48 protein-coding genes are annotated in these 52194 nt (G+C 71.2%); 29 read left to right on the top strand and 19 right to left on the bottom strand.

Features of this window, described 5'->3' with window-relative positions; genetic code table 11:
• Window positions 1–148: 148 nt before the first annotated feature.
• Window positions 149–424, bottom strand: a complete 276-nt coding sequence (locus I2501_RS32040) for a hypothetical protein (protein WP_196197824.1) — start codon at window positions 422–424, stop codon at window positions 149–151.
• Between the two features lie 238 nt (window positions 425–662).
• Between I2501_RS32040 and I2501_RS32035 the strand changes: the two genes are divergently transcribed.
• Window positions 663–1244: a hypothetical protein gene (locus I2501_RS32035; protein ID WP_196197823.1), complete on the top strand. Its 582-nt coding sequence runs from the start codon at window positions 663–665 to the stop codon at window positions 1242–1244.
• 103 nt (window positions 1245–1347) lie between these two features.
• Here the strand turns inward: I2501_RS32035 and I2501_RS32030 are convergent, their stop codons facing one another.
• Genes I2501_RS32030 through I2501_RS32015 form a run of 4 tightly spaced genes read right to left on the bottom strand, consistent with a single transcriptional unit; the run spans window position 1348 to window position 5441 of the window.
• Entirely contained in the window at window positions 1348–2373 is a 1026-nt protein-coding gene (locus I2501_RS32030; protein WP_196197822.1) for an RCC1 domain-containing protein, read from the bottom strand.
• Window positions 2374–2425: 52 nt separating this feature from the next.
• The gene (locus I2501_RS32025; protein WP_196197821.1) at window positions 2426–3787 is read right to left on the bottom strand and encodes a hypothetical protein; all 1362 of its coding nucleotides are present in this window, start codon (window positions 3785–3787) and stop codon (window positions 2426–2428) included.
• Between the two features lie 50 nt (window positions 3788–3837).
• Entirely contained in the window at window positions 3838–4947 is a 1110-nt protein-coding gene (locus tag I2501_RS32020) for a hypothetical protein (RefSeq protein WP_196197820.1), read from the bottom strand.
• 11 nt (window positions 4948–4958) lie between these two features.
• The gene (locus I2501_RS32015) at window positions 4959–5441 is read right to left on the bottom strand and encodes a hypothetical protein (RefSeq protein ID WP_196197819.1); all 483 of its coding nucleotides are present in this window, start codon (window positions 5439–5441) and stop codon (window positions 4959–4961) included.
• A 322-nt stretch (window positions 5442–5763) separates the two neighbouring features.
• On the opposite strand from I2501_RS32015, the gene I2501_RS32010 reads away from it, so the two are divergent.
• Together I2501_RS32010 and I2501_RS32005 are read left to right on the top strand one after the other, a co-directional pair.
• Window positions 5764–7653, top strand: coding sequence for a glycosyltransferase (locus tag I2501_RS32010; RefSeq protein WP_196197818.1), 1890 nt, complete (start codon window positions 5764–5766; stop codon window positions 7651–7653).
• Window positions 7654–7765: 112 nt separating this feature from the next.
• A complete protein-coding gene (locus tag I2501_RS32005; RefSeq protein WP_196197817.1) occupies window positions 7766–8281 on the top strand; it encodes a DUF6879 family protein in 516 nt (171 codons plus the stop codon).
• A 106-nt stretch (window positions 8282–8387) separates the two neighbouring features.
• On the opposite strand, the gene I2501_RS32000 is transcribed toward I2501_RS32005, so the two are convergent.
• Window positions 8388–9371, bottom strand: coding sequence for an EamA family transporter (locus I2501_RS32000; RefSeq protein WP_236047642.1), 984 nt, complete (start codon window positions 9369–9371; stop codon window positions 8388–8390).
• A gap of 105 nt (window positions 9372–9476) precedes the next feature.
• On the opposite strand from I2501_RS32000, the gene I2501_RS31995 reads away from it, so the two are divergent.
• On the top strand, window positions 9477–10376 hold the full coding sequence (locus I2501_RS31995; RefSeq protein WP_196197816.1) for a LysR family transcriptional regulator: 900 nt from the start codon (window positions 9477–9479) through the stop codon (window positions 10374–10376).
• 28 nt (window positions 10377–10404) lie between these two features.
• Here the strand turns inward: I2501_RS31995 and I2501_RS31990 are convergent, their stop codons facing one another.
• Window positions 10405–10980 (bottom strand): hypothetical protein, encoded by a 576-nt coding sequence (locus I2501_RS31990; protein WP_196197815.1) that lies wholly within the window; start codon window positions 10978–10980, stop codon window positions 10405–10407.
• Between the two features lie 106 nt (window positions 10981–11086).
• A complete protein-coding gene (locus I2501_RS31985) occupies window positions 11087–12079 on the bottom strand; it encodes a GlxA family transcriptional regulator (RefSeq protein ID WP_328806788.1) in 993 nt (330 codons plus the stop codon).
• A 98-nt stretch (window positions 12080–12177) separates the two neighbouring features.
• Between I2501_RS31985 and I2501_RS31980 the strand changes: the two genes are divergently transcribed.
• Window positions 12178–13029 carry a dienelactone hydrolase family protein gene (locus I2501_RS31980; RefSeq protein WP_196197813.1) on the top strand — a complete coding sequence of 284 codons (852 nt, stop codon included), beginning with the start codon at window positions 12178–12180 and terminating at the stop codon, window positions 13027–13029.
• On the opposite strand, the gene I2501_RS31975 is transcribed toward I2501_RS31980, so the two are convergent.
• Window positions 13010–13441 carry a LysR substrate-binding domain-containing protein gene (locus I2501_RS31975; protein WP_236047640.1) on the bottom strand — a complete coding sequence of 144 codons (432 nt, stop codon included), beginning with the start codon at window positions 13439–13441 and terminating at the stop codon, window positions 13010–13012. The genes I2501_RS31980 and I2501_RS31975 overlap by 20 nt on opposite strands.
• Before the next feature lie 171 nt (window positions 13442–13612).
• Here I2501_RS31975 and I2501_RS31970 point away from each other — a divergent pair, with 171 nt between their 5' ends.
• Window positions 13613–15142, top strand: a complete 1530-nt coding sequence (locus tag I2501_RS31970) for an FMN-binding glutamate synthase family protein (RefSeq protein WP_196197812.1) — start codon at window positions 13613–13615, stop codon at window positions 15140–15142.
• A 170-nt stretch (window positions 15143–15312) separates the two neighbouring features.
• Window positions 15313–16107 carry an alpha/beta hydrolase family protein gene (locus I2501_RS31965; RefSeq protein WP_196197811.1) on the top strand — a complete coding sequence of 265 codons (795 nt, stop codon included), beginning with the start codon at window positions 15313–15315 and terminating at the stop codon, window positions 16105–16107.
• Window positions 16108–16171: 64 nt separating this feature from the next.
• Here the strand turns inward: I2501_RS31965 and I2501_RS31960 are convergent, their stop codons facing one another.
• On the bottom strand, window positions 16172–17836 hold the full coding sequence (locus tag I2501_RS31960) for a serine/threonine-protein kinase (RefSeq protein WP_196197810.1): 1665 nt from the start codon (window positions 17834–17836) through the stop codon (window positions 16172–16174).
• Window positions 17837–17967: 131 nt separating this feature from the next.
• A complete protein-coding gene (locus tag I2501_RS31955; protein WP_196197809.1) occupies window positions 17968–18738 on the bottom strand; it encodes a serine/threonine protein kinase in 771 nt (256 codons plus the stop codon).
• A gap of 177 nt (window positions 18739–18915) precedes the next feature.
• Here I2501_RS31955 and I2501_RS31950 point away from each other — a divergent pair, with 177 nt between their 5' ends.
• The 7 genes from I2501_RS31950 (at window position 18916) to I2501_RS40385 (ending at window position 26003) form a co-directional block, all read left to right on the top strand.
• Window positions 18916–19314: a hypothetical protein gene (locus I2501_RS31950; RefSeq protein ID WP_196197808.1), complete on the top strand. Its 399-nt coding sequence runs from the start codon at window positions 18916–18918 to the stop codon at window positions 19312–19314.
• On the top strand, window positions 19311–19655 hold the full coding sequence (locus I2501_RS40815; protein WP_328806786.1) for a hypothetical protein: 345 nt from the start codon (window positions 19311–19313) through the stop codon (window positions 19653–19655). The genes I2501_RS31950 and I2501_RS40815 overlap by 4 nt, the downstream gene beginning before the upstream one ends.
• Window positions 19652–21136 carry a PrsW family glutamic-type intramembrane protease gene (locus I2501_RS31940; protein ID WP_196197807.1) on the top strand — a complete coding sequence of 495 codons (1485 nt, stop codon included), beginning with the start codon at window positions 19652–19654 and terminating at the stop codon, window positions 21134–21136. The genes I2501_RS40815 and I2501_RS31940 overlap by 4 nt, the downstream gene beginning before the upstream one ends.
• Window positions 21133–21486 carry a hypothetical protein gene (locus I2501_RS31935; RefSeq protein WP_196197806.1) on the top strand — a complete coding sequence of 118 codons (354 nt, stop codon included), beginning with the start codon at window positions 21133–21135 and terminating at the stop codon, window positions 21484–21486. Before I2501_RS31940 ends, I2501_RS31935 begins: the two co-directional genes overlap by 4 nt.
• The gene (locus I2501_RS31930) at window positions 21483–23753 is read left to right on the top strand and encodes a hypothetical protein (RefSeq protein WP_196197805.1); all 2271 of its coding nucleotides are present in this window, start codon (window positions 21483–21485) and stop codon (window positions 23751–23753) included. Before I2501_RS31935 ends, I2501_RS31930 begins: the two co-directional genes overlap by 4 nt.
• 97 nt (window positions 23754–23850) lie before the next feature.
• Entirely contained in the window at window positions 23851–25104 is a 1254-nt protein-coding gene (locus I2501_RS31925; protein ID WP_236047638.1) for a cytochrome P450 family protein, read from the top strand.
• Window positions 25105–25388: 284 nt separating this feature from the next.
• The gene (locus I2501_RS40385) at window positions 25389–26003 is read left to right on the top strand and encodes a TetR/AcrR family transcriptional regulator (protein WP_196197804.1); all 615 of its coding nucleotides are present in this window, start codon (window positions 25389–25391) and stop codon (window positions 26001–26003) included.
• A gap of 28 nt (window positions 26004–26031) precedes the next feature.
• Here the strand turns inward: I2501_RS40385 and I2501_RS31915 are convergent, their stop codons facing one another.
• Together I2501_RS31915 and I2501_RS31910 are read right to left on the bottom strand one after the other, a co-directional pair.
• Window positions 26032–26889, bottom strand: coding sequence for an NAD(P)H-binding protein (locus I2501_RS31915; protein ID WP_196197803.1), 858 nt, complete (start codon window positions 26887–26889; stop codon window positions 26032–26034).
• Window positions 26886–27509, bottom strand: coding sequence for a ScbR family autoregulator-binding transcription factor (locus I2501_RS31910; RefSeq protein WP_196197802.1), 624 nt, complete (start codon window positions 27507–27509; stop codon window positions 26886–26888). Before I2501_RS31910 ends, I2501_RS31915 begins: the two co-directional genes overlap by 4 nt.
• Before the next feature lie 260 nt (window positions 27510–27769).
• On the opposite strand from I2501_RS31910, the gene I2501_RS31905 reads away from it, so the two are divergent.
• Entirely contained in the window at window positions 27770–28783 is a 1014-nt protein-coding gene (locus I2501_RS31905; RefSeq protein ID WP_196197801.1) for a ScbA/BarX family gamma-butyrolactone biosynthesis protein, read from the top strand.
• A gap of 110 nt (window positions 28784–28893) precedes the next feature.
• Window positions 28894–29127: a hypothetical protein gene (locus I2501_RS31900; RefSeq protein WP_196197800.1), complete on the top strand. Its 234-nt coding sequence runs from the start codon at window positions 28894–28896 to the stop codon at window positions 29125–29127.
• 48 nt (window positions 29128–29175) lie between these two features.
• On the opposite strand, the gene I2501_RS31895 is transcribed toward I2501_RS31900, so the two are convergent.
• Window positions 29176–30309 (bottom strand): Fic family protein, encoded by a 1134-nt coding sequence (locus I2501_RS31895; protein ID WP_196197799.1) that lies wholly within the window; start codon window positions 30307–30309, stop codon window positions 29176–29178.
• A gap of 146 nt (window positions 30310–30455) precedes the next feature.
• Here I2501_RS31895 and I2501_RS31890 point away from each other — a divergent pair, with 146 nt between their 5' ends.
• From I2501_RS31890 to I2501_RS31880, 3 genes are all read left to right on the top strand, one after another.
• A complete protein-coding gene (locus I2501_RS31890; protein WP_196197798.1) occupies window positions 30456–31295 on the top strand; it encodes an SAM-dependent methyltransferase in 840 nt (279 codons plus the stop codon).
• Between the two features lie 163 nt (window positions 31296–31458).
• Window positions 31459–35148 carry a GH92 family glycosyl hydrolase gene (locus I2501_RS31885; protein ID WP_196197797.1) on the top strand — a complete coding sequence of 1230 codons (3690 nt, stop codon included), beginning with the start codon at window positions 31459–31461 and terminating at the stop codon, window positions 35146–35148.
• A gap of 202 nt (window positions 35149–35350) precedes the next feature.
• Window positions 35351–35896 carry an NUDIX hydrolase gene (locus I2501_RS31880; RefSeq protein ID WP_196197796.1) on the top strand — a complete coding sequence of 182 codons (546 nt, stop codon included), beginning with the start codon at window positions 35351–35353 and terminating at the stop codon, window positions 35894–35896.
• Between the two features lie 183 nt (window positions 35897–36079).
• Here the strand turns inward: I2501_RS31880 and I2501_RS31875 are convergent, their stop codons facing one another.
• From I2501_RS31875 to I2501_RS31865, 3 genes are all read right to left on the bottom strand, one after another.
• Window positions 36080–36601, bottom strand: a complete 522-nt coding sequence (locus I2501_RS31875; RefSeq protein ID WP_196197795.1) for a DUF6879 family protein — start codon at window positions 36599–36601, stop codon at window positions 36080–36082.
• On the bottom strand, window positions 36579–36902 hold the full coding sequence (locus I2501_RS31870) for a hypothetical protein (protein ID WP_328806784.1): 324 nt from the start codon (window positions 36900–36902) through the stop codon (window positions 36579–36581). The genes I2501_RS31875 and I2501_RS31870 overlap by 23 nt, the downstream gene beginning before the upstream one ends.
• Window positions 36903–36984: 82 nt before the next feature.
• Window positions 36985–37272, bottom strand: a complete 288-nt coding sequence (locus I2501_RS31865; protein WP_196197794.1) for a hypothetical protein — start codon at window positions 37270–37272, stop codon at window positions 36985–36987.
• A gap of 257 nt (window positions 37273–37529) precedes the next feature.
• On the opposite strand from I2501_RS31865, the gene I2501_RS31860 reads away from it, so the two are divergent.
• The 5 genes from I2501_RS31860 to I2501_RS40810 all read left to right on the top strand — a co-directional run bounded on the left by I2501_RS31860 (window position 37530) and on the right by I2501_RS40810 (window position 41880).
• Complete coding sequence (locus I2501_RS31860) at window positions 37530–37748, top strand: hypothetical protein (RefSeq protein ID WP_196197793.1); 219 nt, start codon at window positions 37530–37532, stop codon at window positions 37746–37748.
• Window positions 37749–38000: 252 nt separating this feature from the next.
• Window positions 38001–39218, top strand: a complete 1218-nt coding sequence (locus I2501_RS31855; RefSeq protein WP_196197792.1) for a metallophosphoesterase — start codon at window positions 38001–38003, stop codon at window positions 39216–39218.
• Window positions 39219–39234: 16 nt separating this feature from the next.
• Complete coding sequence (locus I2501_RS31850) at window positions 39235–39540, top strand: hypothetical protein (RefSeq protein ID WP_196197791.1); 306 nt, start codon at window positions 39235–39237, stop codon at window positions 39538–39540.
• Between the two features lie 220 nt (window positions 39541–39760).
• On the top strand, window positions 39761–40552 hold the full coding sequence (locus I2501_RS31845) for a class II aldolase/adducin family protein (RefSeq protein WP_408022809.1): 792 nt from the start codon (window positions 39761–39763) through the stop codon (window positions 40550–40552).
• 80 nt (window positions 40553–40632) lie between these two features.
• Window positions 40633–41880 carry a PucR family transcriptional regulator gene (locus tag I2501_RS40810; protein WP_196197789.1) on the top strand — a complete coding sequence of 416 codons (1248 nt, stop codon included), beginning with the start codon at window positions 40633–40635 and terminating at the stop codon, window positions 41878–41880.
• Window positions 41881–41916: 36 nt separating this feature from the next.
• On the opposite strand, the gene I2501_RS31835 is transcribed toward I2501_RS40810, so the two are convergent.
• Window positions 41917–42705 (bottom strand): G1 family glutamic endopeptidase, encoded by a 789-nt coding sequence (locus I2501_RS31835; RefSeq protein ID WP_196197788.1) that lies wholly within the window; start codon window positions 42703–42705, stop codon window positions 41917–41919.
• Between the two features lie 100 nt (window positions 42706–42805).
• A complete protein-coding gene (locus tag I2501_RS31830) occupies window positions 42806–43522 on the bottom strand; it encodes a G1 family glutamic endopeptidase (protein ID WP_196197787.1) in 717 nt (238 codons plus the stop codon).
• Window positions 43523–44265: 743 nt separating this feature from the next.
• Between I2501_RS31830 and I2501_RS31825 the strand changes: the two genes are divergently transcribed.
• From I2501_RS31825 to I2501_RS31805, 5 genes are all read left to right on the top strand, one after another.
• Window positions 44266–44745, top strand: a complete 480-nt coding sequence (locus tag I2501_RS31825; RefSeq protein WP_196197786.1) for a DUF6542 domain-containing protein — start codon at window positions 44266–44268, stop codon at window positions 44743–44745.
• 73 nt (window positions 44746–44818) lie between these two features.
• Window positions 44819–46426, top strand: coding sequence for an LCP family protein (locus tag I2501_RS31820; RefSeq protein WP_196197785.1), 1608 nt, complete (start codon window positions 44819–44821; stop codon window positions 46424–46426).
• 75 nt (window positions 46427–46501) lie between these two features.
• The gene (locus I2501_RS31815) at window positions 46502–47002 is read left to right on the top strand and encodes a DUF1003 domain-containing protein (RefSeq protein WP_196197784.1); all 501 of its coding nucleotides are present in this window, start codon (window positions 46502–46504) and stop codon (window positions 47000–47002) included.
• 127 nt (window positions 47003–47129) lie between these two features.
• Complete coding sequence (locus I2501_RS31810; protein ID WP_196197783.1) at window positions 47130–50159, top strand: AAA family ATPase; 3030 nt, start codon at window positions 47130–47132, stop codon at window positions 50157–50159.
• Between the two features lie 270 nt (window positions 50160–50429).
• Window positions 50430–52076 (top strand): S53 family peptidase, encoded by a 1647-nt coding sequence (locus tag I2501_RS31805; RefSeq protein WP_196197782.1) that lies wholly within the window; start codon window positions 50430–50432, stop codon window positions 52074–52076.
• The last annotated feature ends 118 nt before the right edge of the window (window positions 52077–52194 follow it).

Genomic DNA, 52194 nt, shown 5'->3' with positions numbered 1-52194 from the left:
GCGCGGCCGGGGGACGCGCGAGGACACCGGTGGTGGGGCCGGGTGACGAACGGGCGTTCGTCACCCGGCCGTTCTCGTGCGTGCGGTGGTGCCTGCGGTGGCCTGTGCCCGTGGGGCCTGTGGCGCCCGCCTGCGGCAGGAAGCGGCCCTACGGCAGGGAGCTGACGGCGCCCGTCGTAGTGCTGCATCCCTTCTGGGCGAGCGGCGCCCGCGCCAACGACCCGACGGCGGGCAGGGCGGCGACCTCCTGGGTGACCGCGGACGCGGTGGAGGTGCACCAGTTGCCGAGGGCGTGGACCCCGTTCGCGTCGGGGCCGATGTCGGCGACGGGCCCGAGGGGGCTGGGGGTGTCGGCCTGCGCGGCGGGGGCGGCGATGCCGAGGGTGGCGGTGGCGAGGAGCCCGAGGGTGAGCATCTTCTTCATGTCAGGTTCAACGACACGACCCGGGACGCGTCACGTCCAGGCGGCGTCCGGCTGGTTGTCTGAACCTGCTCTGAGGATCCGGGAATTTGTTGTCATGGCCATGGAGCGCCGTTACGTTCGCATAGTCACCATCTCACGGGGAGACACCCGATCGGGGCTGGTTTCCTGCTGTTTGTCCTTCCGTCAGGCGGTGTTCCACGGGGGCTGTCCACGCACACGGCACACTCAAGGAGCATTCGTGACAACAACAACCGCACCCTCGCGACGGAGTTCGCGCACCGGCGCGTCCGCCGCCGACCGGAGCACCAGGCGCCTGCATCGGGCCGCGGTCGTGCGTATCGGCTTCGGCCTGGTCTGGGCCGTCGACGCCTCGTTCAAGTGGCTGCCGGGGTTCATCCACGGCCAGACGATCAGCGACGAACTCGGCCAGGGAACGGCCATCCACACCCCGGTCATCCACCAGTGGCTCCAGCTGTGGCACACCATCGGCGGAGCCTCGCCTGGCGCGTTCGCGGTGGTGACCGCTGTGACCGAGACCGCCATCGCCTTAGGGCTGATCCTCGGGGTGTTCAGCAACGCCGTCTTCGTCGGCAGCGCCCTGTACGCGCTGGGCGTCTGGTCCACCGCCGAAGCCTTCGGGCTGCCGTGGAACACGCCCGGCATCACCGACGTGGGCCCCTCCGTCGCCTACATCTTCGCCTCGCTGGCCCTGCTGCACGCGCACGCAGGTGCGACCTGGAGCCTGGACGCCAGACTGCGGCCCCGGCTCGGCCGCCTGGCCTGGCTGTCCGGCCCGGCGGCCGGGTCGATCCCGGCCTGACGCTGTACGTCCCGCGTGCGGCCCGCTCCAGCGTCGCTCATGCCGTTCGAGCGGTAACGCCGTGCAGGCCCCGATGGTGGTCGGGGCCTGCACGGGGGTTCGCTCACTGCGTGGGCGGCGGGTCTCCGCGCAGCGCGAGTGCGTGGTACGCGCCCGCGGAGACGGCCTGGACCTTCGTCCCGGCCAGGGCCGGGACGGCCGTCACCCCGGTGGTGTTGACCTTCCAGTCGATGGCGCGCCCGCCGTCGAGCAAGGCGACGATGTGGTCGTATCCGGCGGCCACCGCGGTGACCTTGGACTGCGCGAGGGCGGGGACGTTCTGGTTGGCGAGCTTGCTGCCCCAGGCGTAGACCCGGCCGTTGACGACGGCGACGGAGAAGTCCTTGCCCGCCGCGATCGCCGTCGCCACACCGTTCTTGACCACCGCCGGGATGTCGGTCTGCTTGCTGCGGTTGTCACCCCAGGCGATGACCTTGCCCGCGTCGGTGAGCGCCAGCGCGTGGTACTGACCTGCGGCGATGGCCTTGACGTCGGTGCGGGCCTCCTCGGGGACGCTGGTCTGCTCGTAGCGGTTGTCCCCCCACGCGACCACTGCGCCGTTCTTCAGCGCGAGGGAGAAGAACTGCCCTGCGGCCACGGCGCTGACGCCCGACTTCGCGTCCGCCGGAACGTCCGTAGAGCCCATCCGGTTGCTGCCCCAGGCCACGACCGCGCCGTCCTTGACCGCGAGCGAGTGCAGGTAGCCGGCGGAGACGGCGGTGACGCCGGAGGAGAGCGAGGCGGGCACGTCCGTCTGGTGGTAGAGGTCGCTGCCCCAGGCGATGACGCCCCCGTCCTTGAGGGCGAGTGAGTGGAAGTCGCCGGCGGAGACCGCGCTCACGTCCTGCTTGGCGTCGTCCGGAAGGGTCGCCTGGCCGTAGGCGTCGTCGCCCCAGGCCAGCGTCTCCCAGCCCGGTGTGGCGCGCTGCTGGAGAGGTTGGAGGGGCTGGAGCGTCTGGTGTGCGGGAAGCGCGGCGGCGCTCGCTGGCAGGCTGAGTGCCAGCGGGCCGCAGCATGCGACCAGGGCGCCGCACAGCAGCGCCGACGATGCCCAGCGGCGCGCCCGCCAGAAGTGACGATGCGTCAGCATGCGTCCCTCACTCCTTCGTTGTGCGGTGGTGGTACGGGAGGAAAGGGTGGTCTCAGCCACGGTTGACTCCGCCCGCCGGTGCGCCCTGGTCGTTGGGCGTCAGCGCGGAGGGGCGGTCGGCGCGGCAGCGGGCCAGCTCGGCCGAGGTGAGCGGACCGGTGCGCTGGTAGAGGCGATCCGCGATCTGCGGGGACGGGTAGTCCAGCACCGTGTAGATCCGCCAGTCCTGGTTGGGGTCGGCCGGAGTCGGGTTGGAGGTGAACCAGCCCTCGGTGCGCTGACGGCCGCTCTGCGCCTCGAACCAGGACGCCTCACCGGGGTTGACCACCTCCTTGACGCTGCGGTCGGTCGAGGGGCTCCACGAGGGGCTGCTGCCGGTCCCGGTGGTGAACTGCTGGTTCATGCTCGACGGCGCGGTCTTGGCATCCGCGGGCGGCAACCCGGCGGCGGCCGGAAGGTCGCTGATGGTGCGGGAGTTGAACGTCAGCGGGCGGGTCCGGTCGAGCGTGGCGCGGGTGCAGTTGATGTAGGTCTCGTCCACCTGCTGCGCGGGCGCGTAGTAGGAGAAGGAGTAGTCCGCGAGCGGCGTGAACGTGCACTGCTTCGCGTTCCTCGCACACTCCGTGACGGCCTCGCTGACGGGACGCGCGTCGTTGCCCTTGAAGGCCTCCGACGGGGGGAGGTCGGTGGAGCGGATCGTCTTGTCCACCGGCGGCTCGACCTGGACGGCCTTGAGGCCGGCGATCATCGGGCCGCAGTAGCCGCCGTTGGTTCCCGTCCCGTTGGCCGCGGCGTACGGTTTGGCCGGGACGGTCGAGGTGAAGGTGAGCAGCGGTTCGTACGAGTCGGCGGTGAAGGTGTAGCTGCGCCCGGTGCGCCACACCCCGTTTCCCTCGACGTTCCATGTCTTGTCGGGGTCCGGTTCGGTCAGCTCGTTCTGACTGCTGCCGCCCTCGCCCTGCACGGTGTACGTCTGGCCCTGCTCGACGGTGCGCGTGGTGCAGTAGATGCTGACGCCGGGACTGTCGTCGAAGGTGACGGTGACCCTGGCCCCCGGGCGCACGCCGCGGAGCCGCTGCTTGAAGGCGTAGTCCGCGCCGGACTGACGCAGCATCACCGCAGTGAGCTTGTCCGGGTGTCCGTCCTTGTCACCCGGGTAGCGCCAGACGCCCTGGCTGGTACCGGCGCCGTTGTTGGCCGAGGTCGAACCGACCGACCAGCCCGCGACGTTGGCGGTGCTGGGCGAGCCAGTGAAGGCAGGCAGGCTGAAGTCGCCGTTGATCAGGGCGACATCGGCCTGCCGCCGCTGCTGCTCTTGCGGCGCGTGCTGGGCGAACGCCGGGCAGGCGGGCACGGCGGCCAGGCCGAGGCAGAGGGTGGCCACGGCGGAACGGCGCAGGGCGGTGCGGTTCACGGTCGGCGTCTCCTGGGAGCGATCGGAGCGGGGTCGGGGGCTGCGGGCGCTCATCGGCGTCCGCCGGGCAGGGCGACCTGCTGCGTCAGCCGGGAGCCGGCGGGCAGTCCGCCGGGCAGCTCGATCAGGCCGGAGGGCAGGGTCGGCATGCTGCGCGTCGCCGTGCTGCGCGGCGGGACACTGCGGGTCGGGATGCCGCGCATCGCCGTGCCGCCGGGCGGCAGGGCCTTGGTCGGCGGGGGCGTGGTCTCGTTGTTCCCGGTCTTGCCGTCGGGCCGCAGCCGCGTGCAGGTGTTGTTCGGGACGGTGTAGGTCTCGGCCACGAAGGTGCTGTTGTTCACGCTGGAGGGGCCGTCGACGTAGACGTTCTTGATCCCCATGCCGTTGCCGACGAAGATGCCCCCGGCGATCCGCCGCATCGCGGCGCTGGCGCCGAACATCAGCGCGTCGCCGGAGAGCACGGTGACCTGGTAGGTGGTCGACTCCTTCTGGTCCGTCGACCAGGTCTTGTTGTAGGCCAGCTTGAACGCGCCCTGGAACGCCGTGCTCAGGGACGCCGAACCGGTCAGCGCGCCGCTGCCGTTGGCGCCGCCCTTGGCGTTGACCTCCGCACTGGGGCCCTTGGACTGGTCCGGCGTCTTGAAGTTGCCGCCGGCCTCGCCGCTGACCCCGGCCGTGACCGCCGCAGAGCCGCTCAGCTGTCCCTGCACGGTGATCTGACCGGTGATCTCGCCGCCGAGGTTGTCGGAGTTGCTGACGTCCATCGAGACGTCCCTGGTGAGCGTGATCGGGCTGCTGGTGCAGTTGATCACCGCATTGCCCAGGGACTTGACGGCGGTGAGGTACTCGCTGGACGCGGCCCGGTCGATGACGAAGCGGCAGGCGTTCGCGTGCGCGCCGCAGAAGTCGGTCACCCGCTGCGTCGAGGGCAGCAGCGTGTTGCCGTCGTAGGCCTGGGCGACCGGCACGGCCGGGCCGTCGACGGTGGGCAGCGCGTCGGAGGCTGCGGAGTCGGCGGTCGCCGTCGCCGTCGGACCGCACAGCGCGACCGCTGCGGCGGTGGCGACCGCGGTGAGGACGAGGACGCGGCGGCGCAGGGTCGTCGAGGTCGTCGGGGGCGTCAGGGTCGTCGGCGGCGTCGGGGTTGTCAGGGTCGTCACGGGAGTCGTCATCAGTGCATCAGCTCGCAGATTCGGGTCGGCTCGTCGGGAGCGTCGGACGGGGCCAGGCCGGGCGGCAGCTGGGCGCCGAAGTCCTTGCACGCGTCGCCGACGGCTCCTGACGCGTTGTCGGTCGGGGCGGGCTTCTCGCTGTCGAGCTGCTGCTCGGCCTTGGCCATCCCGTCCTTCTCGGCCTTGCCGTCACCGGTGAGGTCGGTCATGCACTGTTTCGACGTGGGCGGGCACTTGCCCGACTGGGCCTTGGCGTCGGCGATGTCCTGCTTGTTCTGCTGCTCCTCCTTGGCCACCTCCGCCTTGCCGTTGTCGACGTCGTCACGGTCCTTCGACGAGGCGGGACAGGGCGTGGTCTCCTCGCCGCCCGGGCACGGTGACTGGGTCGGCGACGCCGTGGCGGCTGCGGCGGGTACTGCGGCGCGTGCGTGGTCCGCGCTCAGCGCGGCGGCGGGGGAGAAGGCGAGAACGGCGCCAAGCACTGCGGTGGCACCGCAGGCCGCAGCGAGGACAGCCACTCCAGGAGCGACACGGATACGGGGCATACGAAAGGGAATCCTCTCTGTACGAACCAAGCGATGGTGTCACTTATTCGGCATATGCCGCATTCCTATGCAGATCATCACAACATTCATGCGCATGGCGGGGGCGCGTCGGCGCGGCGCCGGGCGAGTGCGAGGCGGGATGACTGCGTACACTCAGGTGCGCCAGGATGAGAACAGTCAGTCAAGTGTTCGGGTCCGCACGCGCCTTGTGCCCCGAGCTCGGCGTGTCGGGTGTGCCCGAGCCGGGTGGGGGATCGTGATGGGACCGCTGGACGTGGTCACGGCAGGTCTGCTCAGCGCGACGACGGCGAGCGTCTGCGGCGGCGCGCTGGTGCGGGGTCGCACGCCGGTGGCGACGACGACGTGGCGTCAGAAGTGGCTCGGCACAGGGGTGTGCGGGCTGCTGGCGATCGTGGTCCCGTGGTGGGTGGCGGGGCGCTTGGCACTCGGCCTGGTCGGCGCGGCGCTGGTGGCGGGCGTGGCGCTGGCTTCGCGGCGGCTGACGCCGCTCGGCCGCTGGGTGTTCGCCGGTTCCGCCGTGACGCAGCTGCTCGTTGCGGCGTTCTGGCTCGTCTGTGCGTGGTCGGGCGACGCGGGTCCGGTCGCGGATCCGGTTACGTGGGGGATCGCCGTCGTCTCGGCCGTCGCCTGCTTGCTCGCGCTGCCGAACACCGTGATCGAGGACTACCTCGCCCGGGAGGTCCAGCTGCGGGCGACCTGGTCCCGGCCGAGGCGGCTCACCCCCGCCGACCGCCGCTTCGACGGCCCGCTGATCAGCGTCCAGGTCCCCACCTACGCCGAACCCCCGGAGCTGGTCCGCGCGACGCTCGACGCCCTCGCCGCGCAGGAGTACCGCGCGTTCGAGGTCGTCGTCATCGACAACAACACCGCCGACGAGTTGCTGTGGCGCCCGGTCCAGGAGCACTGCCGCAGCCTCGGGCCGCGCTTCCGCTTTCTGCACGTCGACGGCGTCACCGGCGCGAAGGCGGGCGCGCTGAACCTCGTGCTGCGCCACACCGCGCCGGAGGCGGAGCTGATCGCCGTCGTCGACGCGGACTACCAGGCCCAGCCCGACTTCCTCTCCTCGCTCGCCGGGCAGTTCGACGATCCGCGCACCGGCTACGTGCAGACCCGCCACGACTACCGCGACTACCGCGATCGGTGGGACGGTGCGTACCTGCGCGGCTGCTACTGGGAGTACCGGCAGCCCTACGCCGCCTACCTGGTCAGCCGCAACGAGTACAACACCGCGCTGACCACCGGCACGATGTGCGTGGTGCGGCGCAGCACCCTTGAGGCGGTCGGCGGTTGGGCCGAATGGTGCGCCACCGAGGACTCCGAGCTCGCCGTGCGGATGCTGGCGGCGGGCTACGGCGGACGCTACGTCAACCAGACCCTCGGACGCGGGCTGATACCCGCGACCTTTGCCGGTCACCGCAGTCAGCGGCACCGTTGGATCCGTGGCCCGGTCCAGGAGCTCCGGCACCACTGGCGCCGCTACCTGCCGCGCCGATGGGCGACGCCGTCGTCCCTGACGACTGGTCAGAAGCTGCTGCTCGCCCACCACGGGCTGCGGCCCGCTGTCCAGAGCGTGGCGAACAGCGCGGTGTGGTTGCTCGCCCTTGCCCTCGTGGTCGCGCCGTGGTTCCCTTCGCACTCGGCAGTCCCGGCCACGGCCGCCGTTGCGCTGCTGACCGCCAAGGCGGCATCCGGTTGGACCCTGCTGCGCGCCCAACGCTTCGCCTCCGACTGCACCGCCCGCGACCTCGCCGCCGCGACGCTGGCGAGGCTGTCGCTGCAGCGCGTGACCTGGGCCGCCGGCCTGAGCGGGCTGCTCGGCCGTGGCCACGCGTGGGGCCGCACGGCCAAGTTCGCCGTGCGTCCGACGGGTTGGCGCAGCGCGCTGGAGGCCAGAGCGGAGCTGTACGAGGGGGTCGTGCTTGCGCTGGTGTGCGTGGTCGGGTTGTGCGCTTGGCGCGGCAACGCGGTGATCGGCCTGGCCCTGGTCACCGTCCTCCAGCGCGCCACCACCTGGCTCGCCGCCCCGCTCCAGGCCCTCCTCGCGGACCGCGCCCTGCGGGTGCAGAGGGAGGGGGACGGGACGTCGACGCTCGTGCCCGACAACGAGCCCGTCGCGACGGCGCGCTAGGCAGGGTTGGAAGGTCACCGACGCCGCCCGTGCAGGCAGATCAGCATCCCCGACCACGAGGGTGTGGTCGAATTCCCCCGCCGAATGATGCAGCTCTTCCCGGAGGTGAACGGTGGCAGCGTCCCCCGCGTTTGATCAACTCCTCAACGCCGCCCGGCACTCGGCGGTCCATCTGGAGATGCGCGACGGCTACATGCGCACCGATCCCGCGTTCCAGGACTGGTCCGCCGGACGCCTGTTCGACCCTGCCGAGCGCTGGCCGGGATGGATCGACCTCGTTCGGCCTGCCGTCGCCCGCGGCGTCCAGGTGCGCCGGGCCAGGATCGTGTCGGAGCCGATCAGTGACTATGTGCGTTACGAGCACGACGTCACCGACGGCCTGAACATCTCGGCCGGCGAGCAGGTGCGCTGGCTGCCCAGGGCCAGGGCCACGGACATCGCGCTACCTGGCAACGACTTCTGGCTGTTCGACGGCACGGTCCTGCAGATCAACCACTTCGACGGCAACGGCGAATCCACCGGTAAGGAGATGGTCGACGACCCCGCCACGGTCAAGCTCTGCCTGACGGCCTTCGAGGCCGTCTGGGAGCGCGCTACGCCGCATGCTGAGTACCGGCACCGGCGTTGAGGACTGCGCGTGCTGCTGCGGCGTGGGCGTCCGGAAGATCAACGGCCGCGTGTACGGATGCGACTGCAAGGGGCACGACGCCCGGCGCGCGTGCCTGGGGAGCGGCTCAGGCGGCCCTGACTGAGCCTGCGAGGGCGAGCTGGTCCTCGGGGGTGGTTGCCTCTACGGGCTCGGGCACGTCGTTCGCCTCTGTCGTCGGCTCCGGGCGGGCGCCGCTGCGCGTCGCGCCTACGCCGGCGGTGACCACCAGGGCGACGCCGAGGGCCGGGCCTGCGCCCGGGATCTGGTGCAGGACGACCGCGCCGATCAGCAAAGCGATCGCGGGTTCCAGGCTCATCAGGGTGCCGAAGGACGACGCGGTGAGGCGTCGCAGCGCCAGGAACTCCAGCGCGAACGGCACCAGGGGGCTGAGCACGGCGAGGCCGAGCATGATCAGCACCGGTCCCCAGGACGGCTGGTGGGCGCCGAGCGTCGGTGCCGCCACCAGCATCGCGACGACCGCCGCGACCGGCATCGAGACCGCAAGGCCGCTCATCCCCGTGACCCGGTCGCCGACATGCTGCGTGAGCAGGATGTACGCAGCCCAACACCCGGCGGCGGCCAGTGCATAGAGGAGGCCGAGGGCGTCGATGCCGCCGTGCCAGGGCTCGGTGAGCAGGACGACGCCCACTCCGGCCGCGACGGTCCAGACGCGGCGTCCGTGTCCGGGCCCGAAGAGCGAGACCGCGAGCGGGCCGAGGAACTCCAGCGCGCTGGCCGTGCCGAGCGGGAGCCGGGCGATCGCGAGCGCGAAGAAGATCATCATCCCGGAGGTGACCACCCCCAGGCCGACGCACGCGGCGAGGTCGCGGCCCGCGAAGTCGCGTCGGCGGGGCCGGACCAGCACCAGCAGCACGATCCCGGCCCAGGCCAGCCGCAGGCCGGCCGTGCCGAGTACGCCGAGCCGGGCGAACATCGGCACGGTGAGCGCCGAGCCGAGCTGGACGGTGCTCATCGAGGCCACGCCCATCAGCGTCCCGATCCGCGCGGCGTTGCCGCGGGACGTGGAGGTGCTGGTGACAGGCTCGGGGGAGTGGGTGGTGGCGCTCATGCGATCAGTACATCGCGCGACAACCGTTCGCGTCCACGTGCGGATCACGCACTGACCGTTCAGGAAAGTCGAACGATTCGACGCGACGTCCGGGAGAATGGCCGCATGGAAACGCGGCGTCTGCAGGTGTTGGTGGAGTTGGCTCGGCTCGGTTCGATGCGGGCCGTGGCCGACACGCTCCACACCACCACGTCCACGGTGTCGCAGCAGATCGCGACGCTGGCCAGGGAGACGGGAGCGGCGCTGATCGAGCCGCAGGGCCGACGGGTCCGGCTGACGCCCGCCGGGCGGCGGCTGGTCGAGCACGCGACGGTCATCCTGGCGGCGGTCGAGGCAGCGCAGCGCGACCTCGCGCCCGGCGCGGAGCCCAGCGGCACGGTGCGGGTGGCGGGCTTCGCGACCGCGCTGCGCGCGCGTGTCCTGCCGATCATCGAGCAGTTGGCGGACGAGTACCCGCGCCTGCGCGTCCTCGTGCGCGAGCACGAGCCCGCCGAGTCGCTGGCGCTGCTGACGGCGGACGAGGTGGACCTGGCGCTCACCTACGACTACAACCTCGCGCCCGCGACCGTCGACACGGCTCTGATCTCCGTCCCGCTGTGGACCTCCGCCTGGGGCCTCGGCGTTCCGACCGCCGAGGCGGACGGGACACCGGCTGCCACCTCCGTGGAGGTCTTCGCGCGGTTCCGCTCGGCGGACTGGATCGGCAACTCCCGCAACACGGCCGACGAGACGGTGATCCGCACGCTCGCCTCGATGGCGGGCTTCACCGCGCACTTGACGCACCGCTCCGACAGCCTGGACCTGGTCGAGGACATGATCACGGCCGGGCTGGGCGTCGGCCTGCTGCCGATGGACCGGCCAACCGTCCCCGGCGTCCGCCTGTTGCCCTTGACCGGGCCGGACGTCCTGCTACGGGCGTTCGCCGTCACCCGACGCGGCCACGCGGACTGGCCACCTCTGGCCCTGCTCGCCGACCTGATCGGCCGCCGCGCGCACCAGGGGTGACCCGGTCCAGCTGCTCCGGATCATCGGTTCAGGCGTGCACGGTTACCCTGGCACCCGTCGGGGTGACGGGCTCGTTCAGGAAGCCGTTCGCGACCGTCTGGCCGGACTTCGTCCACATCTGGTACTCGTACGGCGCGTTGGGAGCCACGTACCACGACCCCAGGGGAGCCCTGGACGTGAACGTGATCCGCACGAAGACGTGGCCCCAGTACCCCGATGAGTAGAGCAGGTGCGACGCGCTCGGCAGCTGCAAGTAGTGGCTGTCGGCGGTGCCCCAGTTGCCGGTGCTCGCCTCCCACCGGTTCGTGGCCGGGTCGAGCCAGCTGACCTGCACGCCGGTCGACGAGCCGTTGGCCACGCGCAGCCCGTCCGCCAAGACCTGCATGTTGTCCGGCGAGCGCTGCATGAACCAGATCGGGAAGACGATCGACTGACCGCGCTTCACGCTCGTAGGAACGTGCGCCACGCTCTCGTACAGGTTCCCCGCCGCGCTCGGCGCGGCGACGGCCGTGGCCCGCGTGAGCGCCTGCGCCGCAGGAGCGGTGGCTCCGAGCCCGGCGACAAGCAGCCCGGCGGCGGCCAGCAGGCCGGCGCTGCGGGTCATGGCATGACGAATCGACAAGATCCCCCCTCATTTCTCTTCCAACACAGGACGCCGCAGCTTAGAGCACCGCAGTGCTTGCGGACTTCGCCATTTCGGTCCGCCCGCCTCAGCGTGATGGCCCCCGTGGCCCCGGTGGGCGGAAGCGGGCGCGGTAGTCGCGGGGGCGTTGGCCGGTGAGGCGGGCGAAGAGGGCGCTGAAGGTGCTCGCGTCGCTGTAGCCGACGTCGACGGCGATCCGGGAGAGCGGCGCGTCGGTGACCTCCAGCAGGTGGCGGGCGCGGCGGACGCGGGCCGACTGCAGGTAGGCGAGCGGGGTCTGGCCCGCCTCGTGGCGGAAGCGACGGAGGAGGGTCCGGGGGCTGGTGTGGAACGCCTCGGCGAGCGCGGAGAGGTCGTACGGCGCGGTGAGGTCGCGGTCGAGCCTCCGCTTCACACCGGCCGCGAAGCCGTGGCCCGACGTGGGCAGCAACTCCGGGTCGACGTAGGGGGCCTGGGTGGAGCGGGCGTCGTCGACGAGGGCGATCCGGGCGGTGGCGCGGGCGGTTCGGGGGCCGTCGTGCGTGCGGATCAGGTGCAGGGCGAAGTCGTACATGGCGCTGAAGCCCGCCGTTGTCGTCACTCCGCGGTCGGTGACTACCAACTGATCCGGGCGCAGCCCTACCGCTGGGTGACGCTCCGTCAGCCGGTCGGCGAAGAGCCAGGATGTGGTCGCCTCGCGTCCGTCGAGCAGCCCGGCCTCGGCCAGCAGGAACGCGCCGACGCAGATCGACACGAGGGCGACCCCGGCCGCCGCCTGCACCCGGAGCAGGGCCAGTTCGGGCCCGAGGCCCGCGAGCGTCGCGTCCAGGTCCGTGGCGGGGGACAGTGCGAAACCGGGTACGACCAGGACGTCGACCGGGTGCGGCGCACGGACGTCGACGGCCCAGCCTCCGGAGGCGAGCACGCGTCGCCGGGGCGAGACGACGGTGACCTCGTAGCGCGGCCGGTCCGGCGCGCCCTGGGCTTCGGCGACGCGGTCGGCCATCGCGAGCAGGTCCGGGACACCGAACACCTCCGAGGCGAAGCACCCCGGATACGCGAGCACCCCCAGTCGCAGCACGCCCGCCCCGCCTCCTCTGCCGCATGTGGCGGGATCACCCTTGCCCATGGCGATCTCGCCGCTTCCGGAGGCCCCAGTGTCCCGTGAGACTGCGACCTATGACAACGGAACCGTCAACGGAGCGAGCGCGGCGCGACGACCCTCTGGACGACTTCACCCGACGGACCGTCAGCATCGACGGCGTCAGCAAGACCGTCCACGTCTCCGGCAGCGGGCCGGCCGTCATCGTGATGCCCGAGATGCCCGGCATCAGTCCGGATGTCGCCCGCCTCGCCCGCTGGATCCGGGACGCGGGGACCACCGTCCATCTGCCGTCGCTCTTCGGCGTCGACGGCGCCTATCCGACCACCGAGGCGGGCCGGGAGGTCGTGCGAAGGGCCTGCGTGAGCGCGGAGTTCCGCGCCTTCGCGGGTGGCGGGACCAGTCCGGTCACGACGTGGCTGCGCGGTCTGGCCCGGATCGCGCACGCGGAGTGCGGTGGGCCGGGTGTCGGTGCGGTCGGGCTCTGCTTCACCGGCAACTTCGCGCTGACCATGGCGCTGGAGCCCGCCGTGATCGCCCCGGTCGTCAACCATCCCTCCCTGCCGCTCGACGACCCCGGCGGCCTGGAGCTCGACGACGCCGATGCCGAGGCCATGGCGGAACGCGTCCGCCGGGACGGGCTGACCGTGCTCGCCTACCGTTTCGAGAACGACAAGTGGTGCACGGGGCAACGCTTCGCCGCCTACCAGGCCCTGCTCGGCGACGCGTTCGACGGTCGGGTGCTGCCCGACGGCGACGGCGGCGCCAACACGGACCCGCCGCCGTTCTTCCGTGAGCGGGTCGGCTGCGCCCACAGCGTGGTCACCGCGCACCTCGTCGACGAAGCGGGCCATGCGACGGCCCGTGCCCGCGACGAGATCATCGCCTTCCTCGTCGAGCGGCTGGGCGTCAGCCCTGAGCCCCGGTGAGCAGCTCGGCCAACGTCCGTACGGCAGTGGCGGGTTCGGCCGGGTGGAGCAGCTCGGTGCGGTGGACGAGGCGGGGCGCTGCGACGGGGACGGCCGCGAGGTCCGGGAGAGCGGTGGCTAGCGGCAGCGGGAGCGCGGTGAGGCCGTGGCCCGCTGCGGCCAGGGCGGCGAGGCCGAGCAGGTCGGTGCCGCGGTGGCGGATGCGGTGCCGGAAGCCGTCGGCGCGGCATACGTCGCGGAGGCAGTCGAGGGGGACGGCGGTGTCGGGCGCGTCGATCCCTCTTCCAGCCGGAGCTGGACGGCGACGGCAGCCGGGCCCACCCGCTGATCGCCGGCCTGGCAGCGAGCGCCGTCGAGCAGGCCGCCGCCCGGCAGGCCGCCCGCTGAGGCCGCCCGCTGAGGCTGTCGGCATCGCGCCCAGCCGAGCCCAGCCGAGTCGAGCCGCACCCTGGCGACCGTCCGTTTGCCAAGGCCTCTTAATATCGTTCCTCGTTGTCCCATAGCCGCACCCGACAGGGTGCGCAACACGACACGACGGCGTCCACCGCACGGCAAGGAAGCCGTGCTTCGAGGAGGAACGTTCATGCAGGCCCGGAGGATCGGCGCGGTCGCCGCAACAGCAGTGGCGGCGCTGGCTGCCCGCGACCTTGTCCAGAAGCGGCACGCACTGCTCCGGAACTTCCCGGTGCTCGGCCACGCCCGGTACCTGTTGGAGACGATCGGCCCGGAGCTGCGGCAGTACATCGTCACCTCCAACGAGGAGGAGCGCCCGTTCAGTCGTGACCAGCGCAGCTGGATCTACGCGTCGGCCAAGGAGGAGAACAACTACTTCGGGTTCGGCACCGAGGTCGACGTCGAGCACGTCCAGGGCCACGCCTACCTGAAGCAGCGCACCTTCGCGGGCGCCATGCCGGACCTGCACGACCCGCAGGCCCCGCTGCCCTCGGCCAAGGTGCTCGGCGGGCCGCGCGGGCGCGCCAAGGCGTTCCGGCCCGCGAGCGCGGTCAACATCTCCGCCATGAGCTTCGGCTCGCTCTCGGGCGCAGCCATCACCGCGCTCAACAAGGGCGCGGCGCAGGCGGGCACGATGCACAACACGGGTGAGGGCGGTCTCTCGCCGTACCACCGCAACGGCGGTGACCTCGTCCTGCAGATAGGCACGGCCTACTTCGGCTGCCGCAACGCGGACGGCACGTTCAACCTCGACAAGCTCAAGGACGTCGTCGCCAGCGCCCCCGTCAAGGCGATAGAGATCAAGCTCTCCCAGGGTGCCAAGCCCGGTCTGGGCGGGATGCTGCCGGGCGCGAAGGTGACGCCGGAGATCGCCAAGATCCGCGGCATCGAGGTGGGCAAGGACTGCGCCTCGCCGTCGCGGCACACCGCGTTCAGCGACGTCGACTCCATGCTCGACTTCGTCGAGCTGATCGCCACCGAGACCGGGCTGCCGGTGGGCGTCAAGAGCGCCGTCGGTGAGATGGGCTTCTGGCAGGAGCTGGCCGCGCTGATGGAGCGTGGTGACCGCGGCGTCGACTTCGTCACCGTCGACGGCAGCGAGGGCGGCACCGGCGCGGCGCCGCGCATCTTCGCCGACTCGGTGTCGCTGCCGTTCCGGATGGGCTTCTCCCGGGTCTACGGCACCTTCGCCGAGCTGGGGCTGACCGACGACCTGACCTTCATCGGCTCCGGCAAGCTCGGCCTGCCGGAGAACGCCGCGGTCGCCTTCGCGCTCGGCGTCGACATGATCAACGTGGCCCGTGAGGCGATGCTGTCGATCGGCTGCATCCAGTCGCAGAAGTGCCACACCGACAAGTGCCCCACCGGCATCGCCACCCAGAACCCGTGGCTCGCCCGTGGCATCGACCCGACCTCGAAGTCCACCCGGGCCGCCGTCTACCTGCGCACCCTGCGCCGGGAGCTGCTCAAGGTCTCGTCGGCCGTGGGCGTCGCCCACCCGGCGCTGATCACGCCGAACGACGTCGAGATCATGAACGGCGACTACGAGGCCCGCACCCTGGGCGGCGTCTACGGCTACAAGGACGGCTGGGGCGAGCTGAGCCCGCAGCTCGGCGAGGAGATCACCGCGCTGCTCACGGCGAAGCCGGAGCTCCGGTAACGGGCTGGGTAACCGGCAGCAGGTCCCACACTTCGGACTGACGTAGCCTCGCGGATCAGGGCAGCGGGAAGATTGCCGCCCTGATCCGCGTTGCCATCACTGCCCAGCCCCACCGTCCTGGCCCTCAGTGGCCTGCCCCCACGACCGGTTCCTCCCGAGGCGATCACCCCATGTCTGAAGAAGTGCGATTCAAGAGCGTCGTCGGCCCCGAACTGGCCGGCTCGATCGAGCTGCCGGAAGGCGAGGTCCGGGGCTGGGGCATCTTCGTCCACGGGTTCACCCTCGGCCGGAACTCCCCGGCCGCCTCGCGCGTCAGCAAGCAGCTGGCACGCGAGGGGATCGGCATGCTGCGCTACGACAACCTCGGGCTCGGCGACTCGGGCGGCGACTGGGGCGACGGGTCCTTCACCGTCAAGGTCCAGGACACCGTCCGCGCGGCGGAGTTCATGGCCGAGCGCGGCACCCCGGCCGACCTGCTGGTGGGCCACTCGTGGGGAGGCGCGGCCGCCATCGCCGCGGCGGCGGACGCGCCCGGCGTCCACGCGGTCGCCACGATCGGCGCGCCGTCCGACCCCAGCCATGTGGAGCACCAGTACGACGCGGTGGTGGAGCGCGTGCTCAGCGAGGGCCAGCACGAGTGGTTCGTCGGCGGGCGGACGCTGCTGCTCAAGCGCGCCTTCGTCGACGACGTGCGCCAGTCCCGTCTCCGGGACCGGATACGGGACTTGAACATGCCGCTGCTGGTGATGCACTCGCCGACCGACGACACCGTCGACATCGCCAACGCCGGCGAGATCTTCCGCCTGGCCCAACACCCGCGCAGCTTCATCTCGTTGGAGGGCGCCGACCACCTGCTGACCGCGCGGGGCCAGGCGCAGCGGGCCGCCCGCATCATCAGCGCCTGGGCCGACCAGTACATCCACGCGTCACGGTCCCTCGCCACCACGAGCTCGGCGGCGGGCTGACCCGGGCGGGTTGAAGCCGTTCGGCTGACCCGGCCGGGCTGAAGCTGCCGGGCGGTCGCGCGCGTCACTCCACCGTGGGGGTGCCGTTGCGCGTGACGACCGTGGCGGAGCACTGCTGGTCGGCGCTCGCGCCCTGCTGCCAGACGCAGATCCGCAGGGTGTGGCCGACGTCCGAGACCGGGCTGGTGCGCTCCGCGCCGGTCGAGGCCGAGAGGTCGACGGTGACGCCGTCGTCCCGGATCACCTCGGCGTGACAGGTCTCGAAGTAGCTGGTGTTGAGCATGCCGTAGACGTCGCCGCCGCCCGCGCGGTCGACCCAGGCGGTGCAGCCGCCGCCGGGTCCGGCCGCCGCCTCCGACCCCTGCAGCGCGGCGGAGTCGTCGCTCATGCTCACGCCCGAGATCGGGTACGCGCTGGGCGCCAAGCTCGCGGGCCCGCTCGGCCGCGCGCCGGAACCGCCGTTCGGCGTGGGCGCGGTGGACGGGGACGACCCGCCTGAGCCGTGGCGTCCCTGCGTCGTCGCGGAGCCCGACGGCGGGCCGGCGTGCCCCGAGACGGAGGCCGAGGGGCGCCCGCTGGGGCTGGGCGAGCCGGACGCCGACGAAGCGCCGGACGCGAGGGACGTGGCTGAGGCCCCGCCGCCGGGTGCGCCCGCCTGGCTTCGGAGCGGCCCGCGGTCGATGACCAGGACGCCTCCGACGGCCACCACGACCACGCACGGGACGAGCAGCGGGAGGACGAGTCGCCGTCGCCGCTCCGCGCGTTGGCGCGGGGTGCGCACGGGGGAGGCTGCTTCGGCGTTTTGGCCGACGGCGGGCACACCGGGCACGCCGGGTGTGGTCGTTTGGAACCCGGACGTGCGCGCTGCCGATGCCGCGACGCGGGCCGCGGCGGCCATCGTCGCCGCGTCGGCGAAGCGGTCCTCGGGCTTCTTGGCCAGGGCCGTGGCGACGAACTCCCGCACCGGCTCCGGGAAGGAGACCGGCAGGGGCGGCGGGGGCTGCTCGATGTGCTTGTACAGCAGCTCGATGGCCCGCTCGCCGTCGAACGGCGGTCGGCCGGTGAGCATCTCGTAGCAGACGACGCCCATCGAGTAGAGGTCGGAGGCCGGGGTGGTGCCGCTGCCCTCGGCCTGCTCGGGGGCGATGTAGAGCGCGGTGCCGACCACGGCGTGCTCGAACGTGATCCTGGAGGTGGCGAGGTCGCGGGCGATGCCGAAGTCGGTGACCTTCATCCGGCCGTCCGCACGGACCATCAGGTTCGACGGCTTCAGGTCGCGGTGCACGACCTGCTGGAGGTGCGCGGCACGCAGCGCGTCGAGCGCCTCGGCGGTCGCCGACAGCGCCTGCTCGGGCGAGAGCGGCCCGCTCTCGCGGAGGTACGTGTCGAGCGTCCGGCCCTCGACCAACTCCATGACGATGTAGGCGATCCGGTTGCCGTTGCTGCGGCCGTTCCCCGTCTCGCTCTCGCTTCCGGTGCCGAGAACGCTCTCGCCGTAGTCGTGGATGTCCACGATGCCCGGGTGGTCCAGCGCGGCGAGGATCAGCGCCTCACGCCGGAAGCGCTTGGCGAACCTGGCGTCGTCGAGCAGTTCGGGGCGCAGGATCTTGACCGCGACGCTGCGCTCCAGGACCCCGTCGTCCGCCCGCCAGACCTCACCCGTGGCGCCGCCGCCGATCCGCTCGGCCAGCGTGTAGCGCCCGCCGAGCAGGGTGCCCCGTTCCCACATGCCTGTTCCTCAGATTCCGCCCGGTCGACGCCCGTCGGCCGGGGACGCAGTCTGCCACAGCGGCCCGGTACGGCCGACCGGAGTCCGCATGGTGGCACGAGATATGACGCTTCGTCAGATTGGGTTGTCGTTCAGGTCCTGGCGTTCCAGAAGATCTCCAGGTCCTTCTCCTGGACCAGGTCGAAGCGGAGCGCCAGCGAGACGAGCGCCTCACGCTTCCAGTCGAGCCGCGGACTGTCCTGCGCGCCCGCCCGCTCCCGCACCTTGAGCTTGGTGCCCGCCAGGTAGTCGATGTGGAAGTTGGCCGCGGACACCGTCAGGTCCCGGCACTGGGGGAGCTCGCGCAGCCGGTTGACGACGTCGGGGACGCTGGGGATGACGAGGCTGGCCGGGTCGCGCAACCGGGGCTCGCAGAGGGCGAGCAGCACCAGGAAGTACTTCGCCGTGGGGTCCAGCGCGAAGGGCGTGAGCGTGAGTTCGGCGGTCCGGCCGACGGGCGCCTGCGGCCCGGGGTCGAGGAACGTGTGGCGTGGCGCGAAGACGGTGAACCGGACGAAGCCGTCGGTCAACGGCAGCACCACGCGGGACAGTTCGAACGGGATCGGCGCGCCCAGCCTGCGCGGGGCGACCTTGACGTATCCGCCGCCGCCCTCCAGGTTCTCCACCACGTAGGTCGTCTGCGGGCTGAAGTTCGTCAGCCGCCAGTGGTCGTCGCTGGCGATGATCTCCCCGGCGAACCGGGAGATGCCCTCGCCGGAGAGCGGGATGTCGACCGGACGTTCCTCCGACCCGCGTCCGAACGTGGCCGTCCTCCCCGGGCGCAGCACCAGCTGCGCGGGCCGCCCCTGCCGCACGGGGACCGCTCCCGGAGCGACAGGAAGCTGAACGATGACCGATTCCATTGCCGCGCGCTCGCCCCCACGTCGTCGCACCTCTGAAGACGCAGAAGTCTACCAGCGGGGGCATGTCCATGACCGGCCGAGGAGGGTCGGGCACGGAGCGACCCTGAGAGCCCTCAGGTTACGCGGGACGGCGGACGGCGGGAGTCTCGGTGTGGTCGAGAGAAGGGGGACTGTCCCATGGAGGACGGCAGCGACACCACCAGCACCACCACGCAGACGGACCCGGCGACGGTGGAGACAGCGGTCTCGGAGCCGGCAGTGCTGGAGACAGCAGTGCTGGAGCCGGCGGTCACGCAGGTCCGGTACAAGCCCGATCCCGCTGACGCCGCACGGCAGGCGGCCCGGGAGGCCAAGGGCAAGCGGCACATCGGTTTCGGCATCGCCTGGCTGGTCGCCGGAGTGCTGATCACCGTCATCACCTATGCGCAGGCCGCCGGTGGCGGCGTCTACGTCGTCGCCTGGGGGCCGATGGTGTACGGCATCTACCGGATCGTCAGCGGAGCCCGGCTGCTGAACGCGAACGCGGACACGAGCACGAGCACGAACGCGAACGCGTACGACGGGAGCAACCCGTGACGACCATCCAGACCCGGCTCGTCCTGGCGGGCGGGATCACCGGGGCGGCCCTGCTGGTCGCCTCGCTCGCCGTGGACCTCAGCGGCGCCAACCAGATGACTGTTCCGCAGATGCCGTCGATGTCGAACCTGCCGACGAACTTCCCGACGGGCATCCCGACCTCGCTCCCGACGGACTTCCCGACGGGGCTGCCCACCGGCATGCCGACCGACATGCCTACCGACCTTCCGACCGGCATGCCGACAAGTCTGCCTACCGACATGCCGACGAACATGCCCACCGACTTCCCGAGCATGCCACTGCCCACGGGCCAGCCCGACCAGTCCGGAGGTGGATCGTGAAGGGTCTCCCTTCCCTCTCGTCGCTCGCGCTGCGCACCGACCGTCAGGTGCGGGCCAGGGCGCTGCTGATCGCGCGGATCGCCATCGCGCTGTACATCGTCGAGTTGGCGCTCAATCTGGCCCGGCCTCATGTGCTGCCCGACGAGCCGACCTTGTCGATCTTCTACAAGATGCCGGCCGAGCTCTCCAAGATGCCCGGCTTCAGCGGTGCGTACAGTCAACTGCTCTCCATGCCGGAGGCCGTCTTCTGGACCGTGCTGGTCGGCATCGGCGCAGCCGTGCTGCTCCAGGTCCTGGGCGCGGTGCTGCGCCCGAACGAGCGGCGTTCGGCCCTCCTGACCTGGCTGACGCTGGGGTGCCTGTTCCTGCCGTTCGGGCTGATCTCGGCGATGGTCGTGGTCGGGTTCTTCCCGACGGCGCTTGCGTGCCTGCCCAGTACGGCGTTCGTGCTGCTTCTGCTGTACGGCGGGGTGCGGTTCGGGCGGGTGCCAGGGGCAGCGTTGCTGACCGCGTTCGGCTGGGGCGCACTGATCGTGTTCGGCTTCGGCCGCGCGTGCAGCGGTCTCGCGTTCGGCACGGTCAACGGCTACCTGGGCAAGACGTCCGGCACGGACATCACCGCGATGCTCAAGAACACCAACGAGATGATCAACCTGGTGGTCGTGCACCTCGGCATCCTGGACGCGCTCGCCATCGGGGCCGGCGTCGCGCTGCTGCTCCTGCTCTTCCGCTACCGCGTCACCGACACCGTCACCGGACTGACGCTCGGCGCGGCCGTGGGGCTGGGGTACAGCTTTGTGGAGAGCATCCTGTTCATCCAGATCTACGGCTCGCTGGGGTCCGCGTTGGGGTCGAGCGGCGGGTTCGAGTACTGGATCCGGCAGTCGATCGGCCTGCTCGGTGGGCAGGTCGCCTTCGGCGCGCTGCTGGGGGCCGGGTTCGTCCTCGCCGCCAAGTCGCGGCGGCGCGTCCTCGTCACCGGGTTGAGCCTGCTGGCTGCGGGCGGGGGAAGCGTGGGCGCCGAGACGCTTTCGGGCTGGATCTCCGCGCGCCTCGCGAGCCACGTCACCAGCGGCGGCGCGCTCGACACGCTGGTCGTCTCGCCGTTCCTGTGGCTGCTGCCGCAACTGCCGTTCATCGGGCTGGCGGTAGCGCTGCTGGTGGTGGGCCTGCGCGAGCGGGCTCCGCTGCTGCGGGACGCCCTGGACGCGGAGGCAGCGGCGGGTGTGGCGATCACACCCGTCGAACTCACGGTGCTGGCCTCGCCCGCGCAGCGGTTCGGTGCGCTGGCGAGCACGTGGCGCTGGTACGGCCGGAGCTCGGCACGGGCCCTGCACCGGTTGCAGTCGGCCCAGTTGGACCTCGCGAGCTGGCACGTCCACAAGGACCCGGACGGGGATCCGGCCGTCACATCACAGGGGGATGAGTTGCGCGCACGGGTGATGCGGTTGAAGAACGTCGTTCCGGCGGTGACGTCATGAAGGCCCGTAGGAACGCCCGCAGGCTCGCGCTGCGCGCGGGCGTGGGTGCCGCTTTCCTGGTCAGTACCTTCCTCTTGCTCTCGCCGCAGCAGGCTTCCGCCTGCGACGTGAGCATCGGCTACAAGCCGTCCATGAACATCAGCGACCTGGACCACCCGAGCAGCACGTGCTCGACGAGCACGTCGCTGGTGGGCGCGGGCGTCGTGGACGCGCTGGGTCTCGGTGCGCTCGTCGCGATCGGGTGGGGTGCGTACCGGCGTAGCGAGAAGTCGCCTGACGCGACGTCAACAAAGTTGGCTGAACCGGCCCCCGCACTGGTCGACTACTTGAGGGCGGCGGGCATCAAATGAGCCGTTCAAGCAGGTCACTCCTTTCCCTGCGCCCACTCTTCGCGGTGCTGGCCGTGCTCGGCATCGTTCTGGCCTGCGCGGCCCCTCGGCCGATCGAGGCTGGAGGGCGTGTCGAGCCGGCGGCTGCCGCCGTGTCGAGCGCCGCCAAGCGAACACCGGCGCCGTCCGGCGCATCGCAGACGCAGATCAACGACTTGTTCAACGACCCCATTGGACGGATCGCCTACGTCTTCCGTGTGTCCCGCGGACTGGACAAGCCGATCGCCAGCAAAGCGAAGAAGCGCGGGGGCTACTACCGGAACGTCGCTGTCGCGTTCGTCGACCTCACGGGCCTCCGTAACCTCGACACCCGGGGGTACGAGGTGGTGGACGCGGCCGCACTGAAGACGAGCAACCCCGCTCTCTACCAGGAGCTGGGCTTGGCGGACAGGCCGCAGATTCAGACCTTCGCCATCATTCCGGAGAGCAACGAGGCTTCAGCCAAGACCGACGGGGTCCACTCCGAGATGAAGATCTTCCTCCAGGACCTCACCTACCTGAGTCCGCAGGACGGTGGTGCGAGCGTCGGCCGCGACCGCATCTTCGTCCTCTACAGCGACCGCTCGCCCTGCGCCAAGACCTGTGCGTCTCAGGTGCCGCCCACTACGGACGTGATCTTCGCGACCCCGAACGGCAAAGGGTCCTCGGACGACCTGGGGAAGCTGATCGAAGCCGCGAAGACGAGCGCCAGGGCCGAACAGGCCGCGGTGAACAAGGAGGTCGCACAGCAATCCAAATTGAGCGCGCAGCGCGCGAAAGCGGAGCCGAGCAGGAAGAGCGCGCTGAAGAAGGTGAAACGGGGCTACCAGAAGGCCGTGGCCAGGGCAGGGATCTTCACGGCATCGCCGTCCAAGAAGTGCCAGGTGCAGGCCCTCGGGGCGCCCACCACGGGAACGGTCGGTCTGGGAACGGCTGGTTCCGGAACGGCGATGATGGCGGATTATCAGACGCAGACGGCACCGTGCGACGAGGGTGACCCGTCCGGCTCCTCCGCCACCTCCGGTGACGCGACGGCGAGTGGCCTGGTGCAGGCTCTGGCCGAACCGGGTGCTCAGGCGCCCGGCGGTATCGACTTCTCATCCCTGCAACTGCGTTACCTGGCCGACCCGGGCGACGGCAGCGGACTGCAGTACGCGTTCCAGGCGCCGTCCACCATGGGAAGCACCTCGCCGTCGGCCGGCCTGGCGGGGGCGAAGCTCTCCTCCGACGCCTTCTTCGTCTGGCTCGAACTGGACCCCTCGACGTTCTGGGTCAACCTCAACCCCACCGAGCCGGACCGGATCGTCGACGCCTCGATGGGACGCACCGACGTCGGGCGGATCATGCTCCAGGCGGACCTGCAACTGAAGAAGGACGTCGGCGCGATCATCCACCCGGGCACCGCCACCGGTGACCAGTTCTGGCCGCAGCTCGAAGGCAACTGCCTTCCGTCGCGCGTGTGGATCGTGCCCGCGCCCGCCCAGGTGCACTCCGACGGGGACAAGCTCTACATCGTCAAGGCCCCGCTGGACGTCAAGATGGAGACCGACTACCTCAAGACCGCCCCCGGGCAGCAGGCGGACAGCACCTGCCCCCAACAGGGGGACGCGGCCAACGCCCACAACCAGGCGCTCTTCCGCAGTCTGGTCCTGCCGCAGCTGATCAACCGGGTCAACACCTCGCCCGCGTACGCGGACCTGCGCCGCGTCTACCTCTCCCGCGTCGCGGCCGAGTGGTACCGGCAGTTGAGCAACCAGCAGAACACCACGTACAAGGGCCTGATCGACCAGAGCAACATCAGCTCGTGGACGACCGCGACGAGTTGGAAGCCCATCGACACCTTCAACAGCTACGTCCAGTCGTACACCAAGGGCGAGTACCACATCACCCGCACCGAGAACCGGGGAGGCAGCCTCTACGAGGTCTCCTACGTCTACGGCGGGGTGGATATGACCAACGTGCCGATCCAGCAGGTCAGCGACGACTCCAGTATGGACAAGGATGTGGCCGCCTCGCTCAACACGCCTACCGCGCAGAGCGACACGGGGGCGGGGACGGGCGCGATGTGGTTGGGGTCGCCCACGCCGCTGCAGGTCGCGGGCGGGACCCCGCCCGGCGTCGGGCTGTGGGCCACCATCGTCGGCAAGTTGGACGGTCGCAACGGCCTCTTCGCCCTGTTGGCCGTGGCGCTGGGGGCGCTGCTCTTCCTCGTCCGCGACGGATCGTCGCTGCGGCGGCGAAAGACGTGACGTCGGGCGGGCGGAGCCCTTCGTCGCCGAAGTGATCCCCTGCATAATGACTGATGGCTCAACAGCCAATAGCCGAGCGTCAGTTGGGGGATCACGCATGCCGCACCAACCCACTGCCATGCCCGCCGTCCCGGACACCGTCGTCCTCGATCCCACCGGCGCGGACCACCACGCCGAGCACGAGCAACTGCGCAGTCACGGCCCGGCGGTCCGCGTCGACATCCTCGGCGTGACCGCCTGGTCGGTCAGCGATCCCGCGCTGCTGAAGAAGCTGCTGACCAGCGCGGACGTCTCCAAGGATGCTCGCGTCCACTGGCCCGCCTTCGCCGAGGTGGTGCAGACGTGGCCGCTCGCCCTGTGGATCGGGGTGGAGAACATGTTCACCGCCTACGGGGACAACCACCGGCGGCTGCGGCGGATCATCGCGCCCGCGTTCAGCGCCCGTCGCGTCGACGCGCTCGTCGAGGTCGTCGAAGGCATCGTCGCCAGCATCCTGGACGGGCTGGAGACGCTCCCCGCCGGTGAGAGCGTCGACCTGCGAGAGCGTCTCGCGATTCCGGTGCCGATCACCGTGATCGGTCACCTCATGGGTGTCCCCGAGGGCCAGCGGGCGGCCTTCCGCGGCATTGTCGACGGTGTCTTCGACACCACCCTCACCACGGAGCAGTCCACCGCCAACACCGCCGCGCTCTACGAGGCGGTCGACCAGCTCATCGCCGCTAAGCGCGCCGAACCCGGCGACGACATGACCTCGCTGCTGCTCGCCGCCCGCGACGAGGAGGGTGACGGGAGCGGCCTGTCCGACGCCGAGCTCCGCGACACCCTGCTGCTGATGATCAGCGCCGGGTACGAGACCACCGTCAACCTGATCGACCAGGCGATCACCCTGCTGCTCACCCACCCCGAGCAGCTCGACCACGTCCGCACCGGCAGCGCCGGGTGGAAGGATGTCGTCGAGGAGACGCTGCGACTGGAACCGGCCGTCAAGCACCTGCCGCTGCGGTACGCCGTGACCGACATCCCCCTGCCCGACGGGCAGCTGATCGCCAAGGGCGAGGCGATCCTCGCCTCCTACGCGGCGGCCAACCGTCACCCCGACTGGCACGGACCGACGGCCGACGGCTTCGACGTCACCCGCGCCGACAAGGACCACCTGGCCTTCGGGTACGGGGTCCACTTCTGCCTCGGCGCGCCGCTGGCCCGCCTGGAGACGGACGCCGCGCTGCGGATGCTGTTCGCCCGCTTCCCGGATGTCGAACTGGCCGTGCCCGAGGCCGAGTTGCAGCCGCTGGGATCGCTCATCTCCAACGGTCACCGGTCGCTTCCGGTGCGCCTGCGACCGCTGGGGTAGGCCCTGCGTGGCCGGGCGAACGCGTCAGGCCGTGGCGACCGGAACGTCCTCCGGCGCGGGCGCTGCCGCCTGCTCCGGGGGCGCAGCATGCTTGCGTACGTCCTCGCATCTGTAAAAAAACAAACCAGCCACGTGGTTTTGACATTCGTCAAGCAATCGAGCAGACGTCGCTGACCTGGTGTGATTTGCCTTGTGCGGGCCTGAAGGCAGTGTGTCGTGCGCGAAGCGGGACAAGAAACCGCACTGCTGGTATTGTTTGAGCCCAGTCGATCGCTGGAGGGCACATGGCTGTACAGGAACGCGGCGAGCGCACCCGGTCAGCGATCATCGCAGCGGCTTCGGAGAGCTTCGAGACGGTGGGCTTCAGCGCCACCAGCCTGGCCAGGATCGCCGAGATGGCCCAGGTCACCAAGGGGGCGCTCTACTACCACTTCTCGTCCAAGCGGGACCTGGCCGACGCCGTGCGCGACGCGGCGCAGCAGACGCTGCAGCTGCTGATCGACGCCGCCCGCTCCACCGCCGGGACCGCGCCGCTGCAGGCCATCATCGACCTGACGCATGCCACCCTGGACCGGCTGGCCCACGACCCGGTGTTCCGGGCCGGACTGCGACTCAGCGACGAGCACGAGCTCAGCAGCCCGGGTTCGACGGCCGATCCCGGACTGCTCCCGCTCACCACCGAGCTGCTCGACTGGCCCGAGAGCGGGCTGCCGCACGCCTCGGTCGCCGAGTCGCTCGGTCTGGTGCTGAACGGCCTCAGCCTGCTCTCCCGTCGGCAGTCGAGGACGCTTACCGCCGAGAGCCTGGCGGGCATTTGGCGACTGCTGCTGCCGGGGCTGGTCGGCACCGACCGGTCCGGCTGCTACGTCCTGAAGGGCAGTGCCCAGCCGGTGATCTGATGCACAGTCATATCTGATGGGGCTGAAGTCAGCGGGCGAAGGCCGCCGCATGGTCCGCGGCCCATTGCCGGTAGGTCGTCGCCGGTCTCCCCGTGAGCGCGGCCACGGTCGGATCGACTTCGGCCTTGGCCCCTGCCGCCTGGCGCAGTTGGGACGCGATCAGCGCGTCGGCCAACGGTTCCGGGTAGCGCCGCAGCAGGTGCTCGCGGACCAGGTCGGCGCCGACCGTCTCCAGCAGCGGCCGTCGTCCCAGCACCTGCTCCAGCCGGTCCGCCTGGTCGGTCGCGCTGAGCGCCTCCGGGCCGGTCAGCGCGTACGCGTGGCCCTGGTGGGCGGGGTCGGTCAGCGCGAGTACGGCGACCTCGGCGAGGTCCTGCGGGGCGATGCACGCCGTCCGCGCGTGCGGGTCGAGGACGGGGATCGGTCTGCCGGTGTGGATGCGCTCGGCCCAGCTCAGGGTGTTCGACATGAAGGCGCGCGGCCTGAGCACCGTCCAGCCGAGGCCCGAGGAGAGCAGCAGCTCCTCGTTGGCCCGCTGCCAGCGGGTGATCAGATCCCGGGCGAGCGGGTCGAGAACCGCCAGGGCGGAGAGTTTGACGACGTGTCGGACGCCGACGGCCTGCGCCGCCTCGATCGCGCGGACGTCGTGGTCGGGACGGAGCGGATCGGTGGTGATCAGCAGCACCGCCCGGATGCCGGTGAAGGCGGCGGCGAGGCTGTCGGGATCGTCGAAGTCCCCCCGGACCACCTCCGTGCCCGGTATGCCGCCCTCACGCCGCAGTGCCTGCGGCGAGCGGGTCATCAGCCGCACCGGTCTGCCTCGGGCCGCCAGCATTCCGGCCACCTCGCGCCCGACCGTGCCGCTCGCGCCGGTCACCAGGATCACAGCGCGCCGCCCGGCACGAAGACCACGGAGCGTCCCTCCGCCAGCAGTCCGCCGAGGAGCAGCTCCCACATCACCTGCAGCCGCTCCTGCAGGTCCTGGTGGGCCGAGGAGATCTGCGAGACCAGCTGGATGCCGGTGAACGCGGCGACGATGAACTCGGCCGCCGCCTTGGAGTCCACGCCCTTGCGCAGGTCGCCCTGTTCCGCCGCGCGTTCCAGCAGCTCGGCGACGCGGGTGTCCCACTGGCCGTAGGGGCCGGGCATCGGGCGGTTGTACGTCCCCTGCTCGACGATCAGCCGCACGCCGGCGCGGACCACCGGGTCCGTCTGGATGATCTGCGCCCAGCGGTTCACCATCGCGATCAGCGTCTGGAGCGGCGGCAGGTCCCGTTCGAGGAACTCGTTCACCATCTGGCCGGCGCGCAGCTCCTCCTCCTCGATCAGGGCGAAGGCGAGCTCCTCCTTGGAGGCGAAGTGGAAGTAGAGCGCGCCCTTCGTCACTCCGGCCCGCTCCAGGATGTCGGCCATGCTCGTGCCGAGGAAGCCGTTGTCCGCGAAGGCCTCGCCCGCGGCGACGAGGACAGCCTCCCGGGTCCGTACCGCTCGATCTTGCTTTGCCACTGGTCAGCCCATCGTCATCGATATTTACAAACCAGACAGACGGTATCGCACTCGCCCAGAGGAAGGGCAGGGATTGGGCACAGGATGACCGTTTTCTGGTGGATCACCCAAGTATTGGCGGCCCGTGGATCTGTGGCGGCTGAATCTCGACGCCCCTCGGGCAGAGGCCTTGAAAAGAAAACCAACCGACAGGTACTTTTATTTGGCGGCACCGCGCAGGGTGGTGCCAAGGGCTGCCAGGGGAGTCACCCATGCGCGTCATGTCCAGCACCGACATCGGGTCCACAGCCGCTTCCGGCTCAGGGACAGCCACTATCGAGCTCGACGCGAACGACTTCTTCCAGCAGCCGGTGCCGCGCCGCTACGTCCACCGTGCGGCGGTCTCCGAGGTGCTGCTCACGCACCTGATGGCGGACGAGGTCCCGGACGCCTTCCGGGTCAGCGCGCAGTGGCCGCGCGGCCACAGCTACTACCGCTCCCGCGACGGCCGGCACGACCCGATGCTGCTTGCTGAAACGATTCGGCAGGCGGGTCTGATGATCGGTCACGTCGGCTACGGCATACCGATCGGCCACAGCTTCATCATGGACCGCATCGCCTTCGACATCGCGGACGAGGGCCTGCGGTGCGGCGGCGTCCCGACCGATCTGGAGCTGTCGGTGTCCTGCTACAACTTCCGCCGCCGGGGCAAGCAGGTGATCGGCGCGGAGGGCGCGGTCGGGGTCTACCGCGGCGCAACCCAGGTCGGCACCGGTTCCTTCGGCTTCGTCGCCTCCTCGCCCGCCGTCTACAAGCGGATGCGCGGCGACATCCTGGACCGGTTCACCGCGTCGTTCACCGCCTCGGACCCGTCCGAGGCCGCCGTCGTCCCGCCGCAGGCGGTCGCGCCCAGACTGGTGGCACGGGACGACGTCGCCGATGTGGTCCTCGCGGAGGTCTCCGATGCTCCCGAGGCCTCCGAGCCGGGCCGCTGGCAGCTGCGCTGCAACCTGGCGCACCCGGTCCTCTTCGACCACCCGGTCGACCACATCCCGGGGATGGTCCTGCTGGAGGCCGCCCGCCAGACCGTGCACCGCGTCCTGCACCCGCGGCAGATCGTCATCACCGGCATCACCTCGACGTTCGACCGCTACGCCGAGCTCGACGTGCCGACCGAGATCGTCACCTCCCGCGAGCCCGACCTCGGCGACGGGGGCGTCCGGATCCGCGTCGACCTCCTCCAGCGGGGCGAGTCCGTCGCCTCCGCTCTGGTGACCGCGGCCGTCGTCGGCTGACCTGGTCACACCCGCCTTCATCGTCTACATTCCTGTAGCCCACCCCGTCCTTAATTTCTACGCGGATGTAGATGCTACGGTGCGGAACAGACGGCATGAGGAGGGCATCGGTGGCTAACGGTTCCAGACGGCGTACGTCCAACCCGCCCGGCCCGGCGGCGTCCGGTCCGCCCGGACGCCGGGGCCGGCAGGCGGAGCAGCAGGCGCCGCGCGGGTCCTCGTCGACCCTGGTGCGGATCGGCGAGATGGGCGCCCTGGTTCTGGTGCTGACGCCGATCATTCTCGCCCTGCTGGGCATCGCCCTGGTGCTGGTCGTGCTCGGCTTCAGCTGGCTGGGCGGCTGAAGGGTCTGTTCGGCGGCTTGTCACGTGTCCGCCTTCGAGGAATGCGTCTCACGCGTAGGGGTCGCGCAACGGCTTCGGTTCGCGGACGCCGTGGGTGATCTCCTCGGGCAGGTCGGGGCCTGCGACGTAGTAGCGGCCCTGGGCCTCGCCCTTGGCGGTGAGCCAGCCGGCGCGGACGAGTTCGCGGATGTCTCGCTGTGCCTGCTGCTCGCTCAGCTCGGCGTCCGCCTGGTAGGTGGCGCGGCGGATGCGGTTGCTCATGGCGGCGGGGTAGAGCGCGTAGATCATGCGGTCGGGCCAGTCGCGTTGCTCGAGGGCCTGTTCGAGGCCGGTCCAGACCTCGCGGGTGGTGTGCACCTGGCGCTCGACGGTCTGGGCCTGCTGATGGTGGGCGCGCAGGCAGAAGCGAACCCAGGGGAGCGTGTCGCGATCGGGAGTCCAGACGGGTCCGCCGACCTCGGCGAGGACGTCGTAGTAGCGGTAGGTGTTGCGGGCCCGGCCGAGCCACTCCTCGATGCTCGAGAACTCCGGTGCCATGATGCCTTCTCGGGCGAGCACGAGAGTATGCAGGGCGCGGGACATCCGGCCGTTGCCGTCCGACCAGGGATGGATCGCGACCAGGTTCAGGTGCGCCATTGAGGCCCGCACCAGGCCCGGTGCATCCAGGTCGCCCTCGTTCAACCACTCCACCAGTTCGCCGGTGAGGGCCGGAACCTGCTCGGGGTCGGGAGCGGTGTAGGCGGCGATGGTGGGATCCTCGGCCGAGGTGACGTACACCGGCCCGCTACGCCACCAGCCGGGGCGTTTGAGCAGGTGGTGCCCCTGCATCATGAAGTGCAGCGAGTTGAGCAGCCCCTTGCTGTAGGAGAAGTCGTCACCGGCCTCGGCAAGGCGTTGGATGTAGGTCATCGCCTGCCGGTAGCCCTCGATCTCAGCCGCAACGGTGTCGTTGGCCTCGATGGGCGCCTCGCCGACCATGATGTCCTCGACGTCCGACACGCTCGCCGCGTAGCCCTCGATGGTGTTCGACCCGGCGATCGCCCGAGCCGTGAGGTTGCGCCGCAGTTGCCCCTCCCACCGGCGTGGGGTGCGCAGGTGCAGGCGCAGTCGGTCCCGCATCTCTCCGATCTCGGCGAGGACGGCCTGGTCGGCGTCGTGCAGGTTCGGCGTAGCGTAGAGCATGAAGTAATGACACCATGATGGCATCAATCAGTCAAGGCGGGCTTTGGTGGACCAGGGTGCCTGGCAGAATGTGCCTGAAAGATCAACAACTTGACTAGACTTCGGGCTGGTTGGGTGTGCCGCACGGAAGAAGGGAAGCGCAGCGGATGAGCGAGACGGAGGGTTCGGTGTCGAGCGAGCCGCTCAGCGCGCGCATACGGCAGGACGTCCCGCACAGTGCGCGGATGTACGACTACTTCCTGGGCGGCAAGGACAACTACGCGGTGGACCGCGAGGCCGCCGAGCGGGTGCTCCAGGTCTTCCCGAACATGAGGCTGGCGGTCCGCGCGAACCGGGCCTTCATGCGCCGGTCGACCCGGGCGCTGGCGGAGCTGGGTCTGCGCCAGTGGCTGGACATCGGTACGGGGATCCCCACCTCGCCGAACCTGCACGAGGTCGCGCAGTCGGTCGCGCCGGACGCGCGGGTCGTCTACGTGGACCACGACCCGGTCGTGCTCGCGCACTCGCGGGCGCTGATGACCAGCACCCCCGAGGGCCGGACGGCCTACATCCACGGTGACGTCCGCGATCCCGAGGCGATCCTGGACGCTCCGCAGCTGGCCGAGACGCTGGACCTCGGGCAGCCGGTGGTGCTGTCGATGGTCGCGCTGCTGCACTTCGTCCCGGACATCCGCGAGGCGCAGGCCATCGTCGACCGGCTGTTCAAGCCGCTGCCGTCCGGCTCCGCGCTGGTGCTCTCGCACGCCACCGCCGAGCTGGACCCGGAGGGCGCGCCCAAGGTCCAGGAGATCTACAACCAGGTGGGCACCACCCTCCAGTTGAGGAACCGGGAGCAGTTCGCCTCCTTCTTCGACGGCCTGGAGCTGCTGGAGCCGGAGATCGTGACGGCCCACCGCTGGCGTCCGGACGACGGCGACGACCCGCTGCCGGGGGACGCGACGGACGCCCAGGTGTCGTTCTACGCCGCCGTCGGGATCAAGCCGTAGTCCTGGCACGGACGTTGGGCGCGGGCTCGGGTACTTGACGGCTGCGAGCACCGCCGATCGGCGCTTCTCAAAACCCGCCATGACATTGCGTCATTCATCGTGGGAGACCTTGACGGTGTCTGTTCAGGCGTGAGTCACTTCCGCAGTGTCCATGATGACAGCGATGTCGATGCCGATACCTCGTCAACCACGTCGTTCGACCCGATCCCGGCCGCCGGGCCGGCTGCCCCGCGTCGGGGCGCTGGCCGCGACGGTGGCCGGCGCGCTGATCGTGGCGGTCATACCGACCGCCGCGCAGGCCGCCGCCTCGCCAGGCGCAGCTGACGGCCCAGCCGCCGCGACCGTTCCCGTCACCGACCCCGCGGCGCTGGTCGACCCATTGGTCGGTACCGGGAGCGGCGGGGCCGTCGTCGGCCAGGTCGACACTTTTCCGGGCGCGGACCTGCCGTTCGGCATGGTGCAGTGGAGTCCTGACACTCCGTCACGTCCAGACGGCGGTGGCTACAACGTCGCCGACCACAGCATCACCGGGTTCAGCCTCACCCACCTGTCCGGGCCGGGCTGCCCGATCGCGGGGGACTTCCCGATCCTGCCGATGACCGGCGCGCTGCCGTCCGACCCCGACTCGGCCTCGGCGGCGTTCACCCAGGCCTCGCAGAGCGCGCACCCCGGCTCCTACGCGGTGACCGCGGGCGGCGTCCGCACGCAGCTCGCGGTCACTGCGCGTACCGGCGTCGCCGACTTCGCCTATCCGGCGTCGACCCAGGCCCGCCTGCTGGTGAAGGTCGCGGACAGCGCCAACGGCAGCTCCTCCGCGAGCTTCCAGGCCGTCGGCGACCGGGAGATCACCGGCACCGTCACCAGCGGCCACTTCTGCGGCCAGCCGAACAGCTACACGGTCCACTTCGCCGCCCGCTTCGACCGGCCGTTCACCGCCTCGGGCACGTGGGGCGGAGCGAGCGCCGCGCACGTCGCCACGTCGGCGGGCCGCACGAGCGTCAGCGTGCAGGGCAAGCAGAACCCGCGCTCCAAGAACTACGCGACCACGCCGGGCACCGCGACCGGCGCCCAGGGATCCGGCGTCGTCGCCGGTGGCTGGCTGACCTTCGACACCACCAAGAACGCGCACGTCGGCATGGAGGTCGCGGTCTCGTACGTCAGCGTCCAGGGCGCGTTGGACAACCTGAACGCCGAGGCGCGCACCTTCGACGTCGGCACCGTCGCGGCAGCGGCCACCGCCGCGTGGAACCGGCAGCTCGGCACGATCGCCGTCGCCGGGGGCACCCGCGCCCAGCAGGCGACCTTCTACACGGCGCTCTACCACGCCTCGTTGGAGCCGAGCCTGTTCAGCGACGCCGACGGGCGGTACCTCGGCTTCGACGAGAAGGTCCACCAGACGCAGCCGGGCCACGCCCAGTACGCCAACTACTCCGGCTGGGACATCTACCGCTCGCAGACCCCGCTGCTGGCCACCATCGACCCGCGCGTGGCCGCGGACATGGCGACCTCGCTGCTGAACGACGCGGCCCAGGGCGGCTCCCTGCCCAAGTGGCCCTCGGCCAACGGCTACACGGGGGTGATGAACGGCGACTCCGCCGACCCGATACTCGCCGACACCTACGCCTTCGGCGCGCGCGGCTTCGACGCCTCCGCCGCGCTCGCCGACATGGTGAAGGGAGCCGACGGCACCACCGGTGCGCCCGGCCAGGGTTGGTACGTCGAGCGGCCCAACGGCGCCGCGTACATCAAGGACGGGTACGTGCCGAACATCGGCTCGGACTCGATCAGCCCGGTGCCCAACGGGGCCTCCGAGACGCTGGAGTACGCCCTCGACGACTTCGCCATCTCGCGGCTCGCGACCACCCTCGGCAAGAGCGCGGACAGCGCGGTGTTCAGCAAGCGCTCGCAGAACTGGGCGAACCTCTTCGACACGTCGAACGGCTACGTCGAACCGCGGGACGCCGCAGGCGCTTTCCCGTCCGGGCCGCCCGTGTCCGTCTCGGGCTTCGGCCAGGACGGCTTCCAAGAGGGCAACGCCGCCCAGTACACGTGGATGGTCCCGCAGGACCTGGCGGGCCTGGTCCAGGGAATGGGCGGCAGGCAGGCGACCCTCAAGCGGCTGGACACCTACTTCACCCAGCTCAACGCCGGTCCGGACGCGCCCTACCAGTGGCAGGGCAACGAGATCGCGCTCGACTCGCCCTGGGTCTACGACAGCGTCGGCGAGCCGTGGAAGACGCAGTCCGTCGTCCACCGCGTGACCAGCCAGCTGTACGCGCTGACTCCGGGCGGCGAGCCGGGCAACGACGACCTCGGCGCGATGAGCTCCTGGTACGTATGGGCCGCTCTCGGGATGTACCCGCAGACGCCGGGCGTGCCCATGATGGTGCTCGGCGCCCCGCAGTTCCCCAGGGCCACGGTCCACGGCGCCTACGGTGACCTGACCATCGACGCCCAGGGCGCGGGCGACACGTACGTGAAGTCGCTGCGCGTCAACGGCCAGGCCACGGGCCGTACCTGGATCGACCTGACCCGGGCGCACCGGCTCGACTACACGCTCGCCACCACGCCGAACACCAGCTGGGGCACGCCCACCGCCGACGCCCCGCCGTCGTTCCCGGCGGGCCCGGTGCGGTTCCCGCCGAGCACCAGCGCCGCGCTCGACCTGACGCCTGGTCAGGTACGCCTCGCCCCCGGGGCGACGACGACGGTCGCGGTCAAGGTCGACAACACCCTCGGCTCCCGCCCGGCGGCGGTCTCCTGGCACGCGACCGCACCGTCCGGCCTGTCGGTCAGCCCGGCGAGCGGCACGGTCACCGCCCCGGCCAAGGGGACGGCGCAGGTCACGGTGACCATCGCCGCCCCGGCGGCCACCACCACCGGCTACTACCAGGTGGCCTTCGCGGCGCACGCCGCCAACGGCGCGGTCGTCCCGAACGCCTCCCTGCTGGCCACGGTCGCGCAGCCCGGCGAGACGATCCCGACCGCGTACGTGACCAACTACAGCGACAACACGGTGACCCCGGTGGACATCCGCACCCACAACGCCGGCCCGGCCATCCCCGTGGGCAGCGGCCCGGACGGGATGGCCGTGGCGGGCGGCGACCTGTTCGTCGCGAACAACAACAGCAACAACGTCACCGTGATCGACACCACGACCAACGCCGTGGTGAAGTCCGTCCCCGTCGGCAACGTCGCGGCCGACCTGGCCGCGACCCCGGACGGCAAGACGGTGTGGGTGAGCAACTACGGCGACGGAACGGTCCAGCCGATCGACGTCGCGACGCTCACGGCGGGCACGCCGGTCGCCGTGGGCAGCCAGGCGGAGCGACTGGCCGTCAGCCCCGACGGCACCCAACTGTGGGTGGCGAACCAGGGCAGCGGCACCGTCAGCGACGTCGACCTGGCGACCCGCGCCGTCACGCACACCATCGCCGTCGGCGCGGCCCCGTTCGGCGTCGCGGTCACCCCCGACAGCGGCCGGGTGCTCGTCACCAACGGCGGCTCGTCCTCGGTGTCGGTCATCAGCGCCGCCTCGGACACCGTGACGGCGACGCTGCCTGCTGGCGCGGGCCCGCAGGGCGTCGCCGTCTCCCCGGACGGCACGACGGCCTACGTCGCGGACACCGGCGCGGGCGGCGTCACCCCGATCGCGCTAGCGACTGACACGGCAGGCACGTTCATCCCGACCGGGTCGGGCGCGTACGCGCTCAGCTTCAGCCACGACGGCTCCACGGCCTGGGTGGTGGACTCCAACGTGAACCAGCTCGTCCCGGTCACGGTCGCCACCAGCACCCCGGGCACCCCGGTCACCGTCGGCAACGTCCCGGACGGCGTCCTCGTCTTCGGGTGATCACCCGCCTTGGGGGAGGCGGGATGCCGGTTGTGCATCCCGCCTCTCCTTGGCCGGTGGGCCCCATCGGCGGCCTCGATTTCCTCACCCATGCCCGCCTCGACGGGATCCACGGGGCAGTCCGCCTGAGCGCCGGTGCCGGCCCTGAGCGAGCGCGTGAGAGGGTCGCGGGTAGCCGTCCGCGACTGAAGGGCCTCCAGCAGTGGAGTGGAAGAGTTACGGCCGTCGGCGCGTCTACGGCAGCGACTATGTCGAGGTGTGGCTCGACGACGTCGAGATCCCCGGGGTGGGCCGCGTCGACCACCACGTCCTGACGATGCCCCGCCCGTCCACCACCGCGGTCGTCGTCGACGAGCAGGGCCGCTTCCTGATGCTGTGGCGACACCGCTTCATCACCAACAGGTGGGGTTGGGAAGTACCGGCGGGCTGGGCGGATCCAGGCGAGGACCCGGCGGCGGCGATCCGACGGGAGATCGAGGAGGAGACCGGCTGGCGGCCGGGCCGGGTCGAGCCGCTCACGCAGTACCACGCCCTGTCCGGGATCAGCACGATGCAGTTCTCCTGCTTTCTCGCGACCGAGTGCACCCGGATCAGTGCGCCGCAGGACGTGAGCGAGGCCGAGCGGGTCGAGTGGCTGACGGAGGCGGAAGTCGTCCGGTGCGCGGCGGAGGGCCTGATCGATGACGGTCCGTCACTGATGGCCGTCTCCTACTACCTCGGCCCGTACCGCTTGCTCCACTCGCGCTGACTACGCCGTGCGCAGTCTGGGTGACCAGGTCGGATTCCGGGATGGCGTGGCCGCTCGGCCTGGAACACCTGTCGGTGAACCCACCCCTGTCAGGCCGGAGTTGGATCTCAGCTCGTGCAGGCGCGCGGCCACTCGTTCGCGCGCCTGCTGAGCCGATGACGATGGAGATCGGGTCATGTCGAGCTAGTGGATCACGTACTCCTCGTGCGGGACACCGCGCGCCCAGACGCTCTCGAAGGCGTCGAGACACAGCTTGACGACCTCGGGTTCATCTCGGTAGATCGGCTCCATCGGGACGCCATCGCCCGAGAACTGACCGAACCGCACGAGGGTGTCGTCGATGACCCAGAAGTCCGCGCCCGGCAACGCGAGGTCGACGGCGTTCCGGCGTGGCAGCCAGCTGATGCGTTCGCCGGCCGCGAGGTTCGCCGGAGTGATGGCGTGCAGCCATCGGGTGTATCGGGTCACTGGCTCAGAGACGATGCGGGCTCGGCGCACCTGGACGCCGCGAGCGACGGCGTCGCGAACGATGCGGGACCATCCGGCCCACCACTCGGAGTCCGGGTCGGTGTCGGCTACGCCGGTTGCTTCCCAGCGGGCGATGGGGTCGTCCTCGCTCGGCGCGGCGTAGTGGTCGCGCATCTCAAGGTGGACGGCGGAGTGCCGGGCTTTCGCGAACAGGTCAGCCCAGTTCGTCGGCGGCATCGCAGGCCTTTCGAATGTTCGGGATCATGCTGAACGGCAGGCGGATCGCGTACTCGTGGTCAGGGATGCCCAGGGCGTGGTCGGGTGCCGGGATGGCGTCAATCTGCTCCATCAAGTGGTCGCCAGGCTTGTAGCCCTGGAACACCAGCTCCCGCTTCTCGTCGTCCACCCAGACCGTGGGCGACTCGCCCTGCTCGGTGTTCGGGTCCACTCCGATGAACCGCAGCGCCGTGATCCCCTCCAACTTCAACGCAACCAGTCCGTCCTGGACACCGTCGTGCGACAGCAGACGCCACGTCAAGGGCGCGTAGCAGCTCACCTGCCAGTGTCGACTCGTGGCCTGCTGCCGTGGCCCCGCTGGCGCCAGGGTCCAGTTTGCTGGCTCAGAATTCCCAGCGGTTGAGGCCCATCACGAGCAGCATCAGGGCCAGCGATGCGAGGATCCCGGCCAGAGCGCCGACGATGCCCAGGGCGATCAGCAGGACAGCCCAGAAGTGGGTGCTGTCGGGCATCAGCTCGATGATGTCCGTGACGCACAGGCCGGTCAGGGCGAGGGGAAGCAGCACTATGACGGCCGGTGCGAACTTGCGCTTGTGCACGGTCCCTCCCTGGTTGCCGTACGGGTCAGTCTCCCGGCGTCGCCCGGCGAGGTCATGAGTAGCGATACTCACTTGTCCAACCTCGGCGGTTCGGCAGGATCGGCCGTCGAGTCGACATCGGGCACAGATACGTGGGCACCGCGTTAGAGCCGTCGGACGCGGCCGACGTCGGAGAGACGGATGTGCTGATGCAGCGTTGTAGCCGTTCGTGCTGACCGTTCGGCACGCCGTGCGCCGTCCGGGTGACCAGGTCCGGTTCCGGGATGGCGTGGCCGCTCGGCCTGGAACACCTGTCGGTGAACCCGCCCCTGCACCCTCGGAGATCCCGCATGCCAGAAGACGAACTCACCCGTTTCCTCGAAGCTCTCAGCCCCGCCAGCCGGCAGAAGGTCCGGACCCAGCCTCAGGAGCGGCAGCAGCAGTTGGCCGACGCTTGGGAGAAGGAGCTCGGCGAGGACAGCGATCTCGACACGCTGGACGAGGTGTCTCCCGTGCCCGCGGAGGAGGAGGCCGCGGAGCGGGTGGTGCGGGATCTGCTCGACGGGTAGGGGCGAGAGCCCGCCACTCCGTGTAGCGGGCGGCTAGGTAGATCGCGTCTACGTAGACGCGATCTACCTAAACGACACAGCCCCCGCGTTGGCGACCACAGGGGGAGCCCCCGGCCCGCGTTCGGCGCCCGGATGGATGCGGGATGATGGGGTGAGGCGAACGGTCGACGCAGACGGCTGACAGATCACATGAGGGGCGGCGCTGTGGCAGACGGCGTATCCACCGGCGTGTCCACGGATGATTCCACGGTCATGTCCGCGGAACCGCGTTCGGTCCGTGAGGACGGCGGTTCGGAGGCCGCGGCGGCCCCGCAGGGCTCGCGGCGACGGCGGCGGTTGGGCGGGGCGGTGGTTTTTCTCGTCCTGGCGCTGCTCTTCGTGCTGCCCTGGGCCACGCTCTTCGCCTTCGGCGTCCACTGGCCGTTCCCGGTCTTCCTGGCGGGCACCGTGGTCTTCGCCGTGGGTCTCGTCTCCTTTCCGTTCCTGATGGCCGTGGGCCACGGGCGCAGGCGGAACGACCGGGCCTCCAGGATCGCGGACAGCACGCTCGGGATCGTCTGGGTGCTCTTCACCTGGTCCGTTCTCGGCGACCTGCTGCACCTGGTGCTGATCGTGCTCGGCAAGGGCGGGGTCGGCCCGGCCCGGGGCATCGCCGTGGGCGTCGTCGTGGTCGCGGCCGCGCTGCTCGGATGGGGTCACTTCGAGGCGATGCGAGTGCCGCGTGTGAAGCAGGTCGAGGTCACCCTGCCGCGGCTCGGCGCGGGCCTGGACGGCACGCGGGTCGTCCTGCTGGCCGACACCCACTACGGCCCGATCGACCGGGCGCGCTGGTCGGCGGGCGTCACCGAGGCGGTGAACGCGCTCGACGCGGACGTCGTCGTCCACGCGGGCGACATCGCGGACGGCACGCCCGTCCAGCGCCGCGAGCAGTCGGCGCCGCTCGGGGAGATCCGTGCCCGCCAGGCCAGGGTCTACGTGACCGGCAACCACGAGTACTACAGCGAGGCGCAGGGCTGGCTCGACCGGATGACCGAGCTCGGCTGGGAGTCGCTGCACAACCGCCACGTGATCGTGGAGCGTGGCGGCGACCGGCTGGTGCTGGCGGGTGTCGACGACGTGACCGCAGAGTCGTCCGGCCTGGACGGGCACAGCGCGAACCTGGTGGGCGCGCTGGCCGGTGCGGACGAGGACCAGCCGGTGCTGCTGGTCGCCCATCAGCCCAAGTTCGTGGCCCAGGCCGCCGCTGCGGGCATCGACCTGCAGGTCTCCGGGCACACCCACGGCGGCCAGATCTGGCCGTTCAACTTCCTGGTCCGCGTCGACCAGCCCGTCGTGAGCGGCCTGAGCCGGCACGGGGAGCGCACCCAGCTCTACACCAGCCGGGGCACCGGCTTCTGGGGGCCGCCCTTCCGGGTCTTCGCGCCGAGCGAGATCACGCTGCTCACCCTTCGGGCAGTCCAGACAGGGTGACCGGAGGAGGCTGGGCATGTCGGCAACGCTGACGGTCACGCACAAGGCGATCGGGGCTGAGGTGCGCCGCAGCCCTTACGACATCGTGCTCGACGGCGAGCGCGTCGGGTCCGTCGCCATGAACGCCACGTTCGAGACGGCGGTGGAACCCGGCCGCCACACCCTGCAGGTCCGCAGCGGCCGGAACTCCAGTCGCACCACGACCTTCGACGCCGCCGACGGCGAGACCGTCGCCTTCCGGTGCACCGGGAAGAGCTTTCTGCCGGTCTTCCTGCTGTCCTTCGTCGTTCCCAGTCTCGCTCTCCGGCTCCGGCGCCAGTAGGGCGGGTGCGGCTGCGGCTACTCCTCGGCCTCCGTTGTGCCGGGCGACAATCCGGCGCACGCATTCCGCGCCGCCCGGACCATGGCGGCGCGCCGTCCTGCCCGCCAGCATGGGACGAAGCGCCGCAGAGCCGTATGCGCCACGCTGCATGCCGCATGCCCGATCAGGAGGACCCGTGACCGCCGAGCCGACCGCGAACCAGCACCCCCAGGCCGAACCGCTGAGCCGCGCCGACCTCGTGGCCGTGCCGGAGGAGGAGCTGATCTTCCGGCTCCCGCCGGTGTTCACCGACCCCGCCGTCGAACGCCGCCACCGCAAGGAGCGACTCGCGGGCGCGCTGCGGCTGTTCGGGCGGTTCGGCTTCGAGGAGGGCGTGGCCGGTCACATCACCGCGCGCGACCCGGAGTTCACCGACCACTTCTGGGTCAACCCCTTCGGCATGTCCTTCAAGCACATCAGGGTCAGCGACCTGCTGCTGGTCAACCACGACGGCGAGGTCGTCCAGGGCCGGCACCGGGTCAACCGGGCCGCGTTCGCGATCCACGCGGCGGTCCACGCCGCCCGTCCGGACGTGGTCGGCGCGGCGCACAGCCACTCCGTGCACGGCAAGGCGCTGTCCGCGACCGGCCAGCTGCTGGAGCCGCTCACCCAGGACGCCTGCGCCTTCTACGAGGACCACGGCTGCTACGAGAACTACTCCGGCGTCGCCAACGACCCGGAGGAGGGCCGCCGGATCGCGGCCGCGCTGGGCGGCAACAAGGCGGCGATCCTGCGCAACCACGGGCTGCTGACCGTCGGCGGCACCGTCGACTCCGCCGCGTGGTGGTTCATCACCATGGAGCGCTCGGCCCAAGCGCAGCTGCTGGCCAAGGCGGCCGGGGAGACGATCCGGATCCCGCATGAGGAAGCGAAACTGACGTATGGTCAGGTCGGTTTCGAGCTGGCCGGGTGGGTCCAGTTCCAGCCGCTCTTCGACCACATCTCGCGTACCGATCCCGACCTCTTCGACTGACCCTTACCCCGGCGGTCGTTGATCGCTCCGGGCGGCGGATCTAGCCTGGCGCGAGTGCACCGGACGACCAGGGGAGCAGCGTGGATTCCGCCGCCGATTTCGCAGATTCCGCCGAGCCCACCAAGCCCACCGAGCCCGCCGATTCTGCCGAGTCCGCGATCAGGGAGCTGTGCCGCCGCGCCGTGACCGACGCGGACGAACTCGCCTCCCGGGTGGTGGAGCAGATCATCCGCGACGAGTCGGAGCTGGCCGAGGGCTCCGAGGTGTCGGTCGCCGACATCAGCGACGCCACCGCGCATCTGATCCGCAACTTCCTGCTGCACCTGGCCGAAGGGGTGCCGCCCGACCTCGGCGCGGTGCGTGCCCTCGGCCACCGCCGCGCGCAGCAGGGCGTGCCGCTGCCCGCCCTGCTGCACAGCTTCCGGATCGGGTTCCGGTTCGCCTGGTCGTACCTCGTCGACCAGGTCGCCCCGGTCGACACCGAGACCCTGCGGGCGCTGGTCGAGCAGGCCGACCGGATGTGGCTGCTGCTCGACGACTACTCCGCCGAGCTCCGGGACGCCTACCGGGACCGCACCGCCGAGTTGTTGCGGATGGCGGAGGCGGAGCGTCACCAGCACCTCGACACCCTGCTCGCCGCCGGGCCGGTCGAGACCAGCAGGCGGTTGCAGAGCGCGGAGGCGCTGGGGCTCGCCCGCAAGGGCCGCTACCTCGTGGTCGCGGCCCAGGGCGCCGGACCGGCCGTGCGCGCGGCGTGGGAGAGCGCGCTCGCCGGTCGTGGCGCGGGTGTGCTGTGGCGCGACTCCCCGGACGGCACGGTCGGGGTCGTCCACGCCGGGCAGGCGCCGCTGGACTGGGCCGAACTGCCCGACCGGCTCGACGCCGAGGACGTCCGGCTCGGGTCGAGCGCCACCTTCACCTCGATCCTCGACGCGGCCCGCGCGCTGCGTCAGGCGCGGCTGGCCCTCGGCAGCGTCCCCGGTGCCGCGCGCGGCCACCACCGCTACGGCCAGTTCCCGCTGGGCTGCCTGATCAGTGCGAGCCCCGACGACGCGCTCGACCTCGCCGTCGGCACGTTGCACGGACTGGCCGACCTCCCGCAGGCCCAAAGCGACGCCCTGCTGGACACGTTGACCGCCTGGTTCGACGCGGGTGGGTCCACGGACGGTGCTGCCCAGGCGCTCTACTGCCATCGCAACACCGTCCGCTACCGGCTGCGCCACGTCGAGGAACTGACGGGGCTTCAGTTGAAGGACCCGAGGGACGCGGCCCACCTCTACCTGGCGGTGCAGACCTTCGACCAGTACGGGCGCTCCGAGCTGAACTGACCGGACGTCGGCACTGACCGGACGTCGGCGGGACCGTCAGGCGTGCAGCCAGGAGATCGCGAAGGAGCTGCCGTTGAGCGCGCCGTCCTGGGTGAGCAGGGTGCCCGCGCGTTCGAGGTTGGTGGTGTTCACCGTCCCGGCCGAGGCGAAGTCCTCGCCGTTGGCGGTGACGTTGCTGAACTGCACCTGGTGGAAGTCGGGGCACGGCGGGATGCTCTGGCTGCCTATCGCCTCGTCGATCACCTCGGCCGAGCTGAGCGGGGCGTTCGCAAGGGTCTTGGTGTACGTCTTGGTCCACCCCTGGGTGGGGTCGGCGAGGATGAGCGTGAAGCTGCCGCTGCCGTTCGTGGTGACCGAGGACGTCATGGTGTCGCCGGCCTTGACCGTCTCGGTGAAGTAGATCGAGTTGGCCGGGTACATCTCGACCCACGGGTTGTACTGGACGGTTCCCTTGCGGGTGCAGACCGCGTCGAGGCCGATCTGCTCGACGCTGCTGCTGGTCCATCCGTCCAGGCCGGACCAGAAGGATATGTCTCCGGCGGTGGCCGAGCAGTCCAGCGCCGGGACGGTCCAGTCGCCGGTGACGGCGCGGTAGGCCCCGCCGGTGACGGCGTAGCCGCCCCAGTTCGAGTCACCGCTCGCGTGCCGGGGGAGCCGGTGGTCCAGGTGCGGCACGGACGCGGAGTGCGCGGCCGCTGCGGCAGCGGGCGCGACAGCCTGCGCGGTCGCGGTCGCGGGCGTGGCGGTGGCGGAAGCAGCGGTCGGCGCGGCGAGGGCGACGGCGAGGGCAAGGGTCAGCAGTGCGGCCGGGGCGGTGCGGCGCATGGGGGTCTCCCTGTCAACATGCCTGAGGGACAAGCGTTCTGACGGTGACCGGCCTCCGAGCGGTGGTGGTCCACCGCTCGGAGGCCGGGGCGCTGCCGGACTACTCGTGCAGGAACGTTTCTGTGAAGCTGGTGCCGCCGGAGCCGAGCGCGCTGGTGTGGGCCTCGGTCACGCCGTTCGAGGGGTCGAGCGCGGTCGGGCTGGAGGACCCGAGCGACTGGCCGTTGACCGTGGCGGAACTGAAGCTCAGGGTGCCGAAGTTCGGGTACGCACCGGTCGGCGACTCGATGATGACCTCGGCGCTGGCCCGCGACGCGGACAGGGACTTGGTCGTGGTGTACGTCCAGCCCTTGGTCGAGTCGGCCAGCTTCAGGGTGTAGCGGTTGCTCCCGGCGTAGGTCACCGAGGCGGTGATGTGGTCACCGGCGGACACCGGGTGCGTGCTGGTGCTCAGGTAGACCGGGTTGGCCGGGTACATCTCGTACCAGGGCTCGTCGACGGGGCTGCCGCTGGAGCAGTCGGTCGCGACGCCGGTCTGCTCGACGGTGGAGGTGCCGTAGCCGTCGATGCCGACCCAGGGGGCGTAGAGGTCGTTGCTGGAGTTGCAGCTGGCGCTCGGCTCGGTCCAGCTGGCCGAGACCGAGGTGAAGCCGCTGCCGGTGGCGGCGTAGCCGCCCCAGTTGTAGCCGTTGATGTTGTAGTGGTGCAGCGGGCGGAACGACAGTCCCTGAGCGGCCACCGCGGTGGCCGGCACGGCGGGGGCGGCGAGAGTCGCCGCGGCCGCGACGGTGGCGACGCGTATCAGGAATCGGCGCATGCTGGCTCCTTGGTGAGGGGCGATCAGGACGCTCGTGAGCTGGCCCTCGTGTGGGCAGCGGTGCCGAGCATGCCGATTGTCATGAGACACAGCAAGAGGTTGTGCAGTGCAAAGTTGTGGGCGAACTTCCGCGCCGGGCTGAAGAATGACGAAGTATCAGACTAAAGCGGTCGCGAGGAACCTCGGATTTGTTCGCCGCTCCGGCAGGTCCGGTCGTGGGCGGACGCGGGCGGTCGAGGGCGATCGCGAATGGCCGGGGATGCCGGTCGCCCTCGCCGTGCGGGTGACTCCCGCGGCGACCTCAGGTAAGGAACCAGTAAGAGATGCGCGCGATGTTCTGGCGCGGCCTTGACGCCCGGCGGGCGGGCGGGGCCGCGTTCCGGCGGAGTGCGGGACGGTGTGGCCGGCCAGGGATTCTCATCTTTCGGGGGTCTCCCGCAGGCATCACTGACCCGTCTTGCTAGATTGCGCAACTCTGCAACCGTCCGTGTGGTCGGAGCGTCCCTCGGGTGAACGCGGTTGCCGCGGTCGCTGGAGTGCGAAAGGTGTGAGCGATGTCCGACGCGTGGGGCGGTTCTCCCTCGGGAGGCGACTGGCAGCAGGGCGGTGGCCCGTATTCGCGCCCTGACAGCCGTTGGCCGGCGGGGCGCATGGGCGGCAATACCCCTGCGCAGGTCCGTGGTCCGCTCTTCGAGGACAGCGACGAATCGGACGAATTTGTGCATACCGGCCAAAGGCGGTCCGTGCCGGAGCAGCGCGGCGCGGGGGAGCCCACGGCGGGCGGCCGCGCGGAGCGCCGTCGCGGCGCCGGAGTCGACGCTGGTGCCGGAGCAGGCGCGGTTGCCGATGCGACGGTGGCGCGGGAGCGTCGCCGTCCCGCTGCCGTGTCGGCCTCGGTGCTGATCGCGCTGCCGCTGGTCGGCGCGCTGGTGAGCGGGGGCGGCGGCGTGGTGCTCGACATCACCGCGGTGCTGGGCGCCCTGGCCGCCGCGCTGCTCTGCTCGCGGCCGGGCGTGTGGTGGGTGACGACGGGCGCCCCGCCCGTCGTGCTGCTGATGGCGCTGGCGGGCTTTGTCGTACGCGACTCCGCGGGCTCGACCGGGAAGTTCGCGACGGACCTGGCCAAGTGCGTCGCGGGGGCTTTCCCGGCGATGGCGGCGGCGATGGCCGTCGCGGCCGTCGTGGGTGTGGCGCGGCTGGTCGCCGCGCGTCGCGGCCGATGAGGGTCGCAGTGGTGAACGCGGTGGTGAGCACCGTGGTGAGCGCCGTGGTCGGCGAGTGGGAGGAGCAGGCGGGATGAGCAGGGCACGGCGAGGCACGGGCGGCACGACCGTTCGTGCGGGCAAGGCGTCGAAGGCGGTCGTGGTCGCCCGCACGGCGGCGGTCTTCGGGTCGGTGACGGTGCTGGGCGTGGCCGGGGTGTCCTGGTACGGGGTGCAGCAGCTGACGTCGGGGGTGCTGAGTTCCGACGCGCTGGCGGTGTCGGGGCAGAACGCGCCGCCGAAGCTGGACAACTCGGAGAACATCCTGCTGATCGGCCTGGACAGCCGGAAGAACAACGACGGCTCCAACCTGCCGGGTTGGTTCGTCCAGGACGAGCTGCACGCGGGCGACTCCAGCGACGTCGGCGGCTACAACACCAACAGCCTGATCCTGCTGCACATCCCGGCGGACGGGACCGCCAAGGTCCAGGCGGTGTCGATCCCGCGTGACGACTACGTGATGACCTACAACGGCGACGGCTCCGAGCAGGGCATGCACAAGATCAAGGAGGCCTACGGCCTGGCCAAGGCCGCGGCCATGCCGGGTCTGCAGGCGAAGGGCCTGACCGGCGCGGCGCTGGAGCAGGCCAGCCGCGAGGTGGGGCGCGAGGCGACGCTGACCACCGTGCAGAAGTTCCTCAACGTGCACATCGACCACTTCGCCGAGGTCAACCTGATCGGCTTTTACGACATCGCCCAGGCGATCGGCCCGGTCACGGTCTGCCTCAACCACGCCACCTCGGACCCGGCGGAGTCCGGCCAGGGCTCGGGCGCGAACTTCCACGCCGGTTACAACGTGCTGCAGACGCCCGCCGAGGCGCTGTCGTTCGTGCGCCAGCGGCACAACCTGACCAACACCGACGGCGACGGCAACGGCGGCGACTTTGCCCGCACCCACCGTCAGCAGGCCTACATCACCTCGGCCGAGACCCAGTTGAAGAAGGACGGGGTGCTCTCCGACCTGTCGAAGCTGCAGGGGCTGCTGAACGTGGTCAAGAAGGACGTGGTCATCGACAACCAGTGGTCGATCCTCGACTTCGCCCAGCAGGCGCCCAACCTGACCGGCGGCAAGGTCACCTTCAACACCCTTCCCATCACCGGCCTGCCGAACGTCTACATCCCCGGCGAGGGCATCCAGTCGGTCAACTCGGTCAGCGTCCCGCAGGTCCAGCGCACCGTCACGGCGCTGTTCGCGGACGCTCCCGCGCCGTCCTCGCCCTCCGCGCCCAAGCCCAGCGCCTCGTCCGCGCCCGCCTCGGCGACGACCGTGGACGTGCTCAACGCCTCGGCGCCGCCCGGATCGGCCGGGGTCGAGTCGGCCGCGCTGGTCGCGGCCGGGTACACCAAGGGCCGGGTGGGCGACCACGCAGCGGTCAACAGCACCGAGATCCTCTACGGCGCGGGCGAGCAGGCCGCCGCCCAGCAGATCGCGTCGAAGGTGGGCGTCGGCGCGCCGCAGGCGAGCAGCGCGGTGGCGTCCGGGCACGTCGAGGTCGTCCTGGCCTCGGACTTCACCCCGCCCGCCGCCGGATCCGGCTCCAGCGGCTCCGGCAGCACGCCGAGCCCGGCCAGCACCGCGCACCTGGTCTTCCAGGGCCCCGCGGTCAACGGTGGTGGCAGCGGCATCCCCTGTGTCGACTAGGAAATCCCCACCGGAATCCGACAGGAGTCCGGCAGGGACCCGGCAGGAACCCGACGAAGCTCCCGGAGTCAGCCCATGACCGACTACGAGCACCTTCCCCACCCGCACGTCGCCTCGCGACGGGCCTACCACCCGGTGCGGACCGCGGACCAGCATGACCAGGGGAACGCGGTCAGCCGCTTCAACACCAAGGTGGCGCTGCTGGTCACCCGCGCGGTCGGCAGCATGTGGTGCGCCTACGCGTTCGCGCTCTTCGACCTGATCAGCCTGCCGTCGGCGATCCAGGGCGGGGCCTCGGCCATCGTCTCCTGGGTGGCCCAGACCTTCCTGCAGCTCGTCCTGCTGTCGGTCATCATGGTCGGCCAGAACGTGCAGGCCGACGCGGCGGACAAGCGCTCGCAGGCCACCTACGAGGACGCGAACGCGACCCTGCACGAGGTGGCGCAGCTTCAGGCCCACCTCGCGGCACAGGACATGCTGCTCACCCGCATCGCGGAGCAGGTCGGCATCAGCCCGGTCCCGGTGATCGACCCGCCGACCGGGATGACCGTCCCCGCCCCGGCCACCGGTGACTGATCCGCACCGCTTCGGCGCTGGCGAGCAGTTGTAACCACGCCCTGGGGTTACTCAACTCCCGATTGTCGTGTAGACAGTGGCTCTGAACTTCCTCTGAACTGTTCCACTGCAGGAGGGGAGCCAGTTGGTGCGCCGACTCGACGCCGCCGCCGCGACGGTGAGCCGCGAAGACGTCCTGGACAGCGCCGTCAGGGCGCTCCACGAGGCCCCGGGGCTGGTGCTCCTCGGCGCCGCCGGAATCGGCCGCTCCCACCTGGCCGAACGCCTGGTCGAGCAGGCCCTGGCCGACGGCGTCCGGGTGCTGCGCTGCGCGCCGGTCGAAGCCGAACTGCCGCTGCCCTTCATGTGTCTGATCGACCTGCTCGACAGCGTCTCCGACGAGACCCTGGAGGCGCTGCCGACCGGTCAGCGGGACGCGCTGCGTGCGGCGTTGCTGCGCGGCGGGGACGAGGACGTGGACCCGGCCGGGGCCAGGGTGCCGCTCGCGGTGCTCACGCTGCTGCGCCGGCTGGCCGCAGAGGGCCCGGTCTGGCTGGTGGTGGACGACGTGCAGTGGGTGGACGAGCCGACCGCGCGCGTCCTGTCCTTCGTAGCCCGCCGCTGCGCCGGGACGGCGTTGCGGATCGTCGCCACCGAGCAGACCGGCTGCGGGCGGATGCCCGTCCACGACATGCTGTGCCCGGAGGGCGTGGTGCGGCTCACCGTGCCGCCGATGACGCCGGCCGAGGTGACCGCGCTGCTCACCGAGCACGCGGAGCACGCGGACCACACGGAGCGCGCGGGCCATGCGGGCGTCCCGCTGCCGAGCGGCGCCGTGCAGCAGATCGTCGACACCGTCGCGGGCAACCCCCGCTACGCGCTGGAACTCCTCCGCGCGCTGCCGCCGGACGGCCGACCGGAGGCGGCGGACTTCGGCGGCGCCGCCCGGACCCCGCTGCGCGGCCTGCTGCTCGACCGGCTGCACGCGCTGCCGCAGGAGGTACGCGCGGCGCTGGTCCTCGTCGCGGCGGCCACCCGACCCGACCTCACGCTGCTGGCCACCGCGGGCGGCCCGTCCGTGACGCTGCGTCTGGAGGCCGCCGAACGGCTGGGGGAGATCCGGATCGGACCGGACGGACACGTCCACTTCGACAACCCGTTGCTGCGCAGCGCCGTCTACACCGAGGCGAGCGGGCACGAGCGGCGGAACGCCCACGCCCGGCTCGCCGAGGCGGTGATCGAGCCGGTGGAGCGCGCCCGGCATCTCGCCCTCGCCAACCCGGCCAGGGACGAGGGCGTGGCGCAGACGCTGACGGTCGCCGCTGCCGCCGCCCGCCGCCGCGGCGCGCCGGGGACGGCCGCGGAACTGGCCGCGCTCGCGGTGGTCCGCACCCCCGCCGACGCCGAGACCGCCCGCACCGAGCGGCAGTTGGCCGCGGCCGGGTACGCCGTGGACGCCGGCCGTCTCGATGTCGCCCGCGCCGAGGCGCAGGTGCTGATCGCCGAGGCCCGGAGCCCCGAGGCGCGGTCGCAGGCCAGGATCGTGCTGCTGCGCTGCGCCGGGCAGTCGCTGGAGCACGAGGGCGCGCTGATCCGGGACGGGCTGAGCGACGCGGCTGCCGCCCGATCCCCGGGCCTGGAGGCCCGGTTGCGCTGCTGGAGCGCCTCGCGCGACCTGCTGGCCGGGCGGGTCCACCGAGCGGAGGCGGAGGCGCGGCGGGCCGCCCGCCTGGCCGCCGAGGCGGCGCTGTGGGAGACCGAGCTCGAAGCGCTGACGACCTTGGCGTACCTGCAACGGCTGGGTGGCGACCCGGAGGCCGAGACGACCCTGCGCCGGGCGCTGGCCAACGCGCGCGGACGCGGCATCGACGAGCTGGCGCTGGGGGAGGCGCTGCGGACCGAGGCGGTCTTCCACCTGCACGCCAACCGCCTGGCGGCGGCGGAGCGTTCGCTGCTGGGCATGCTCGCCCGCCTCGGGGAACGGCTCGGCGTCGAGGAGCAGGTGAGTCTGCAGATCCATCTCGCGGACGTGCGGATCAGCTCCGGCGACTGCCGTGGCGCGCTGCAAGCCGCCCGCCGTGCGCGCGAGTTGCACGCCGATCTGGTGGGGACGGACGCCGTCCACGCCCTCGGTCGCGAAGCAGTCGGTCGCGAAGCCTTGGGCCGTGCAGCCGTCGGCCGTGCAGGCGTCGGCAGAGAGGCCGTGGGGCGGGAGCTCATGGGCCGGGAGGTCTTGGGCCGAGGGGTCGTGGGCCAGGAAGTCGCCCACGAGCCCGACGCCGCAGGCCCGGTGCTCTACATCACCGCCGCCGCCGAGTCGGTCGGCGGCTCGCTGGACCGGGCCCGGCTCCTCGCCCAGCGTGGCGCCCACCGCGCCGCCCGGGACGGCGACCGCTTCTGGCGGCTGTGGAACCTGACCGTGCTGGGCCGGGTGCAGCTGATGGCGGGCCGAGCCGCGCAGGCCGCCGAGGTCCTGCGTGAGGCGCGCGTGATCGAGCGGGAGATGGGCATCGTCGACCCCGGCATCGGCCGCTGGCACGCCGACCTGGCCGAGGCCCTGGTCGCCGAGGGCACGGAGTCGGCGCTGGCCGAGGCGGGGGAGTTCGTCGACGAGGTGTCCGCCGTGGCCCGGCGTCTGGGCCGGGAGGCGGTGCTGGGCACGATGGAGCGCGCGGCGGCGCTGCTCCGCCTGGCGCGTGGTGAGACACCAGAGGCGGCAGGGCTCCTGGAGTCCGCAGTCGCCCGACTACGGCCGCAAGGCGTGCCGTTGGAGCTGGCCCGCGCGTTGTCCGCGTTGGCCGAGGCGGAGCGGCGCGGACGCAGGCACACCGCCTCCCGGCGGGCCGCCGACGAGGCGTTGCAGATCTTCCAGGACGCGGGCGCGGCAGCGTGGTTGGCGGTCGGCGAGCCGCACGCGCAGGGCGCGGCCCTGCCACCGCCCGTGCCGCGGCAGGCCGCCGCGCATCCGGCGGTCTCCTCCCCGCTGACGCCCTCGGAGCAGCGGATCGCCGCCCTGGCCGCGGCGGGCGCGACCAACCGCGAGATCGCGGCGGACTGCTACCTCAGCGTCAAGACCGTCGAGGCGTCACTGTCCAGGGTCTACCGGAAGGTCGGCGTCAGATCCCGGACCGAGCTGGCGTCCCGGACCGAGCTCGTCGCGCAGCCGCTGCCCGGCTGACGGCCCTTCGGCGGCCTTCCGAGGGGCCCTCGGTTCGCATCCGATTCGCACAGGCGAGGGCAAGGGGGCGCACAGTCGAGGGTTTTCCCGCTTATGCCGAGGGTGCGGGAGTTCCTACGGTGTAGCCCAGTCCGCCCGTTCTGACCCGGCAACACCAACCGTCCCCATGGTGCCCGGGTCGGGAAGGGCAATGCTTCCTGTCGGCCATTTGCTTGACCCGTGCATGACCAGCATGTACTCGTCATTCCCGACCTCCATGGAGGACGTCCCGTGACTGCCCGCCGCCTCAAGACTCTTGGCCTGCTCGCCGCTCCGCTTCCGGCGATCGCCGCGCTCGCCCTCACCACGCCCGCCCACGCCGTCACCCAGCCGCAGGTTGCGGTGCGCGGCGACGTGGTGAGCGCGATCAGTCAGTCCGTCCGCACCGGCACCGTCGCCTCGTCGGCCCACCTGAACGTCACCGTCAGCCTGGCGATGCGCGACCAGGCCGGTCTGCGGGCCTTCCTCGCACAGGTCACGAACCCGCACTCGTCGCACTACAAGCACTACCTGACGGCTGCTCAGTTCGCCGCCCGCTTCGGGGCCGACCAGACGACCGTCAACCAGGTCACCGGCTACCTCACGTCGCAGGGCCTGCACGTCGGACAGGTCACCACGAACCGCCTCTCGGTCACCGCCAGCGGCACCGCGCAGCAGGTGGAGAAGGCCTTCGGCACCAGCCTGGCCACGTACCACGACGCCGCCGCCAAGCGGGACTTCTTCGCCAACACCACGGCCCCGAAGATCCCCGCGACCTTCGCCGCCGACGTCGTCGACGTCTCCGGGCTGAACAACTTCGCGGCGCACCACCACTACGACCACGTCAACACCGCCGTCCGCCCGAACGCCACCGCGCCCGTGTCCGGCCTCGACCCGAGCAGCGGCCCGGCCGCCTACGACCTGGCGTCGCTCCAGTCCAGCGGTGACAACGGCAGCGGCGTCACCGTCGCCCTGGTGGAGTTCTCCGCGTTCTCCCAGTCCGACATCGCCACCTACGACTCCACCTACGGCCTGAACGTCAGCGCGCCGACCGTCGTGAACGTCGACGGCGGCACCACCGACACCTCCGGCCAGGACGAGGTCGACCTGGACATCGAGGTCGTCCAGGCGCTGGCACCCGGCGCGACCATCAAGGTCTACGAGGCGCCCAACTCCACCGCCGGTGACGAGGCGCTCTACTCCCAGCTGGCCAGCGACAACGTGCCGGTCATCTCCTCCAGTTGGGGTCAGGCCGAGTCGCAGATCGACTCCGCCAACCGCACCGCCGACGACCAGTCCCTCCAGGAGGCGGCGGCCCAGGGCCAGTCCGTCTACGCGGCCTCCGGCGACAACGGCTCGGACGACGCGGGCGACGGCGGCACCTCGGTCGACTTCCCGGCCAGCGACCCCAACGTCTCCGGCGTCGGCGGGACCACCCTCTCCACCAACTCCGACGGCTCGTACGGCGGGGAGACCGCCTGGTCCGGCAGCGGCGGCGGCACCTCCACCGTCTTCCCGCAGCCCAGCTTCCAGTCCGGCGTCACCAGCGACACCAACCGCGACGTCCCGGACGTGGCCGCGGCTGCCGACCCCAGCACCGGCTGGGCGGTCTACACCGGCGGCCAGTGGGAGGAGGTCGGCGGCACCAGCGGCGCCGCGCCCAACTGGGCGGCCTTCACCGCGATCTACGACCAGGTCGCGGCCGCGAAGGGCCACGCCGCGTTCGGCAACGCCAACTCCACCATCTACGCCGACGCGACCGGCGCCAACTACGGCAACGACTTCCACGACGTCACCAGTGGCAGCAACGGCGCCTTCAGCGCCGGCACCGGCTACGACGAGGTGACCGGCTGGGGCTCCTACGACGGCGCGAAGTTCGTCAGCGACAACCTCGGCTGACGATCGCGCACCCCCACCGAGAGGTGGCGGCGGCCCCCCGGGGGGGGGGGGGGCGGGGGGGGGGGCGGGGTGGGGGGGGGGGGGGGGGGGGCCCGGGGGGGGGGGGCGGGCCCAACGA

It is taken from the genome of Streptacidiphilus fuscans (genome assembly GCF_015690355.1).
Taxonomy (GTDB): domain Bacteria; phylum Actinomycetota; class Actinomycetes; order Streptomycetales; family Streptomycetaceae; genus Streptacidiphilus; species Streptacidiphilus fuscans.
The sequence above is the reverse complement of the archived record's forward strand: the minus strand, read 5'-3'. Positions and strand labels throughout refer to the sequence as shown.

Excerpts from the sequence above, each read along its gene's own strand:
- I2501_RS31835 (WP_196197788.1), bottom strand. The coding sequence starts at position 42,705 with ATGCGCCGCACCGCCCCGGCCGCACTGCTGACCCTTGCCCTCGCCGTC.
- I2501_RS31875 (WP_196197795.1), bottom strand. The coding sequence starts at position 36,601 with ATGCCGCCGACGAACTGGGCTGACCTGTTCGCGAAAGCCCGGCACTCC.
- I2501_RS31975 (WP_236047640.1), bottom strand. The coding sequence starts at position 13,441 with ATGCCGACAGCCTCAGCGGGCGGCCTCAGCGGGCGGCCTGCCGGGCGG.
- I2501_RS31850 (WP_196197791.1), top strand. The coding sequence starts at position 39,235 with ATGTCGGCAACGCTGACGGTCACGCACAAGGCGATCGGGGCTGAGGTG.
- I2501_RS31965 (WP_196197811.1), top strand. The coding sequence starts at position 15,313 with ATGTCTGAAGAAGTGCGATTCAAGAGCGTCGTCGGCCCCGAACTGGCC.
- I2501_RS31820 (WP_196197785.1), top strand. The coding sequence starts at position 44,819 with ATGAGCAGGGCACGGCGAGGCACGGGCGGCACGACCGTTCGTGCGGGC.
- I2501_RS31890 (WP_196197798.1), top strand. The coding sequence starts at position 30,456 with ATGAGCGAGACGGAGGGTTCGGTGTCGAGCGAGCCGCTCAGCGCGCGC.
- I2501_RS31950 (WP_196197808.1), top strand. The coding sequence starts at position 18,916 with ATGGAGGACGGCAGCGACACCACCAGCACCACCACGCAGACGGACCCG.
- I2501_RS32030 (WP_196197822.1), bottom strand. The coding sequence starts at position 2,373 with ATGCTGACGCATCGTCACTTCTGGCGGGCGCGCCGCTGGGCATCGTCG.
- I2501_RS31885 (WP_196197797.1), top strand. The coding sequence starts at position 31,459 with ATGTCGATGCCGATACCTCGTCAACCACGTCGTTCGACCCGATCCCGG.
- I2501_RS31895 (WP_196197799.1), bottom strand. The coding sequence starts at position 30,309 with ATGCTCTACGCTACGCCGAACCTGCACGACGCCGACCAGGCCGTCCTC.
- I2501_RS31990 (WP_196197815.1), bottom strand. The coding sequence starts at position 10,980 with ATGACCCGCAGCGCCGGCCTGCTGGCCGCCGCCGGGCTGCTTGTCGCC.
- I2501_RS32040 (WP_196197824.1), bottom strand. The coding sequence starts at position 424 with ATGAAGAAGATGCTCACCCTCGGGCTCCTCGCCACCGCCACCCTCGGC.
- I2501_RS31980 (WP_196197813.1), top strand. The coding sequence starts at position 12,178 with ATGACAACGGAACCGTCAACGGAGCGAGCGCGGCGCGACGACCCTCTG.
- I2501_RS31815 (WP_196197784.1), top strand. The coding sequence starts at position 46,502 with ATGACCGACTACGAGCACCTTCCCCACCCGCACGTCGCCTCGCGACGG.
- I2501_RS31830 (WP_196197787.1), bottom strand. The coding sequence starts at position 43,522 with ATGCGCCGATTCCTGATACGCGTCGCCACCGTCGCGGCCGCGGCGACT.
- I2501_RS31995 (WP_196197816.1), top strand. The coding sequence starts at position 9,477 with ATGGAAACGCGGCGTCTGCAGGTGTTGGTGGAGTTGGCTCGGCTCGGT.
- I2501_RS31905 (WP_196197801.1), top strand. The coding sequence starts at position 27,770 with ATGTCCAGCACCGACATCGGGTCCACAGCCGCTTCCGGCTCAGGGACA.
- I2501_RS31855 (WP_196197792.1), top strand. The coding sequence starts at position 38,001 with ATGTCCGCGGAACCGCGTTCGGTCCGTGAGGACGGCGGTTCGGAGGCC.
- I2501_RS31955 (WP_196197809.1), bottom strand. The coding sequence starts at position 18,738 with ATGGAATCGGTCATCGTTCAGCTTCCTGTCGCTCCGGGAGCGGTCCCC.
- I2501_RS31960 (WP_196197810.1), bottom strand. The coding sequence starts at position 17,836 with ATGTGGGAACGGGGCACCCTGCTCGGCGGGCGCTACACGCTGGCCGAG.
- I2501_RS31970 (WP_196197812.1), top strand. The coding sequence starts at position 13,613 with ATGCAGGCCCGGAGGATCGGCGCGGTCGCCGCAACAGCAGTGGCGGCG.
- I2501_RS31930 (WP_196197805.1), top strand. The coding sequence starts at position 21,483 with ATGAGCCGTTCAAGCAGGTCACTCCTTTCCCTGCGCCCACTCTTCGCG.
- I2501_RS32000 (WP_236047642.1), bottom strand. The coding sequence starts at position 9,371 with ATGAGCGCCACCACCCACTCCCCCGAGCCTGTCACCAGCACCTCCACG.
- I2501_RS31935 (WP_196197806.1), top strand. The coding sequence starts at position 21,133 with ATGAAGGCCCGTAGGAACGCCCGCAGGCTCGCGCTGCGCGCGGGCGTG.
- I2501_RS31860 (WP_196197793.1), top strand. The coding sequence starts at position 37,530 with ATGCCAGAAGACGAACTCACCCGTTTCCTCGAAGCTCTCAGCCCCGCC.
- I2501_RS31925 (WP_236047638.1), top strand. The coding sequence starts at position 23,851 with ATGCCGCACCAACCCACTGCCATGCCCGCCGTCCCGGACACCGTCGTC.
- I2501_RS40385 (WP_196197804.1), top strand. The coding sequence starts at position 25,389 with ATGGCTGTACAGGAACGCGGCGAGCGCACCCGGTCAGCGATCATCGCA.
- I2501_RS32010 (WP_196197818.1), top strand. The coding sequence starts at position 5,764 with ATGGGACCGCTGGACGTGGTCACGGCAGGTCTGCTCAGCGCGACGACG.